Below are 57552 nucleotides of genomic sequence, written 5' to 3' on the forward strand. Positions count from 1 at the left end.
ACGTACTGCCGTGCCGAGTCGGCCATGGCTCAGCCCTTCGTCAGAATCGAGCGGGCGAAGAAGAGCAGGTTGGCCGGCTTCTCCGCGAGGCGGCGCATGCTGTGCCTTCCCGGGGGACAACCCCCGGACCCCCGGCCGAATCCGGGGTGCACGAACACGTACTGCCGTGCCGAGTCGGCCATGGCTCAGCCCTTCGTCAGAATCGAGCGGGCGAAGAAGAGCAGGTTGGCCGGCTTCTCCGCGAGGCGGCGCATGAAGTATCCGTACCAGTCGGTGCCGTACGCGGTGTAGACACGCATCCGGTGTCCCTCGGCGGCGAGCCGCAGCTGCTCGTCGCTGCGGATCCCGTACAGCATCTGGAACTCGTACTCGTCCAGCTTGCGCCCGGCCTGCCGGGCGAGCTCCTGCGCGATGGAGACGAGCCGCGGGTCGTGGGACCCGATCATCGGGTACCCGGCGCCCTCCATGAGGATGCGCATGATGCGCACGTACGCCTTGTCGATCTCCGCCTTGTCCTGGTACGCGACCTCGGCGGGCTCCTTGTAGGCGCCCTTCACGATGCGCACGCGGCTGCCGGCGGCGGCGAGCCGGCGGGCGTCGTCCTCGGTGCGGAACAGGTAGGCCTGGATGACGCAGCCGGTCTGCGGGAAGTCCCTCCGCAGTTCCTCGTGGATGGCGAACATCGAGTCGAGGGTGGTGTGGTCCTCGGCGTCGAGGGTGACCGTGGTGCCGATCTTCGCGGCGGCCTCGACGACGGGGCGGACGTTGGCGAGGGCCAGCTCGTGGCCGCCCTCCAGCGCTTGGCCGAACATCGACAGCTTCACGGACATCTCGGCCTTCGTGCCGAGGCCGAGCTTCTCGAGGCGGCCGACCAGCTCCAGGTAGGCGTCCCGCGCGGCCTGCGACTGCTCGACGGTGGTGATGTCCTCACCGACGACGTCGAGCGTGACCTCCAGGCCCTTGGCGGCGGCGTCCTCGATGATCGGCACGACCTGGTCGACCGACTCGCCGGCGATGAAGCGGTCCACGACCTGCTTCGTGCCCGGCGCCGCCGACACGAAGGCGCGCATCTTGTCGCTGCGCGACGCGGCGAGGATCAAGGGAGCCAGCACGGGGCACCTCCACGAAGCATGAGTTGAGAAACGTGCCGTACCGCCGCAAACGGGGAACAGCACGTGGAACCACCGTGAAATCTAAGGATCCCTCCGATCCTGTGCCATCGACAGCTGTCACGCATCTGTGGCCGTCACCTCAGACATCTGTATGAAGGGGCGCCCGGGATGGGCGAGAATGGCGGGGTGAAAGGCGATTACCAGGAACTGGTCGACGAGATCTCGGCCCTGCTCGGCGCCCCGGCGACCCTGGAGAACCGGGACTTCCGGCTCATCGCGTTCGGGGCGCAGGTCACCGACAGCGACACCGAGTTCGACGAGACGGCGCTCGACCCGGTGCGCACCCGCTCGATCCTGACGCGCGGCTCGACCTCGGCGGTCCGCTCCTGGTTCGAGGGCTTCGGCATCACGAGCGCCAAGGAGCCGGTCCGGATCCCGGCGACCCCTGAGGCCGGCGTCTACCGCGGCCGCATCTGTCTTCCCGTACGCCATCACGGTTTCGTCCTCGGCTACGTATGGCTGCTCGACGACGATCCGGGTCCCACGCGGGAGCAGCTCGATGCCGCGATGGAGGTGACGGGACGGATCGGCGCGCAGCTCGCCGACGAGGCGCAGGCGGGCGCGGACCTGACCCGCGAGTTCCACTCCGTGCTCACGGCGGAGCGGGGCTGGCAGCGGGACATGGCGGTGGCGGCGCTGCGCACGGCGCTCGGCAGCCGGGCGCCGGGCCTGCACGCGGTGGTCTGCGTCGCGCCGTGGCCCTCGGCGGACCCGGACGACGCCCCGTCCGTCCGCACGATCCCGGCGGCGGACGCGCTGTGCACGGTGCCGTGGGGGGTGACCGGCCAGTGCCTCGCCCTGCTGGTGCGGCTGCGTTCGCGCGAGGCCCTGGCGCCCGCGCTGACGGCGGCGGCGAAACTGCGTGGCCGTGCGGGCTCCCCGGTGGCGGCGGGCGTCGGCGCCGCGCGCGACGACCTCGCCGAACTGGCCACGGCCTGGCAGGAGGCGACGGCCGCGACCCGCGCGGCGCTGGCCGATCCGAACCTCGGCCCCGACGCGCAGTGGTCGTCGATCGGCCCGTACCGGCTGCTCACGGCGCTGCCCGCGGAGGCCGCGCACGACCCGGCGGTCGCACCGCTGCTCTCCCCCGCGCACCGCCAACTGGCGCGCACCGCCGAGATGTTCCTCGACTGCGCGGGCCAGGCGGGCCGTACGGCCGCGGCCCTCGGCATCCACCGCCAGACGCTGTACTACCGCCTGTCGCGGGTGGAGCAGCTCACCGGCCTCGACCTGGACGAGGGCGAGGACCGGCTGCTCCTGCACATGGGGCTGAAGGCATCACGCCTGTGACAGCTCGAACAGCTGCCGCAGCCCCTCGGTGAGCTGCTCGGCGGACGGTGACGTCTCCGCGTCGAAGGTGTACTGGGCGACGAGCCCGAGGAACAGCACCGACAGCAGCCCGCCGAGCGTCGCGACCTGCGGATCGTCGGCCGGCGGCTCCTCCCCCACGATCATGCCGATGAAGCCGCGCCCGGCCTCCGCCTGGGCCTGCGCCAGGTACTCCCGCAGGGCGGGCATCTTGTCGGCGATCGTCAGCAGTTCGATGCTCAGGTGCCACACGGAGTCCGGCTTGCCGAGGCTGGCGACGACGTTCTCCATCAGCGCGTGAAAGCGCTCCAGCGAGCCCGGCGCGCCCGCCAGTTCGTTCGGCTCGCCCCAGTCGAGCGACGCCCCCTCGACGAGGGCCACGTACGCCTGCGCGAGCAGCGTGTCCTTCGATCCGTAGTGGTAGCCGATGGAGGCCAGATTGGCCCCCGACTCCTTGACGATGTCGCGCGCCGTCGTGCGCACGAACCCCTTCTCCACCAGGCAGCGCTTGGCGCCTTCGAGCAGATCCTCGCGATGTCCCATGGGCCCACCCTAGCCCGCGTTCAGACGAACGTCTTATACGTGCGTCTTAAACGCTCGTACTAGACAAGCGTTTAAGACGCTCGTACAGTTCCCGGCATGACGAACCCGACGAGTACCACCCCACCCGCCGCACCCCTTGCCGGGCGCCGCGAGTGGACCGCCCTCGGCGTGCTGATGCTTCCGCTGCTCCTGGTCTCGATGGACGTCTCCGTCCTCTACTTCGCGGTCCCCGAGATCAGCGCCGACCTGGCGCCGAGCGGCACCCAGCAGCTGTGGATCTTCGACATCTACGCCTTCGTGCTCGCCGGCCTGCTGATGACGATGGGCTCGCTCGGCGACCGCATCGGGCGCCGCAAGCTGCTCCTGATCGGCGCCGCCGCCTTCGGCGGGGCCTCGCTGCTGGCCGCGTACGCGAACAGCGCGGAGACGCTCATCGCCGCCCGCGCGCTCCTCGGGGTGGGCGGAGCGACGCTCATGCCGTCGACCATGGCGCTCGTGCGCACGATGTTCACCGACGCCGGGCAGCGCGCGAAGGCGATCGGCATGTGGTCGGCGGTCATGACCGGCGGCGTCGCGCTCGGTTCGGTGATGAGCGGTGTCCTCGTCGAGTACTTCTGGTGGGGCTCGGTCTTCCTCGTCAACCTGCCCGCGATGGTGCTGCTCCTGGCCCTCGGCCCGGTCCTGCTGCCGGAGTCCAGGAACCCGGAGCCCGGCCGCTTCGACCTGCTCAGCGTGCCGCTGTCGATGGCGGCCGTGCTGCCGGTGATCTACGGCATCAAGGAGATCCCCTCCGAGGGCTGGAACGTGCGCTACGTCGTCTCGATCACGGTCGGCCTGCTGTTCGCCGCCCTCTTCGTGCACCGCCAGCGCACCACGAGGTCCCCGCTGATCTCCCCCGCCCTGTTCCGCGGCCGCGGCTTCGCCCCCGCCGTCGTCCTCAACCTCGTCTCCTCCTTCGGCATGATGGGCTCGGCGTACTTCACGACGCAGTACCTCCAGTCCGTGCTGGGCAAGAGCTCGATGGCGGCCGCGCTCTGGGCGCTGCTTCCGACGGTCCTGGTCGGTGTCGCGGCGCCCGTCGCCGCGCGGCTCGTCCAAAAGGGCGTGCACCGCGCCCATGTCGTGGCGGGCGGATTCACCGTCGCGGCCTGCGGATACGGCCTACTGGCCGTGGCGGGCACCGACTCTCTGTGGCTCGTCCTGGCCGGCGCCGGCGTCCTCGCCGCCGGAATCGTCACCGTGATGTCCCAGATGATGGACCTGGCGCTCGGCACCGTCCCGGTCGCCAACTCCGGCTCCGCCGCGTCCCTGTTGGAGACGGGGGCCGAGTTCGGCGGCGCCCTCGGCATGGCCGTCCTGGGCTCCATCGGCACGGCCGTCTACCGCCACGGCGTCCCCGCCGACGCCCCGGCGGCGGCCCACGAAACGCTGGGCGGCGCCCTCGCGGTCGCCGCGCGGCTGCCGGGCGAGGCGGGCCGCGCCCTGACCACCGCCGCGCGGGAGGCGTTCACCAACGGCATGCAGGCGGCGGCCATCGCCGGGGCGGTCCTGCTCCTGGCCGCCGCGGCCCTCTCCGCGGCGGGCCTGCGCAAGGTCGTGGTGCGCGAGCCCCAGCCGACCCACGAGGACGCCGCCCCGGCAGCGGCGCCGGACGAGACGGCGGCGGTCTGACGCGCCGGCGCCGCCGACACCTGGCCGGCTCCGCCCGCTCCGGCGGAGCCGCCCGAAAGTCAGGAAGGCCCGCGCCGGGACCGTGCCAGGATGGCCCCGTGGCTCAGAGGGCCCGGCAGTAGGTAGCGCGGAAGAAGGAGCGGGCTGTGGTGCGTGCAGCTGCAAGGCGGAGGATTGAGGCATCGCGGAGCGATGGTGATTGACGACAACGCCGCAGATGTGCGTGCCACAGCCCGCGACGCCGCGGGACCTACTGCCGGGCCCTCTCAGACATTCGATACGCCGTTCATCGGCCGGGCGGACGAACTCGCCCGGCTCACCGGCGTCCTGGAGCGGGCCGCGGCCGGCGACCCGCGCGCCGTCCTGGTGGCGGGGGACGCCGGTGTCGGCAAGACCCGGGCGCTGACGGAGGCCGCCGCGCACGCCGCCGCCACCGGCCTGACCGTCCTGACCGGGCACTGCGTGGACCTCGGGGACGTGGGCCTGCCGTACCTCCCGTTCACGGAGATCCTCGGCGCGGCAGCGGCCGACGACAGGCTCGCCCCGGCCTTCGCCGCGTACCCCGCGGTGGACCGGCTCATCGGCGGAGCCTCGGGCGCGGGCCCCGCGCCCGATCCCGGCAGCCGCCTCCAGCTCTTCGAGGGCGTGGCCGGACTCCTCGCCGACCTCGCCGACGTGACCCCGCTGCTCCTCGTCGTCGAGGACCTCCACTGGGCCGACCAGTCCTCCCGCGACCTGCTCCGCTTCCTGCTCAGCCGGGGCGTACTCCAGCGGCCCGCGCCGGGCGGCCCGCCCCGCCGCCTCGCCGTCTTCGCCTCGTACCGCGCGGACGACCTGCACCGCCGCCACCCCCTGCGCCCGCTGCTCGCCGAGCTGATCAGGCTGCCCGCCGTCGACCGCCTCGACCTGCGCCCCATGGCCGACGCCGACATGGCCCGGCTCGTACGCGCACGCCGCACGGGTCCCGTGCCCGACAGCACCGTCCGCCGCATCGTCGACCGTGCCGAGGGCAACGCCTTCTACGCCGAGGAACTGCTCGCCGCGCTGCCCGGCGACGGGGCGGCGGCCGACTCCCCCGCCGCGCCCGACGACCTGGGCGGCCTGGCCGACGTGCTGCTCATCCGGGTCGAGCAGCTCACCGAGACCGCCCAGCAGGTCCTGCGCACCGCGGCCGTCGCGGGCCGCCGGGTCGGGCACGAACTGCTGCGGTCCGCCGTGCAACTGCCGGAGGAGGAACTGGAGTCGGCGCTGCGCGAGGCCGTCGGCCGCCTGCTCCTCGTGCCGGGCGACGACGCGACGTACTCGTTCCGGCACGCCCTCACCCGCGAGGCCGTGTACGCGGATCTGCTGCCCGGCGAACGGGTCCGGCTGCACGGCCGGTTCGCCGCGCTCCTCGGGGGCGAGGGCCGTTCGCCGCAGAGCGCGGCGGAGCGCGCCCACCACTCGCGCGAGAGCCACGACCTGCCCGATGCCCTCGCGGCCTCCCTCGAAGCCGCCGACCACGCCCAGCGCGTCGGCGCGCCCGCCGAGGAGCTGCGGCACCTGGAGACCGTGCTCGAACTGCTGGCGGTGGTGGACCCGTCCGCGCACCCCGAGGCCGACGACACGGCCACCCTCACCCTGCGCGCCTCGGCCGCCGCGGCCCGCGCGGGCGACCCGCATCGCGCGGTCCAGCTCACCCGCGCCGCGCTCGCCCGGGCGGGCTCCGACGCCGACTCCGAACTCGCGGCGCGCGTGCGCTACACCCTCGCGGACAATCTGATCCGGATCGACCACATGGACGCGGCGTTCACGTACAGCAGCGAGGCGCTGGCGCTGATCCCGGCCGAGCCGCCCTCCGGCACCTGGGTGTGGGCCGCCGCGACCCATGTCCTGGCCGCGCGCTATGTGGGCCGCAACGAGGACGCCGAGCGCGTCGCCCGACAGGCGCTCGCCGTCGCCGAGCGGCTCCAACTCACCGACGCGCAGGCCGACTTGACCATCTCGCTCGTCGGCCTGGAGACGCACAACCGGCGCACGCCACAGGGCCGGGACCGGCTGGTGGCGGCCCGCGGCCTCGCCGACGCCGCCGGGAACCTCGCGGTGGAGATGCGGGCGCTCTACAACCTCGCCATCGGCTGTTACGAGTCCGGCGACCTGGACGCGTGCCTGCCCTGGCTCGCCGAGGGCCTCGCCATCGCCCGCCGCGCGGGCCTGCTCACCTCCCCGTACGCCCTGGAGCTGCGCTACCTCCAGTCCCTGCTGCTCTACACGCTGGGCCGCTGGGACGAGTGCGCGCGTGCGGCGGCCGCCGACACCGAACTCCTGCCGCCCGCAGGCGGGTTCGCGATCGCGCCCGCCCTGTACGTGGCCCTGGCCCGCGGCGAGTACGACACGGCCGTCCCGGGGGCCCGGGGGCTGCTCGACCATCACTTCGACTGGATGGCGGCGCTCGTCGCCGCGATCGTGCTGACCGACGCGGCGGCGCTGCGCGGCGACGCCGAGGGCTGTGTGCGGCAGATGCGCGCGTCGGTCGAGTCGCTGACCGACGTCTCGGGCGGCACCCGGCCCGACGCCGTCGTGCGGCTCGCCGCGCTGGCCCTGGCCGCCGTCGCGGACGCGGCGGAGGCGGCCCGGCTCTCCGGTGACACGGCGGGCGCGGACCGCTGGGCGGCGACCGCCACCGAGCTGGTGGAGCTGGCCCGGGACACGGCGGCCCACGGCGAGGACGGCACGGAGCAGGGCCCCGAGGGCCTGGCCTGGCTGGCCCGCGCCGAGGCCGAGCTGGTGCGCGCCCAGTCCGGCCCCGACGTCACGGCCTGGGAGCGGGCCGTGACGGCGTTCGGCTACGGCGAACCGTACGAACTGGCCCGTTGCCGGCGGCGGTTGGCCGAGGCGCTGCTCACCGACGACCGCCGCGAGGAGGCCGCCGAGCAGGCGTACGCGGCCCGTGAGGCGGCCGTCCGGCTCGGTGCGGAGCCGCTGCGCGAGGCCCTGGACACGCTGATCCGGCGGGGCCGCCTCTCCGACGCCCCGGCCGCCGGTGACCGGATCGCCGCGCTGACCGCCCGGGAGAGCGACGTGCTGCGGCTGCTCGGCCGGGGGCGCACCAACCGCCAGATCGGCGAGGAGCTGTTCATCAGCGGCAAGACGGCGAGCGTCCACGTCTCGAACATCCTCGCCAAGCTGGGCGCCGCGAGCCGCACCGAGGCCGTCGGCATCGCCTACCGCGAGGGCCTGATCGAACCGGAGACGAGCCCCTCCGGAAGCTGAACGCACGAGGGCCGGGCCACCCGTGGGTGACCCGGCCCTCAAGCCGTACTCGGGTAAGCCGTCAGGCCTCAGCCTCAGACGAGGTTGACGGACCGCGCCGACGTGGCGCCGATCTCGGCGGCCAGCTCGTTCAGGACGTTCTGCGGGACGGTGTCGTCCACGGTGAGGACCGCGAGGGCCTCGCCGCCGACGTCGGCGCGGGAGACCTGCATGCCGCCGATGTTGATGCCGGCCTCGCCGAGGACGCGGCCCACGGTGCCGACGACGCCGGGACGGTCCTCGTAGCGCAGGACGACCATGTGGTCGGCGAGCGCGAGGTCCACGTCGTACTCGCCGACGGCGACGATCTTCTGGAGGTGCTTCGGGCCCGCGAGCGTGCCGGAGACCGAGACCTCCTGGCCGTCGCCGAGGGTGCCGCGCACCGTGACGACGTTGCGGTGCTCGTGCGACTCGGAGGACGTCGTGAGGCGGACCTCGACGCCGCGCTCCTGCGCGAACAGCGGGGCGTTGACGTAGGAGACCGTCTCGTCGACGACGTCCTCGAACACGCCCTTGAGCGCGGAGAGTTCGAGCACCTTCACGTCGTGCTGGGTGATCTCGCCGTAGACCTCGACGTCGAGGCGGACCGCGACCTCGCCCGCGAGCGCGGTGAAGATCCGGCCGAGGCGCTCCGCGAGGGGCAGGCCCGGCTTGACGTCCTCGGCGATGACGCCGCCCTGGACGTTGACCGCGTCCGGCACGAGCTCACCGGAGAGCGCGAGGCGCACCGACTTGGCGACGGCGACACCGGCCTTCTCCTGCGCCTCGTCCGTGGAGGCGCCGAGGTGCGGGGTGCAGACGACCTGGTCGAACTGGAACAGCGGGGAGTCCGTGCAGGGCTCCTTCGCGTACACGTCGAGGCCGGCGCCGGCGACGCGGCCCTCCTTGATCGCCGAGTACAGCGCCTCCTCGTCGACGATCCCGCCGCGCGCGGCGTTGACGATGCGCACGTTCGGCTTGACCTTGTGCAGCGCCTCGTCGCCGATGAGACCGAGGGTCTCCGGCGTCTTGGGGAGGTGGACGGTGATGAAGTCGGAGACCTCGAGCAGCTCGTCGAGGGAGAGGACCTTCACGCCCATCTGCGCGGCGCGCGCGGGCTGCACGTACGGGTCGTACGCGACGACCTTCATGCCGAACGCGGACATCCGCTGCGCGACGAGCGCGCCGATGCGGCCGAGGCCGACGACGCCGAGGGTCTTCTCGGCGAGCTCGACGCCCGTGTACTTGCTGCGCTTCCACTCGCCGCCCTTGAGGGCCTGCGAGCCCTGCGGGATGTTGCGCGCGGTGGCGATGAGCAGACCGCAGGCCAGCTCGGCGGCGGTCACGATGTTGGAGGTCGGCGCGTTCACGACCATCACGCCGGCCTTGGTGGCGGCGGACACGTCGACGTTGTCGAGGCCGACGCCGGCTCGCGCGACGACCTTCAGCTTCTTCGCGGCGGCGATCGCCTCGGCGTCGACCTTGGTGGCCGAGCGGATCAGGATCGCGTCGACGTCGGCGATGGCGGGCAGCAGCGCCGCCCGGTCCGCGCCGTTGCACTGGCGGATCTCGAAGTCCGGGCCCAGGGCGTCGACCGTCGCGGGCGACAGCTCTTCGGCGATGAGTACGACGGGTTTGCCGTTGGCAGCAGTGCTCACGTGAGTCCTCACAGGTCCAGTGCGGACGGCCGTCCCGACGGCCGCAGGCGGTGGAGGGTTGCCGCGTGGAAGACGCACGACGCTGTGGGCCCAACGCGAATGTAGTCAGCAGTGTAGTGGCGCTGGAGAGGGCGTCTTGCGCCTCCCCGGAAGGATCACTCGTCCGAGGCTGGACACGGTGGACAACAGCGTGGACGAGTGATGGAGAACGGGGTCGCGGCGTGTGCCGCGACCCCGTTCCGTGGAGGCCTAGGCCTCCTCGTTCACCCAGCTCATGAGCTTGCGCAGCTCGGCGCCCGTGGTGGCGAGCAGGCTGTCCTCGTCCTGCTTCTTGTACTCGTTGTACTTCTTCAGACCGCCGTGGTACTCGTCCATCCAGTTCTTGGCGAACGTGCCGTCCTGGATCTCGGCGAGGACCTGCTTCATCTCGGCCTTGGTGGCGTCCGTGATGATCCGCGGGCCGGTGACGTAGTCGCCCCACTCGGCGGTCTCGGAGACCGACCAGCGCATCTTCTCCAGGCCGCCCTCGTACATGAGGTCCACGATGAGCTTCAGCTCGTGCAGGCACTCGAAGTACGCGATCTCCGGCTGGTAACCGGCCTCGGTCAGCGTCTCGAAGCCGGCCTTGACCAGCGCGGCGGTGCCGCCGCAGAGCACGGCCTGCTCACCGAACAGGTCGGTCTCGGTCTCCTCGGTGAAGGTCGTCTTGATGACGCCGGCGCGGGTGCCGCCGATGCCCTTCGCGTAGGAGAGGGCCAGCTCGAAGCCCTTGCCGGAGGCGTCCTGCTCGACGGCCGCGATGCACGGAACGCCGCGGCCCTCCTCGTACTGGCGGCGCACGAGGTGACCCGGGCCCTTCGGGGCGACCATGCAGACGTCGACACCCTCCGGCGGCTTGATGAAGCCGTAGCGGATGTTCAGGCCGTGACCGAAGAAGAGGGCGTCGCCGTCCTTCAGGTTCGGGGCGATGGTCTCCTCGTAGACCTGGGCCTGGATCGGGTCCGGGACCAGGATCATGATGACGTCGGCCTCGGCCGCGGCCTCGGACGGGGTGACCACGCGCAGGCCCTGCTCCTCGGCCTTGGCCTTGGACTTGGAGCCCTCGTGCAGACCGACGCGCACGTCGACACCCGAGTCGCGCAGGGAGAGCGCGTGGGCGTGGCCCTGGGAGCCGTAGCCGATCACCGCGACCTTGCGGTTCTGGATGATGGACAGGTCGGCATCGTCGTCGTAGAACAGCTCGGCCACTGGGGTTCTCCTTGGTGTGCTGGTGTTGCGTCCCACCGTACGGCGGGGTGCGGAAGAGAGGTTTCGGGGTCTCGGTATACGAGAGGGGGCGCGCGGAAGCGCTACGCGGAGCGGTCGAGCGCCCGCAGGCTCCGGTCGGTGATGGAGCGCGAGCCGCGGCCGACCGCGATGGTGCCGGACTGGACGAGCTCCTTGATGCCGAAGGGTTCCAGCATCTTGAGCATCGCCTCCAGCTTGTCGCTGGAGCCGGTGGCCTCGATGGTGACGGCCTCCGGGGAGACGTCCACGGTCTTGGCGCGGAACAGCTGGACGATCTCGACGATCTGCGAGCGCGTCTCGTTGTCGGCGCGGACCTTGGCGAGCACCAGTTCGCGGGCCACGGCCGAGTCGGGCTCGAGCTCGACGATCTTCAGGACGTTGACCAGCTTGTTGAGCTGCTTCGTGACCTGTTCGAGCGGGAGCGATTCGACATTCACGACGATGGTGATGCGCGAGATGTCGGGGTGCTCGGTGACGCCGACGGCGAGCGAGTCGATGTTGAAGCCGCGGCGCGAGAAGAGGGCGGTGATCCGGGCGAGGACACCGGGCTTGTTCTCGACGAGGACGGAGAGCGTGTGCTTGGACATGGTCTTGGTTCCTTCTCCTGCGGCTCTCAGTCGTCTTCGCTGTCGCCGAAGTCGGGGCGGACGTCCCGGGCGGCCATGATCTCGTCGTTGGAGGTGCCGGCGGCGACCATCGGCCACACCATGGCGTCCTCGTGGACGATGAAGTCGATCACGACCGGGCGGTCGTTGATCGAGTTCGCCTCCTCGATGCACTTGTCGAGGTCCTCGGGGCGCTCACAGCGGATGGCGTAGCAGCCCATGGCCTCGCTGAGCTTCACGAAGTCCGGGATGCGGGTGCCCCTGTTGGGCGGGGTCTCGCCGTCCGGGCCCGCGTGCAGCACGGTGTTCGAGTAGCGCTGGTTGTAGAACAGGGTCTGCCACTGGCGGACCATCCCGAGGGCGCCGTTGTTGATGATGGCGACCTTGATCGGGATGTTGTTCAGGGCGCAGGTGGTCAGCTCCTGATTGGTCATCTGGAAGCAGCCGTCGCCGTCGATCGCCCAGACCGTCTGGTCCGGCGCTCCCGCCTTGGCGCCCATCGCGGCGGGGACCGAGTAGCCCATGGTTCCGGCGCCGCCCGAGTTCAGCCAGGTGGCCGGCTTCTCGTACTGGATGTAGTGCGCGGCCCACATCTGGTGCTGGCCGACGCCCGCCGCGAAGATCGTGTCCGCGGGGGCGAGTTGGCCGATGCGCTCGATGACCTGCTGCGGGGAGAGCGAACCGTCCTCGGGCTGGTCGTAGCCGAGGGGGTAGGTGTCGCGCCAGCGGTTCAGGTCGTTCCACCAGGCGCTGTAGTCGCCCGTGTGGCCGTCCGAGTGCTCCTTCTGGACCGCCTGGATCAGGTCGGCGATGACCTCGCGGGCGTCGCCGACGATCGGCACGTCGGCGGCGCGGTTCTTGCCGATCTCCGCCGGGTCGATGTCGGCGTGCACGATCTTGGCGAACGGCGCGAAGCTGTCCAGGTTGCCGGTGACGCGGTCGTCGAAGCGGGCTCCGAGGGCGACGATCAGGTCGGCCTTCTGCAGCGCGGTGACGGCGGTGACCGCACCGTGCATGCCCGGCATTCCCACGTGCAGCGGGTGGCTGTCGGGGAATGCGCCGAGCGCCATCAGGGTGGTGGTGACGGGCGCTCCGGTGAGCTCGGCGAGCATCTTCAGCTCGGCGGTGGCCTGCGCCTTGAGGACGCCGCCGCCGACGTAGAGGACGGGCCGCTTCGCGTTCGTGATCAGCTTCGCGGCCTCGCGGATCTGCTTGGCGTGCGGCTTGGTCACCGGGCGGTAGCCGGGCAGGTCCTGCTGCGGCGGCCAGGTGAACGTCGTCTGCGCCTGCAGGATGTCCTTCGGGATGTCCACGAGGACGGGGCCGGGGCGGCCGGTGGCCGCGATGTGGAACGCCTGCGCGATCGCCTGCGGGATCTCCTCGGCCTTGGTGACCAGGAAGCTGTGCTTGGTGATCGGCATGGTGATGCCGACGATGTCCGCCTCCTGGAAGGCGTCCGTGCCGATGGCCTTGGAGACGACCTGGCCGGTGATCGCGACGAGCGGCACCGAGTCCATCATCGCGTCGGCGATCGGCGTCACCAGGTTCGTCGCACCCGGGCCCGAGGTCGCCATGCAGACGCCGACCTTGCCGGTGGCCTGCGCGTAACCGGTGGCCGCGTGGCCCGCACCCTGCTCGTGACGGACGAGCACGTGGCGCACCCGGCTCGAGTCCATCATCGGGTCGTACGCGGGAAGGATCGTGCCGCCGGGGATACCGAATACGGTGTCGACCCCGACCTCCTCAAGCGAGCGAATGAGGGACTTCGCACCCGTGACGTGCTCGACGGGGGCGGACTGCTGTCCTCCGGAACGGGGCCGCGGCTGCGGCTGGCTGGCCCCGGTGGCCTGCTCGGTCATCGGCATTCTCTTCTCGATGCTGAGGGTGTTTTGCGAGGGTTCTGCAGGGTCTTACGTCTTTGTCGGGCAGGTGGCGGCGGGTCTGAAGCGGCACCGGTGCAACAAAAAACCCCTCGTGCCGTGAGGCAAGCGAGGGGAGCGCGCCGGGTGCGGTCGCCGGGTTTCCGGTGTCTCTACCGGTGGTCCCAGCTTCAGCCGACGCGCTTTCCAAGTACGAGAATTCGGGTGCGCATGGCACTGACCCTCCCCCCGGCGCGTAGGGCGTGTCAAGTAGGTGGGACGGACGTCTCATTATGTGAGCGCAGCGCTGTGAAGCCCGCGAACACCGGCTCGGCGGGCCCCGCGGGGACGGGGTACTCCCCCGAGGTGAGCGCGCGGCGCAGCCGGTACTCGTCGAGCGGCCCGGAGAACGCCATGCCCTGCCCGTGCGTGCACCCCATCGAGCGCAGCGCCGCGACCTGTTCGGGCAGGTCCACGCCGTCCGCCACGGAGCCGAGGCCGAGGTCGCCCGCGATCCGCAGCAGCCCACTGGTGATCTTGTGCAGTCGGGCGGACTCGACGACGCCCTCGATCAGCGAGCGGTCCAGCTTCAGTACGTCGACGGGGAGTCGGCGCAGCGCCGTGATGGCCGCATAGCCGCTGCCGAAACCGTCCAGGGCGATCCGGACGCCGAGGCGGCGCAGCGCCGTCAGACGCCGCTCCAGCTCGTCCAGCGGGACCCTGGGGTCGCTGTCCGCCAGCTCGATCATGAGCGCGCCCGAGGGCAGCCCGTGCCGGGTCAGGAGCGCTTCTATGGAGGCGAGCGGCATGGACCGGTCGAGGAGCCTGCGGGCGCTGATCCGCACGGCGACCGGCGTCGCATGCCCGCTGTGCCCGCGCTCGGCGGCCTGCTCGACGGCCTCCTCCAGCATCCAGCGGCCGAGCTCCGCGGTGCGCTCGCTGTCGTCGGCCACCCGCAGGAACTCGGCGGGCGTGAACAGGATGCCCTGCGCGCTGCGCCATCTGGCCTGCGCGGCGACCGCCGTGATCCGGCCGTCGTCGAGCGAGACGATCGGCTGGTGGAGCAGCGCGAACTCGCCCTCGTGCAGCGCCGATCGCAGCCGCGTCGCCAGCTCCGCCTTGCGTACGACATCGGCCTGCATCTGCGGCGCGTACAGCTCGACGCGGCCCTTGCCCGCGGCCTTCGCCCGGTACATCGCCAGGTCGGCGTTGCGCAGCAGCTCGCCCGCGGTGATGTCCGGCTCGGCGAAGGCGACGCCGATGGAGGCGGCGACCCGCACCCCGTCGTGCCCCTCGATCGTGTAGGGCTGGGACAGGGTGATTCTGAGCCGGTCGGCCAGCTCGTAGATCTGCTGCTCTCTCGCGGTGTGGTCGCGCCCCCCGTCGCCGACGATGAGCGCGGCGAACTCGTCCCCGCCAAGCCGGGCCGCGGTGTCCGACGCGCGCACGGATTCGGCCAGCCTTCTCGCCGCCTGCACCAGCAGCTCGTCGCCCGCCTGGTGCCCGATCGTGTCGTTGACCTGCTTGAAGCCGTCGAGGTCGATGAAGAGCACGGCGGTGCCCAGGTCGCCGGCCCGGCGCCCGGCGAGGGCCTGTCCGACCCGCTTGGTGAACAGCGACCTGTTGGGCAGGTCGGTCAGCGGGTCGTGCTCGGCGTTGTGCTGCAACTGGGCCTGGAGGCGGACCCTTTCGGTCACGTCTCTGCTGTTGAGGATCAGGCCGCCGTGGTGGCGGTTGATCGTCGACTCCACGTTCAGCCAGGTGCCCGTGCCGGAGCGGAAGCGGCACTCGATGCGCGTAGTGGGCTCCTCGACCTGGCTCGCGGCGAGGAATCTGCGTACCTCGTGCATCACACGCCCGAGGTCCTCGGGGTGGATGATCGACGAGAGCTCGGAGCCGACGAGGTCCTCCGCGTCCCGCCCGTAGACGCCCGCGGCGGCCGGGCTGACGTATCTCAGCGTCCCGTTCGGCGCGGCGATCATGATGACGTCGCTCGAACCCTGGACCAGGGAGCGGAAGTGGTTCTCCTTCTGCGCCAGTTCCTGGGTGAGCGTGATGTTGTCGAGCAGCATGATGCCCTGGCGCATGACGAGCGCCAGGACGACCGTGCAGGCCGTGAAGAGCACGACGCGGTCCACCCGGTGCCCGTTCAGCACGTTGTAGAGAATGCCCAACGTGCAGACGGCGGCGGCCAGATACGGGGTGAGCGCGGCGAGCGAGCCGGAGATCGGCCGCGTGTAACTGACCTGGTAGCGGCCGCCGGACCCGGGCGCGTGGTCCTCCTCGCGCACCCCGCGCCGGACACCCACCCACGGCGCGTACGCCAGCAGCAGCGAGCCCGCGAACCAGCCGGCGTCGAGAATCTCGCCCGAGCGGTAACTGGCGTGCAGCAGCGGCGAGGTGAACAGCGCGTCGCACATCACGGTGAGGGCGAGCGCGCCGATCGCGGTGTTCACCGCCGTGCGGTTGCCGGGGGTGCGCCGGAAGTGCAGCGCGAGCACCATGCTGACCAGGGCGATGTCGAGCAGCGGATAGGCCAGCGAGAGCGCGGTGCGGGTGACGCTCTGGCCCTCGAACTCGGCGGTGTGCGCGAGGGCGAGGCTCCAGGAGAGGGTGATCAGGGAGCCGGCGATGAGCCAGGCGTCGAGCGCGAGGCAGATCCAGCCGGCCTTGGTAACGGGCCGCCGGGCGAGGACGAGCAGGCCGATGATCGCGGGCGGCGCGAAGCAGAGGAAGAACAGGTCGGCGAGGCTCGGCGAGGGCACCGGCTCGCGCAGGACGACCTCGTACCAGCCCCACACGCCGTTGCCGAAGCTGGCCATGAGCGAGGAGAACGCGAACAGGAGCCAGGCGGGTCGAAAGCGGCTGCGACTGCGGCGCGCGTACACGAAGTTGGACACCGCGGCGACGGCCGCCGCGAGGCTCAGGCCGAAGTCCCCCATGATCAGGGCGAGTCGGTCGGATCCCCAGCCGAGCGCGGACCCCACCGCGAAGCCGGCGCACAGCAGGGCGAGGAGCAGCTGGGCTCCCGAGGCGCCCCGCTGCGGCGCGCGGGCGGGGGCCTGGGCGCTGGAGTACATCGAGGCGCCCAGGGCTGTCGTCGGCGTGGGGGACGTACTCACCGGGCCGCCCCGGTCCGCCGGGCGGCCCCCGTGTCCGCCTTGGCCTGGCCCGGCTGCTGATGCCTTCTGCGGCCCCCGCGCGGGCCGGTCCGATGCACAGGGGTCCTGCGACAGCCCGGACTTCGGCCGCGCGTCACTGTCAGGGTCACCGCACAGGACAGCCGTCGGCGGCCCCGTCGCGTCGGATCGTTCGCCCATAGGCCGTGCATCGCCCGTCGCCCCCCTCGCAGTCCGTCACTCTTCCCCGGCGCCGTGTGCTGACACGGCGCTGCCCCAGTCGGGACGATACACCAGTCTCGTCACTCAGGGACATAGTTGCTCTACTCTCCGTGACGACCAGGCACGATGCGGGTGCGGAGTGGGCACGGGGTGCATCCGGACGGGCGCACAGCGTGCCCGACGAACGGCATGCGACCTTACGGGAGTTGCCCGAGGGGCCGGTGTGGTTCGCGAGGCCCGCGGGGTGTGCGGGGTCGCGGGTGACCGGGTGTCAGTCGCCGCTTCCGTCGATGGTGAGCACGACGTTCTCCAGCGGCTCCCCCGCCGCGAACCGCGTGAGCTGAGCGGCCAGGAGACGCTTGGCGCGCGGCAGGAAGGCGGATGTGGGGCCGCCCACGTGTGGCGAGATGAGCACCCCTGGAGCCTGCCACAACGGGTGCTCCTGGGGCAGCGGTTCGGGATCGGTGACGTCGAGGGCTGCCGTGATGCGGCCGCTCTCCAGTTCGGCGAGGAGTGCCTTGGTGTCGACGACCGGGCCGCGGCCGACGTTCACGAGCAGCGCGCCGTCCTTGAGGCGCGCGAGGAACTCGGCGTTCACGAGGCCGCGGGTGTCCTCGGTGAGCGGCGTCACCATGACGACGACGTCGGCCTCCGGCAGCAGGTCCGGCAGCTCGGTGAGCGGGCGCACGGGCCCGCGCTCCGTTGTACGGGCGGAGCGCGCGACGCGGGTCACCCGCGCGACCTCGAAGGGTGTGAGCCGGTCCTCGATGGCACCGCCGATGGCGCCGTACCCGACGATGAGGACGTGCTTGTCGGCGAGCGCGGGCCGGAATCCGCCGCGCCACTCGCCGCGGTCCTGCCCGCGGACGAAGTCGGGGATGCCGCGCAGGGAGGCGAGGATCAGGGTGAGCGCGAGCTCGGCGGTGCTGGCGTCGTGCACGCCGCGCGCATTGCACAACTGGACGCCGGGGCGCAGGTACTTCAGGCCGCCCTGTACGTGGTCGACCCCCGCGGAGAGCGTCTGCACGGCGCGCACGGACGACATCTCGGGCATCGGGCGGACGCCGACGCCCGGCGGCTTCATGTAGGGGACGACGTAGTACGCGCAGTCGGCGGGGTCCGCCGGGAAGTCGGGTTCGCCGTTCCAGAAGCGGTAGTTGAGCCCCTGCGGGAGGCCCGGGATCTCATCGGCGCGGAAGGGCAGCCACACATCACCAGTCATGGTCAGGAGGCTATGTCAGCCGGGTGAAGGTACAGAGGTTAGGTTGGGGACCTCGGCAGGAGGGGCCAGGGAGGGTCACGGGCAGGTGGAACGCAAGGCGATCGGTGCGGCGGGCCTCGACGTGGGTGCCGTCGGGATCGGGTGCATGCCGATGAGCTGGGCGTACACGTGCTCGCGGCAGCGCGGCGAGGAGTCCCTGCGCACCCTGCACACCGCCCTGGACCACGGGTGCACGCTGGTCGACACCGCGGACATGTACGGGCCCTTCACCAATGAGCTGCTGCTCGGCCGCGTGCTCAAGGAGCGGCGGGCGGACGCCTTCGTGTCGACGAAGGTGGGGCTGCTCGTCGGCGAGCAGCACATCGTTGCCAACGGCAGGCCCGGCTACGTGAAGCGGGCCTGCGACGCGTCGCTGCGGCGCCTGCAGACCGATGTCATCGACCTGTACCAGCTGCACCGCGAGGACCCCGAGGTTCCCGTCGAGGAGACGTGGGGCGCGATGGCGGAGCTGGTGAGCGCGGGCAAGGTGCGCTCGCTGGGGCTCTGCGCCGTGGGCGCGCGGGGCTCGCGGCGCGGCGGCCGGGCCGCGCGGCATGCCGGAACGATCCGCCTGCTGGAGCGCGTGCAGCAGGTGTTCCCGGTGAGCGCGGTCATGGCCGAGCTGTCGGTGTGGTCGCCGGAGGCGCTCGCGGAGCTGCTGCCGTGGTGCGCGGCGCGCGGCGTCGGGTTCCTCGGCGCGATGCCGCTGGGCAGCGGGTTCCTGACCGGCACGCTGACCACCGGCGGCGGCTTCGAGCCGGACGACCTGCGGGCCCGCCACCCCCGCTTCACCGCCGAGATGATGGCGGCGAACCAGCCGATCGTGGCGGGCCTGCGCCGCGTCGCCGCGCGGCACGGCGAGCACGTGACCCCGGCCCAGGTGGCGCTCTCCTGGGTGGCGGCGCAAGGTGAGGGCGTGGTGCCGGTGCCGGGCGCCAAGCAGGAGCGCTGGGCGCTGGAGAACGCGGCGTCCGCCGAACTGCGGCTCACGCCGGAGGACTTCACGGAGATCGCGGGGCTTCCGGCGGCGCAGGGGTCCTGGGACTGAACGGCCGGCCTCGCGGCGGCGGGCTCGGGAACCTGAGCCGCGTGTGAGGTGTTTCAACGGTAGAGCGGTGTGTGAACGACCGAGCTTCACGTCGAAGGGATCCTGATCGTGCAATCTCCAGCCGTGCGGCCCGCGTTGGCCCTCACCGCCTGTGCCGCACTCCTGCTCACGGCCGGGTGCTCCTCCGGCGGCGACTCCCCCGCGCCGAGCAAGGACTCGACGTCCGCGCCGAGTGCGAGCGGCTCGGGCGGCTCCTCGTCCCCCAAGGGGGACGTGCCCCCGGCGAAGGGCTCGGTGAGCGTCGAGCGGACCGTCGCGGACGGCCTCAAGTCGCCGTGGGGGCTCGCCGAGCTGCCCGACGGCGGCCTGCTCGTCTCGTCCCGCGACGAGGGGACGATCACCCGCGTCGACACGAAGACCGGGAAGAAGACCGTGCTCGGCGAGGTGCCCGGGGTAGCGGCCGAGGGCGAGGGCGGCCTCCTCGGCCTCGCGCTCTCCCCCTCGTACGCCTCGGACCACATGGTCTACGCGTACTTCACGACGGAGTCGGACAACCGCATCGTGCGGATGATGTACGACGAGAAGAAGCCGTCCGGCGAGCAGCTGGGCGCGCCCGACACCGTGTTCCGGGGCATCCCGAAGGGCACGAACCACAACGGCGGGCGGATCGCGTTCGGCCCGGACAAGCTGCTGTACGTGGGGACCGGCGAGACGTACGACCAGCCGCTTGCGCAGGACAAGAAGTCGACGGGCGGCAAGATCCTCCGGCTGACCGCGGAGGGCGAGCCCGCGCCGGGCAATCCCTTCGGCGACTCCCCCGTGTACTCGTACGGGCACCGCAATGTGCAGGGCCTGGCCTGGGACGCGGACAAGCGGCTGTGGGCCTCGGAGTTCGGGCAGGACACCTGGGACGAGCTGAACCACATCGTGGCGGGCGACAACTACGGCTGGCCCGACGCCGAGGGGAAGAGCGGCGACGAGAAGTACCACGACCCGGTCGCCCAGTGGCGCACCTCGGAGGCCTCCCCCAGCGGGATCGCGTACGCCAAGGGGTCGGTCTGGATGGCGGGGCTGCGCGGCGAGCGGCTGTGGCGGATCCCGCTGGACGGCGCGAAGGCGGCCCATGACCCGCAGGCGTTCCTGGAGGGGAAGTACGGGCGGCTGCGGACCGTGGTCGCGGCGGGCGGCGACAAGCTGTGGCTCGTGACGAGCGAGACGGACACGCGCGGGACGCCGGAGAAGGGGGACGACCGGATCCTGGAGCTGAAGGTCAGCTGACGGCGTCGCCCTCGGCGCGGTCCGCTGTGTCCTCAGCGCGGTCCGCTGTGCCCTCGGCGCCGTCGGCCACCTCGGCGTCCTCGGCCGGTTCCGCGGGCCGCGACGGGCGGACCACGACCTTGCCCGAGGTCAGGTCTATCGGGCCGCGGCCCGGGTCCCCGTCGTTCGTGTCGACCCGGGTCAGCTCGAGGCGCTTGCGCTCGTCGTTGGTGTGCTTGCGGCCGGGCGAGAACAGCTCCTCGAACATGTTGAACACGGCGCCTCCCAAGGGCGGGGCCCGGCCGGGCCCTCCCCCTCAGCGTACGGGAGCCCGGTCCGCCGGGAAGAGGCTCAGGCGGTGGGCCAGGGCCGCCGCCTCGCCGCGGCCCGCGACGCCCAGCTTCCCGAGGATGTTGGAGACGTGGACGCTGGCCGTCTTCGGCGAGATGAACAGCTCCTCGGCTATCTGGCGGTTGCTGCGGCCCGCCGCGACCAGGCGCAGCACGTCCCGCTCGCGGCTCGTGAGGCCGAACCCCTGCGCGGGGTCGGCCGGCGCGCTCTGGCGCGGCGCCTCGCGGGTCAGGGTCAGCCGGGCGTGCTGGGCCAGCAGGGCGACGGACTCGCTGAGCGGGCGCGCGCCCAGGTGCTCGGCGACCGCTCCGGTGAGCCGGAGGAGTTCGGTGGCGCGCTCCCGGTCCCCCTCCGCGCCGCGCGCGACCAGGGCCTCCGCGAGGCGCAGCCGGACGCGGGCCAGGTCGTGCGGCCGGTCGAGCGGCTCGAACGCGGTGACCACGGCGGACCAGTCCTCGGCGGTGTCGCGGCCCTCCGCGCGCAGCAGCTCGGCGCGCACCCACTGCTCATGGGCCCGCCAGACGGGCACCAGCGCGGCCTGGCACTTCGCGGCTTCCCGGATCCGGGCGACCGCCTCCGCGCGACCGGCGTCGGCCGCCGGCAGCCCGCGGGCGTCCGCCTCGGCCGCGGCGGCGGTGCGCAGGAGGGGCCAGGAGTAGCGGTGCATGGAGGGCGGCAGCCCCGCCGCGACCAGCCGCTCGAGCTCGGCGCGGGCGTCCAGGAGGCGGCCCTGGGCGGCGGCGAGCGCGACGGCGAGGTGGATGCGGGGCAGCGTGTACTGGGGCTGCGGGTCGTGTGCGCCGTAGTACCCGTTGGCCGCGGCGAGGTGGTCGGCCGCTTCCTGGAGGGCGCCGCGGCCGAGCGCGATCATCGCGAGGTGCGCGCACGCGGTGCCGCGCGGCTTGTCGCTGAGTCCGAAGCGCCGGCTCACCCACTCGGCCACCTCGACCGCCTCGTCCCAGCGGCCGAGGGAGACGAGGGACTCGGCGAGATTGGAACGGACCCAGCCCTTGTTGTCGTCGAGGCCGTAGCGGCGGCACAGGACGACGGCCTCTTCGCAGATGCGCGCGGATTCGGCGGAGCGCCCGACGCCCTCCAGGTGGGAGGGCAGGTTCACGTTGACGTTGATGAGGCGGGCGGTCATGCCCAGGGCCAGGGAGCGCTCCCGGACCGCGTACATCTCGGCGAAGCCCTCCTCGATGGCGCCCGCGTCGACGAGGAGTCCGCCGCGCACGAGGCGGGCGTGGAGTTCGATCTCCTCCGCGTCGTCGACCATGCGCGCGTACTCGACGGCGCGCTCGGCGGCGGCGAGGGTCTCGGCGCCGGGGCTGTGCAGCATGCCCCAGGCCGCCACGTTCGCCAGGACCTCGGCGTGCACGGCGGACGGCGGGAGGCCCCGGACGAGCTCCTGGGCCGTGGCGATCTCGTCCCATCCGTCGCCGCGGCCGATATGCGAGACGATCTTGGAGTTCTGGATGTGGAACCACGCGGCCCGAAGGGGGTCCCCCCTGCTCGAACTCTGTTGAGAGCTTGGGGGAGGATCGGCCTGCCCGGTCCCCTCGGCCTCCTCCAGGATGCGCAGCGCCCGCTTGCCGATCTTCAGCGCACGCTCCCGCTCCCCGCACAGCCGCCCCGCCACCGCGGCCTCGGACAGCAGGTCGAGGTGGTCGAGCGGGGCCTCGGCGGGATCGCAGCCGCAGGAGCTGAACGCGATGACGTAGTCGCCCATCCGCAGCGCGGCGCGGATCTCCCGCGGCGCGCCGTCCCACAGCTCCATCGCCCGCTCAAGGAGGCGCAGTTGCTCGGAGTACGCGTGCCGGCGGCGGGCCGCCACGGAGGCGTCGAGGACGGCGGGCAGGGCCTTCGCCGCGTCGTGGGCGTGGTACCAGTAGCTGGCCAGGCGGGTCACGCGCGCGTCCGCGGGCACCAGTGCCGGCTCGGCCTCCAGTGCCTCGGCGTAGCGGCGGTTGAGGCGGGAGCGCTCGCCGGGCAGCAGGTCGTCGCTGACGGCCTCGCGGACCAGGGAGTGGCGGAACCGGTAGCCGTCCCCGTCCGGCGAGGCGAGCAGGATGTTCGCGCCGACGGCCGCGCGCAGCGCCTCGATGAGCTCGTCCTCGCCGAGCCCGGCGACGGCCGCGAGCAGCGGGTACTCGACGGTGGAGCCGCCCTCCGCGCAGATCCGGGCGACGCGCTGGGCGGGCTCGGGCAGCGATTCGACGCGGACGAGGAGGACGTCGCGCAGCGAGTCGGTCAGCCCTGTGGCGCAGCCCTCGGCGGCGGACACGGCGAGTTCCTCCACGAAGAACGCGTTGCCGTCGGAGCGCCGGAAGATGTTGTCCACGTCGGCGGGCTCGGGTTCCGCGGCCATGATTCCGGCGATCTGGCGGGCGACCTCGTCGCGGCTGAGGCGGCCGAGTTCGATGCGGGTGACGGTGCGCAGCCGGTCGAGTTCGGCGAGCAGGGGGCGCAGGGGGTGGCGGCGGTGCACGTCGTCCGCGCGGTAGCTGGCGATGACGGCGAGGCGGCCGCTGCGCAGCGTACGGAACAGGTAGGTGAGCAGGTGGCGGGTGGAGGCGTCCGCCCAGTGCAGGTCTTCGAGGATGACGACGAGGGTGCGCTCGGCCGCGACGCGCTCCAGGAGCCGGGCGGTGAGTTCGAAGAGGCGGGCCGTGGCGCTCTCGTCGCCCCGCCCGTCGAGGCCGCGGCCCTCGGGGTCGCCCAATTCCGGCAGCAGGCGCGCCAGTTCGTCCTCGCGGCCCGCCACGGCCGCGTCCACCTCGGCGGGCAGGGTGCGGCGCAGTGCGCGCAGGGCGGTGGAGAACGGCGCGAACGGCAGTCCGTCGGCGCCGATCTCCACGCAGCCGCCGGTGACGACGACGGCGCCCCGCTCGCGGGCGGCCGCTCCGAACTCCTCGACGAGGCGCGTCTTGCCCACACCGGCCTCGCCGCCGAGCAGCAGCGCCTGCGGCTCGGCGGCCTCGGCCCGCTCAAGGGCCTTGCTGAGTACACCCAGTTCGTCGGCGCGACCGACGAACACCGGGCTGACGGACCTGGTCTCCACATCGCTGAGGATGGCACACGGGTCTGACAGCGGGGCCGTGATGCCGGTGCCGCCGGCCGCGGCGGGCGCGCTCATGCCGTGCGCGGGGCGCGGCGCCGGTTCGAGCGGCCGGTGCTCACCGGCCTCTCGGTGTCGTGTTCCCGTACTCGGCGCTCCGCGCGCTGGGCCCTTGCCTGCTTGCGGGCGAAGCGTGCGAGGCGGAACCGCTCGGCCTGCTCGATGAGTTCGGCGGAGCGGAGCTGGTGCAGCTCGTACTCGAACATCTCGTCTCCCTGGTGACGGTCTCCGTGGCTCTCGCGGAGCGTTTTCCGCGATGCCTCGACTCTCGTCTCCCAGGGGGGTGCGGCACATCGGGAGAGTGCCGCATGTTCGTGGGCCGCGCCTCCTTAGGCGCGGCCCACGGTGTGCCTTAGGCGGCTCGGCCGCCTTACGTCAGTGCCTCAGCCGCTGGTGCCCGGCATGCCGAGGATGAGGTCCGTGTACTTGGCGACGGCGAGCAGCAGCCCGATGACGCCGACGGCGAGACCCGCCCACGCGGTCGACTTGATCCACGGCGCCTGCGGCTTGCCGGGGGCGCCGAACGCGGGCCTGGCCAGGACGGCCGCGCCGATCACCAGGGCGACGAGCGAGAAGAGGCCGCCGACCAGGGCGGCGGAGTGCCAGGCCTCGCCGTACATCGCGGAGATCTGCTTGGCGATGCCCGCGTTCTGGGCGGTGGTGAGCTGGCCCTCGAGCTGTGCGCGAGCCGAGGCGATGGTGCCGAGCCAGCCGCCGCTGAGCCCGACGATGCCGAGGGCCACGGAGACGATCGCGCCCGCGCCCTGGCCGACGCCGGACGGCTTGTCGGCCTCGGCCTTGGCGAGGGCCGCGAGCTCGGCCTCGGCGGCGGCCTCCTCGGCCGCCTCGTCGTCCTGCACGTCCTCGGTGGCCCCGTCGGCCGCCTTGGCCGGCTCCGTCGCCTCGGCCTTCCCGGTCGCCTCGGTGGCCTTGGCGTCCTGGGCCTCCACGCCCTCCTCCTGCGTCTCGGCGTCGCGCTGCGCTTCAGTCTTCGTAGTCATGCTGCGCACCGTACGGACGAAGTCTGAGAGGTGTCTTAACGTTCCCTGTGCCCGCTCCGTGCGCTGCGCCACTCGGGGGCGAGCAGGGACCAGATCTCCCGGTCATGGCGCTTTCCACGCCAGGGGAAACTCTCCCGGAGCACTCCCTCTTTCGTGAACCCGAGGCGCCGGGCCACGTTCAGACTCGGGGTGTTGTCGGACGCGGCGATCCACTCCACCCGGTGGATCCCGCGCTCCTCGACGGCCCAGTCGATGAGGTGCCGCATCGCGCGCGTGACGAGTCCGCGCCCGGCGGCGGCGGGCTCCAGCCAGCATCCGACCTCGCAGTTTCCGTTCGCGGCGTCGAAGTTCAGCGCCAGTACGCCGCCCACGAGCGTTCCGTCCAGCCAGATGCCGTGGTACGCGCGCGTGCCCGCGGCCGTCGCCTCGGCGTGCTTCTGGAGCAGCTCCCGCGTGGAGGCGAGGTCGGTCGCCGTGGCGCCGAACGGGATGAACTGCCCGATGAACTCCCGGCCCCGGTCCAGATGGGCCAGGAACTCCTCGGCGTGCCAGGTCTCCAGTGGCCTCAGTTCGGCGCTGCCGTCATCCAGCGGGATCGCGTACATCGGTGTCCTCGGTCTCCTTCGTCAGCAGCTCGTCGAGCGCGCCGTCGGTGGCCGCGCACTGCACCGGGATCCTCGCACCCGCGGCGGCGCGGCACTCCGGGGGCTCGATGCTCAGCCGCGGCAGGCGCCGGTCGAGCCACTTGGGCAGCCACCAGTTGGCGCCGCCGAGCATGTGCATCAGGGCGGGCACGAGGAGCGTACGCAGCACGAACGCGTCGACGGCGACGGCCACGGCGAGCGCGATGCCGAACATGGCGATCACCCGGTCCCCGCTGAGCACGAACGCGAGGAACACCGAAATCATGATCACGGCGGCCGAGTTGATCACTCGGCTGGTCTCGGCGAGCCCGACCCGGACGGCCCGCCGGTTGTCGCCGGTCTCCAGCCACTCCTCGTACATCCGGCTCACGAGGAACACCTGGTAGTCCATGGAGAGCCCGAAGAGGACCGACACCATGATCACGGGCAGGAAGGGCTCGATCGGCCCGGCCGCCCCGAGCCCGAGCAGCTCGCTCCCCCAGCCCCACTGGAAGATCGCGACCACGACGCCGAAGGCCGCGGCCACGGCGGCGACGTTCATCGCGGCGGCCTTGAGCGGGATGCCGATCGACCGGAAGGCGAGCAGGAGCAGCACGCAGCCGAGGCCGACCACAACCCCGACGAACAGGGGCAGCTTGTCGACGATGACCTCCGCGAAGTCGTCGTAGCTCGCGGTGACGCCGCCGACCTGCACATCGAGGCTGCTGCCCTGCTCCGCGGCCGGTACGACGTCGGTCCGCAGCCGGTCGACCAGCTCGCTGGTTCGCTCGGACTGCGGCGACGAGCTCGGCGCGACGGTGACGTGGGCGGCGCTGTCGTCCGCGTTATACGTAACACGCGAGACGGAGGCCACCCCTTCGGTGTCCCGCAGCTCGCCCGTCAGCTCCGCGAGCGCGGCCTTGTCCTTGGCGCCGTCGACCTGGGTGACGAGGGTCAGCGGCCCGTTCACCCCGGGCCCGAAACCGTCGGCGAGGAGGTCGTACGCCTGCCGCGTGGTGCTGCTCGCCGGATTGTTGCCCTGGTCGGACGTGCCCAGGTGAAGGAAGAAGGCGGGCAGCGAGAGCACCGCGATCACGGCGATCGCGAGCGCGCCGAGCAGCTTCGGCCTGCGCTCCACGAAGGCGGCCCAGCGGGCGGCGAGCCCGGTCGGCAGCACGGGTTCGGGCCCGTGCTCGGCGAGCCTGCGCCGCTCGCGCCGCGACAGCGCCCGCATCCCGATGTACGAGAGCAGCCCCGGCAGCAGCGTCACGGACGCCGCGACGGTGAGCAGCACGGTCACGGAGGCGGCGATGGCGACACCGTTGAGGAAGCTCAGGCCCAGCATCAGCATGCCGAGCAGGGCGATGCACACGGTGGCCCCGGCGAACACCACGGCCCGCCCGGTGGTGGCGACGGCCCGCTCGGCGGCCTCGGCCACCGGCAGCCCCCGCTTCAGGCCTCTCCTGTGCCGGGTCACGATGAACAGCGCGTAGTCGATCCCGACGCCGAGCCCGACGAGCATGCCGAGCATCGGCGCGAAGTCCGCGACGGTCATGGCGTGCCCGAGCAGCACGATTCCCGCGTACGCGGTGCCGACGCTCACCAGCGCGGTGGCGATGGGCAGTGCGGCGGCCGCCAGGGACCCGAAGGCGAGGAAGAGCACGACGGCCGCGACGACGACGCCGATGATCTCGGACGTGTGGCCCGACGTGGACTCGGTGAGCGCGACGGCGCTGCCGCCGAGCTCCACCTGGAGCCCGTCGGGCCCGTCGTCCTCGGCGGCCTGCGCCGTGTCCACGAGCGCCTGCGCCTGCCCCTTGGGGATGTCGTCGGCCTGCTTCTCGAAGGTGACCGTGGCGTACGCGGTGTGCCCGTCGGCGCTGACCTGGCCGGTGCCCCCGGCCTCGTACGGCGAGCCGACGGAGACGATGCCCGGCAGGTCAGCGATCTCGCCGAGCGTGTTGCTCATCGTCTTCTCGACGTCGTCGGCGCGCACGGTCGAGCCCTCGATGTGCCAGACGACGGTGTCGCTGTCGCCGCCGAGCCCGGAGAAGTTCTCGTCGAGGAGCCGTGTGGCGTGCCCCGACTCGGTGCCGGGCGCCTCGTAGTCGTTCGAGTACGCGGAGCCCGCGACGGCCGCGGCGGCGCTCGTGCCCACAAGGGCGGTCAGCCACAGAAGTACGACCACGAGCCGGTGATTGACACACCAGCGGGCGAGTGCGGCCACGGACGTGCTCCCTGAGTCATTTCGTGGATCTTTGTCCGGGAACATCCGCTTGGCGCGTGAACCGTCCGCAAAGAACACATGAGCAATGACCAGACACTCTTACAGCCGGAAGTGATCCTTTGTCGCTTTCGTGTCCTTACTCACAAGGGGCGTCACCCACTCAAAGGAGCAGCACGGCCCACAGCGCGACCGTCGACGCCGCGAGGGTCACGGGGACGGTGAGCAGGCCGAGGCGGGTGAACTCGCCCAACTCGGGCTCGGTGCCGTGCTCGTGCACGATGCGCCGCCACAGCAGGGTCGCGAGCGAACCGACATACGTGAGGTTGGGCCCGAGGTTGACGCCGATCAGCGCGGCGAGTACCGGCCCGGGGCCCATCGGAGTGACGGCCGGGAGCAGGGCGAGGATCGCCGGCAGATTGTTGATGACGTTGGAGAGAAGCGCGGCGACCCCGGCGATGGCGAGCAGCGTGAGCAGGGACGAACCGTCCGGCAGGAAGCGGGCGATGGCGTCCCCGAGCCCGTTGTCGACCACGGCCTTGACCACGACGCCGAGCGCGAGGACGAAGAGGCAGAACGGCAGGTTGGCCGCCTTGAGCAGTTCCACCGGGGTGCTGTGGCGGCGGGCGAGGGCCCGGACGGCGAGCACGGCCGCCCCCGCGAAGGCGGCCCACAGCGGTTCGACGCCCGCGAAGGACGTGACGACGAAGCCGACGAGGGTGAGCGCGAGCACGGTCAGGGTGAACAGCGGGACACCCGGCGGCTCTTCAGGGTCCGGCTCGTGCGCGGGCGCGGCCAGGTCGTCGGCGAAGTACCGGCGGAACACCGCGTACTCGATGCCGATCGCCACCAGCCACGGGAGCGCCATGAGCCCGGCGAAGTGCATGAACGTGAGGCCGCTCGCGGCGAAGGCCAGCAGGTTCGTGAGGTTCGACACGGGGAGCAGAAGGGACGCCGAGTTGGCGAGGTGGGCGCTCGCGTAGACGTGCGGGCGCGGGCGTGCGCCGATCCGGGCGGCGGTCGCGAAGACGACCGGGGTGAGCAGGACCACGGTGGCGTCGAGACTCAGTACGGCGGTGATCCCGGCGGCCACCGCGAACACCCCGCCGAGCATCCGCTTCGGACTCCCGTGACAGGCCCGGGCGACCAGGTCGCCCGCCGCTTTGAACAGGCCCTCGTCGGCACAGAGTTGGGCGAGGAGGAGGATCCCGGCGAGGAACCCGACGACGGGCAGCAGCTCTTGGGTCTCGGCCCAGGCGTGGGCGGGCGACACCTCTCCCGTAGCCATGGCCACGCCTGCCGCGGGCACGGCGACCACGGCCTCTGGCCATTTACGGGGGCGCAGGACGGCGAAGACGAGGGTGACGGCGAGGAGGGCGAGGGAGACGAGCACTTGAGCCCCGTTCCGGGACGAGAGCCAGCAGGGTCCGGGATTTCAAGCCCCGCCTTTCGGACGAGAGCCAGCGGGGCCCGGGGCGGAGCCCCATTTCAAGCCCCGCCTTTCGGACGAGAGCCGGCGGGGTCCTGGGCAGAGCCCCGAGACGTCGGACACGGAAAGGCGGCGGCACACCGGCTGCCCGATGCCCCGCCGCCCAGAATCCGATCAGCCGTCGGAGACGCCCAGCTTCTCCAGGATCAGCTCCTTGACGCGCGCCGCGTCGGCCTGACCCCGGGTCGCCTTCATGACCGCGCCCACGAGCGCCCCCGCGGCAGCGACCTTGCCGCCGCGGATCTTGTCGGCGACCCCCGGGTTACCGGCGATGGCCTCGTCCACGGCGGTGGACAGCGCGCCCTCGTCGGAGACGACCTTCAGGCCGCGCTTCTCGACGACCTCGTCCGGCGTGCCCTCGCCCTTCAGCACACCGTCGATGACCTGGCGGGCCAGCTTGTCGTTGAGGTCACCAGAGGCGACCAGCTCGGACACGCGGGCCACCTGCTCCGGCGTGATCGGCAGCGCGGCGAGCTCGACGCCCTGGTCGTTCGCGGAGCGGGCCAGCTCGCCCATCCACCACTTGCGGGCGGACGCCGAGTCGGCGCCGGCCGCGATGGTGGCGACGATCGGGCCGATGGCACCGGCGTTGCGGATCGACTGCATGTCGTGGGCGGAGATCGCCCACTCCTCGATCAGCCGGTTGCGCTGCGCCAGCGGCATCTCCGGCAGCTCGGCGCGCAGCGCCTCGACCCACTCGCGGGACGGGGCGACGGGCACCAGGTCGGGCTCCGGGAAGTACCGGTAGTCCTCGGCGTTGTCCTTGATGCGGCCCGACGTGGTGGAGCCGTCCTCCTCGTGGAAGTGACGGGTCTCCTGCACGATCGATCCGCCGGAGGACAGCACCGCGGCGTGCCGCTGGATCTCGTAGCGCGCGGCACGCTCGACGGAACGCAGCGAGTTCACGTTCTTCGTCTCGGAGCGCGTGCCGAACTTCTCGGTGCCGTTCGGACGCAGCGACAGGTTCACGTCGCAGCGCATCTGGCCCTTGTCCATCCGGGCCTCGGACACGTCGAGCGCCTTGATGACCTCGCGCAGCTCGGCGACGTACGCCTTGGCGACCTCGGGGGCCCGCTCGCCCGCGCCCTCGATGGGCTTGGTGACGATCTCGATGAGCGGGATGCCCGCGCGGTTGTAGTCGAGCAGCGAGTGCGAGGCGCCCTGGATGCGGCCGGTGGCACCGCCGACGTGCGTCGACTTGCCGGTGTCCTCCTCCATGTGGGCGCGCTCGATCTCCACGCGGAAGACCTCGCCGTCCTCCAGCTGTACGTCGAGGTAGCCGTCGAAGGCGATCGGCTCGTCGTACTGGGAGGTCTGGAAGTTCTTCGGCATGTCCGGATAGAAGTAGTTCTTCCGGGCGAAGCGGCACCACTCGGCGATCGAGCAGTTCAGCGCCAGGCCGATCTTGATGGCCGACTCGACGCCGATCTCGTTCACGACCGGCAGCGCGCCGGGCAGGCCGAGACAGGTCGGGCAGGTCTGGCTGTTGGCGTCCTGCTTGAGCTCGGTGGAGCAGCCGCAGAACATCTTCGTCTTCGTGCCGAGCTCGACGTGGACCTCAAGGCCCATGACCGGGTCGTACGACGCGAGCGCGTCCTCGTACCCCATCAGCTCGGACGTGGTCGTGGCAGTCACGATTGTTGAAACTTCCCTCTCAGCCCAGCAGGACGTCGTCGTCGCCCAGGCGCTTGAGCTCCCGGTAGAGGATCGCCATACCGGTGACGATGGCGGCGGCGGACACGGCGGCGTCGATCAGCCGCAGGGTGTCGGCGTCGTTGCGGGCCATCTTCGCCTGCTTCGCGACGCTGATCGCGCCGAAGGCGGTACTGGCCAGCGAGACGTAGACGCCGGTCTTGGACTTCTTGAAGTTCTTGGCCTTCTTTGCCATGGCACTCACAGCGACGGAGCCTCCTCAAGCAGCGGGTGCCCCCACTTTTCCACGAAAGCGGCCTCGACGGCGGACCCCACCTTGTACAGGCGGTCGTCCTTCATCGCGGGGGCGATGATCTGCAGACCGACCGGCAGCCCGTCCTCGGGGGCCAGGCCGCAGGGCAGCGACATCGCCGAGTTCCCCGCGAGGTTGGTCGGAATCGTGCAGAGGTCCGCGAGATACATCGCCATCGGGTCGTCGGCGCGCTCGCCGATCGGGAAGGCGGTGGTGGGCGTGGTCGGCGACACGATGACGTCGACCTGCTCGAACGCGGCCTCGAACTCCTGGGTGATCAGCGTGCGCACCTTCTGGGCGCTGCCGTAGTACGCGTCGTAGTAGCCGGAGCTCAGCGCGTACGTGCCCAGGATGATGCGGCGCTTGACCTCGTCGCCGAAGCCGGCCTCGCGGGTCAGCGCGGTGACGTCCTCGGCGGAGTGCGAGCCGTCGTCGCCGACGCGCAGGCCGTAGCGCATGGCGTCGAACCGGGCGAGGTTCGAGGAGCACTCGGACGGCGCGATCAGGTAGTACGCCGAAAGGGCCAGGTCGAACGACGGGCAGTCCAGCTCGACGACCTCGGCGCCCAGCGACTTCAGCAGCTCGACGGACTCGTCGAAGCGCTGCACGACGCCGGCCTGGTAGCCCTCGCCGCGGAACTGCTTGACGACGCCGACGCGCATGCCCTGCACGCTGCCGTTCCTCGCGGCCTCGACGACGGCCGGGACCGGGGCGTCGATGGACGTGGAGTCGAGCGGGTCGTGCCCGGCGATGGCCTCGTGGAGGAGGGCCGCGTCGAGGACCGTACGGGCGCAGGGACCGCCCTGGTCGAGGCTGGAGCTGAACGCCACCATGCCGTAGCGGGAGACGCCGCCGTAGGTCGGCTTGACGCCGACGGTGCCGGTGACGGCGGCGGGCTGGCGGATCGAGCCGCCGGTGTCCGTGCCGATGGCGAGCGGGGCCTCGTACGCGGCGAGGGAGGCGGAGGAGCCGCCGCCGGAGCCGCCGGGGATGCGGGTGAGGTCCCAGGGGTTGCCGGTCGGGCCGTACGCGCTGTTCTCCGTCGACGACCCCATGGCGAACTCGTCCATGTTGGTCTTGCCGAGGATGACGACGTCGGCGGCCTTCAGGTTCTTGACCAGCGTCGCGTCGTACGGCGGGATCCAGCCCTCGAGGATCTTGGAGCCGACCGTGGTCGGGATGCCCTCGGTGGTGAAGATGTCCTTCAGCGCGAGCGGCACGCCGGCCAGCGGGCCGAGCTTCTCGCCCGCGGCGCGCTTGGCGTCGACGGCGGCGGCCTGCTTCAGGGCGCCCTCGCGGTCGACGTGCAGGAACGCGTTCACCTTCTCGTCGACGGCCTCGATGCGGGCCAGGTGGGCCTCGGTGACCTCGACGGCGGTGAGCTCACCGGACGCGATCCTCGCGGCGATCTCGGCGGCGGTGAGCTTGATGATGTTGACGTTGTTGTCCGTCATGACTGTTTAGTCCTCCCCCAGGATCTGCGGCACCTTGAAACGCTGCTGCTCCTGGGCCGGGGCGCCGGAGAGCGCCTGCTCGGGGGTGAGCGACGGACGGACCTCGTCCTGGCGCATGACGTTCGTCAGCGGCAGCGGGTGCGAAGTCGGCGGTACGTCTTGGTCGGCGACCTCACTGACGCGGGCGACCGCGCCGATGATGTCGTCGAGCTGGCCTGCGAAGTGGTCGAGCTCTTCGGGCTTCAGCTCCAGACGCGCCAGCCGGGCGAGGTGGGCGACCTCCTCGCGCGTGATGCCAGGCATGCGGATCCTCACGGGGTGCGTGTTCTCGGTTTGGGCCCAATCCTATGGGGCGCGGCACCGTGGTCGGTAAACGGTTTACGGGGGCGGGGTGGGGCCGCACCCCGGGCGCATGTTGTACGGGGCTGGGCGCGCAGTTCCCCGCGCCCCCAAGATGCCCACCCGTGGCCGAGCGAGCCCGCGGATCCCGGGGGCGCAGCCGTCAGCCCAGTTGGCCGTGGTCGTCGACAGGGGCTGCCGGGAGGGCGGCCGGGTGCCAGCCCCGGTCGCCGCGGGCCCGCAGCCACGCCGTCGTCTCGTCGGGCGGCATCGCCGCGGCGACCAGCCAGCCCTGCACCGCGTCGCAGCCGAGGTCCCGCAGCCGCTCCCACGTCTCGTCGTCCTCGACGCCCTCGGCGACGACCAGCAGGCCGAGCGAGTGCGCCAGGTCGACGGTGCAGCGGACGATCTCCGCGTCCTCGGTGTCCACGGCGAGCCTGGCCACGAAGGACCGGTCGATCTTCAGCTCGCTGACCGGGAGCCGCCGCAGGTGCACGAGGGACGAGTACCCGGTGCCGAAGTCGTCGAGCGACATCTTCACGCCGTGCCCGGTGAGCCCCGCCAGGGTGTCGGCGGCCCGCTGCGGGTCCTCCAGGAGTACGTGTTCCGTTATCTCCAGTTGCAGGGACCCGGCCGGGACGCCGTGCCGGGCGAGCCGCGCGGCGACCGCTCCCGCGAAGCCGGGCGTGTGCACATCACGCGGCGACACGTTCACCGCGACCGGAACGTGCAGCCCCTTCGCACGCCAGCGCGCGACCTGCGCGAGGGCGGTCTCCAGGACGTACTCGGTCAGATGCGGCATGAGCCCGGACGACTCGGCGATGGCGATGAACTCGTCCGGCGGCACCTTCCCGCGCTCCGGGTGCACCCACCGTACGAGCGCCTCCAGGCCCGCGACGTGCCCGTCGAACCGGACCTTCGGCTGGTAGTGCAGCTCCACCTCGCCCGCGTCGAGCGCGCGCCGCAGGTCGCCCAGCAGGCCGAGCCGGTCGGGCGTGTTGGAGTCCCGCTTCGACTCGTAGACCTCGACGCCCGTGCGGTCCCGCTTCGCCTGGTACATCGCGACGTCGGCCCGGCGCAGCAGGCCCTCCGCGTCCAGCGCGTGGTCGGGGAAGACGGCGAGTCCCGCGCTCGCCTCCAGTACGAGGGTCAGTCCGTCCAGGTCGAGGGGGGAGCCGAGGGTGGCCACGAGGTTGCGGGCCACCCGCGTCGCGGACGTCGTGGAGTCGGCGACGGGCAGCAGCACGGCGAACTCGTCGCCGCCGAGCCGGGCGACCTCCGCGCCGCGCGGCAGCGCCGCTCTCAGCCGATCCGCGATCTGCAACAGGAGCCGGTCACCGGCGAGATGCCCGAGCGTGTCGTTCACCGAACGGAACCGGTCGAGGTCGATCAGCAGCAGCGCGCTGCGCACCCCGATCCGCTCGGCGTCGTCGAGCGCGCGCCAGGTGCGCTCGAGCAGCCACTGCCGGTTCGGCAGTCCGGTGAGCGGGTCGCGCAGTTGTTCCTCGGCGCGGGCCCGCGCGATCCACAGCGTGGAGTCGAGCGCGATCAGCGGGATCGCGAACAGCGGAAGCAGCACCGGCAGCGCGATGGCGACGACGCAGATCAGCGGCGCGATCCCGAGCAGCGCGACGGCGACCAGGCCCTGCCGTACGAGCGAGGTGCGGGCGACGGTCGGCAGACCCGAGTTCGGTGGCGCATGCACGTACCAGAGCAGGGTGCGGGTGACCAGCAGATACGCGAGCGCCGCGAGGGCCACCTCGGCCACCGTCGACAGGCCCCAGCCCTCCGGCTTCCACGGCGTCTCGACGGAGGGCACGCGGCCGAACGCGGCGAGGACGAGGGCGCCCGCGCCGATGCCGAGGATGTCGATCGCACCGTGCAGCAGGCCCTGTCGCCAGCAGTGCCTGCGGGCGATGCCGACGAGGACGACGACGGTGAGGCTGACCATGCCCGCGGGCACCCAGCCGTACAGGAACAGCACCGCGAGGGTGAGGGCCGCGCCGGAACCGGTGCCGCCCCACCAGCGGTCGCGGCCGAGCGCGACGAGGTGGCCGACGATGATCCCGGTCAGGATCGCGAGGCACCAGCCGACCGTGCCGGACGGGAAGAGCGCGTGCCCCTGGTCGAGCGACCAGTAGAACCCGCCGCCGAGGACCACGGCGGCGAGCGCCACCACGACGCCGGGCAGCAGCGGCACGAGCGCGGCCCGCGAGGTCTCCCCCTGGGCCGCGAGCTGATTGCGCGCGGGTGTCGCCATGCCGACGCTGCCGCCCGCGGGGACGGTCCCTGGGAGCGGTCCCGCTCCCCTGCCGGGCGCGGCACCGCCGTGGATCCCGGCGGGCCGGGTGCCGCCGCCGGCGAGCTCCGGCCGGCCGTCCGCGATGCGGCCGTGCACGACCGGGCCCGCGGTGGTCACTCGGGGGTGGGAGGCATGCGCGTGGGCGGCCTCGTCGCCTGCGTCCCGGTCACCGGACGGACGGGCGCCGGACATACGTGAGTTGGCCGCGCCGAAGTCCTGTGGGCGCGCGCCGGGCCCCCGGTCGTCGGCTATGTGCCCGCCGGGCGCGCCCTCGGCCTTCGACGGCCGGGCCGGCAGTGCGCGCGGGCGCTGCTCGGCGGTGTCCCGGGGCCGCGCCGGGGCGGGATCCTCGGGGCCTGGCGCGGTGCGGGCGTGGGCCGAACTGCCGCTGTCCGCAGGGTGGTCCTTCGCTCCGCGCCTCAGCGGCCCTTCGTGGCCCGCCACTTCGGGCCCGGACGCTTCCGGGCGCGGCAAGCCGCTCGTCCGGTCGGCGCCGAATCCGGCCCCGCGCCACCATTTGCGCCAGTTCACCACACCACCGCGCTCGTTCTCCCCGTGACCGCTTTCGCTGCCGTCGACTCCGTCGCCGCGGTCGGCGCGCGGTGCCGTGTCGCGCCGCGCACGTCGACGTGGGCGCAGGCGTGAGTCCGGGGCGGCGCTCTCGGTCGGTTCCATTCCCGTCCCTCTCACTGCCGGCGGTGCCTGCGTCCGCTGCCCGCTCTCCTCGTACCCAGCGGGCGAGGATTCGCCCCATCCGCAGCAGGACTCGGCAGGCGCACATCTCAACAGTAGGCCGCAGAAGGCTTCCACGGGCACCAGACGGACGCGCCCGGGCACGGTTGCCCGAATGACCCCGGCGTTCCGTCTGCGTCTGATATGCGCCGATCGAGTGACCCGGGGCCGCTACTCGGCGGTCTCCTGCTCGGCGGGAAGCGCCACCTCGACGGCCGCCTCAGGCCCCTGTTCCAGCAGGACGGCGAACCCGTCCTCGTCCAGAACCGGAACCTTGACCTGCATGGCCTTGTCGTACTTGGAGCCGGGGTTGTCCCCCACGACCACGAAGGACGTCTTCTTCGAAACGGAACCCGTGACCTTGGCGCCTCTGGTCTGCAGGGCCTCTTTTGCGCCATCCCGCGTGAAGTTCTGCAGCGTTCCGGTGACCACGACCGTGAGTCCTTGGAGGGGCCGCGGACCCTCGTCCTCCCCCGCTCCTTCCTCTTCCATCCTCACACCGGCCGCACGCCACTTCCGCAGAATCTCCCGATGCCAGTCCTCGGCGAACCACTGCTTCACGGAGGCGGCGATGATCCCGCCCACCCCGTCCGTGGCGGCGAGCTCCTCCTCGGTGGCCTGGTCGATGCGGTCGATGGAGCGGAACTCGCGGGCGAGCGCCTCGGCGGCGACCGGGCCGACGTGACGGATCGACAGGCCGTTGATGACCCGGGCCAGCGGGCGGCTCTTGGCGGCCTCGATGTGCTCCAGCATCGAGACGGCGTTCTTGCGCGGCTCCCCCGCCTTGGTGGCGAAGATGTCCGCGATCTTCTCCTCGCCCGTCTTCGGGTCGCGCTTGGGCAGCCCGCTGTCCTGGTCGAGGACGTACGCCTTGATGGGCAGGAGCTGGTCCATCGTGAGGTCGAACAGGTCGCCCTCGTCCGTGAGCGGCGGCTGCGCGGGCTCGAGCGGGCCGGTGAGCGCGGCGGCCGCGACGTATCCGAAGTTCTCGATGTCCAGGCTCTGGCGGCCGCCCAGGTAGAAGAGGCGCTCGCGCAACTGGGCGGGGCACGTGCGGGCGTTGGGGCAGCGGAGGTCGATGTCGCCCTCCTTCATGGCCCGCAGCGGGGTGCCGCACTCGGGGCAGTCGGCGGGCATCACGAACTCGTACTCGCTGCCGTCCCGCAGGTCGGCGACCGGGCCGAGGATCTCGGGGATGACGTCACCGGCCTTGCGGATGACGACCGTGTCCCCGATGAAGACGCCCTTCTTCTTGACGATCTCCTGGTTGTGCAGCGTCGCGAACTCGACCTCGGAGCCCGCGACGGTGACCGGCTCCACCTGCGCGTACGGCGTCACGCGGCCCGTGCGGCCCACGCCCACGCGGATGTTGATCAGCTTGGTGTTGACCTCTTCGGGCGGGAACTTCCAGGCGATGGCCCAGCGCGGGGCGCGCGCCGTGGAGCCGAGGCGGCCCTGGAGCGGGATCTCGTCGAGCTTGATGACGGCGCCGTCGATCTCGTGGTCCACGGAGTGGCGGTTCTCTCCGTAGTACGCGATGAACTTCCGGACGCCTTCGAGGTCGTCGACCACCTTGCTGTACTTCGTGGTGGGCAGGCCCCACTCGCGCAGCAGGGCGTACGCCTCGGAGAGACGGTCGATGTCGAAGCCCTCGCGGGCGCCGATGCCGTGCACCACCATGTGCAGCGGGCGCGTCGCGGTGACGCGCGGGTCCTTCTGGCGCAGCGAACCCGCCGCCGCGTTGCGGGGGTTGGCGAAGGGCTTGTCGCCGGCCTCGACGAGCCGGGCGTTCAGCTCCTCGAACTTGTCCATGGGGAAGAAGACCTCGCCGCGGATCTCGACGAGCGGCGGGATGTTCTCGCCCTTGAGGCGGTTCGGGATCTCCGTGATCGTGCGGACGTTGGACGTGATGTCCTCGCCGACGCGGCCGTCTCCGCGCGTGGCCGCGCGCGTGAGCCGGCCGTCCTCGTACGTCAGGTTGACCGCGAGGCCGTCGATCTTCAGCTCGCACAGGAAGTGATAGCCCGGCGCGCCCACGTCCTTGGCTACGCGGTCGGCCCAGGCCGCCAACTCCTCGTCGTCGAAGGCGTTGTCGAGCGACAGCATGCGCTCGCGGTGCTCGACGGACGTGAACACCGTCTCGTACTGGCCCGCGACCTTCTGGGTCGGCGAGTCCGGGGTGCGCAGCTCGGGGTGCTCCTCCTCCAGCGCCTCGAGGGAGCGCAGGAGCTTGTCGAACTCGGCGTCGGAAACGACCGGAGCGTCGTTCACGTAGTACCGGAAGCGGTGCTCCTCGATCTGCTCGGCCAGCCGGGCATGCTCGTCCCGCGCCTCGGCGGGCACCGTGCCCTCGCTCTGCAGTGCGTCAGCCACCGTCTCGTCCTCCCGTTCGCCTTCGTCCACGGTCACTCAGGGTTGTCCGCGAGTGATCTCGCCGCCCGGACGCAGTGGGCGAGCGCCGCGCGGGCGTACGCAGGCGACGCACCCGCGAGTCCGCACGACGGCGTGAGCACCACCGACTCCGCGAGGGAACCCGGATTCAGCCCCAGCCTGCGCCACAGCGTCCTGACACCCATGACGCTACCGGCAGGGTCTGACAATGGGCCGTCCACGCCCGGCACGACACCGGCGACGAGTCGCAGACCGGCCTCGACGGACTCCCCGATCACCTCGTCGTCACGCTCGGTGAGCAGCGAGAAGTCGAAGGAGACCGCGTCGGCCCCGGCCCGGCGCAGGAGGGCGAACGGCACGTCGGGGGCGCACGAGTGGACGAGCCGCGGCCCGTCGTCGAGCACGCCCATGACGTCGCGCAGCGCGCCCTCGACGATCTGGCGGTCGACGGCGCGGTGCGTGCGGTACTCGCTGGCGGTCTTGATCTGTCCGCGCAGCACGGCGATGAGCGAGGGCTCGTCGAGCTGGAGCACCAGTTGGGCGCCGGGCACCCGGCGGCGTACGTCGGCGAGATGCTCCCGCAACCCCTCGGCGAGGGACGCTGCGAGGTCGCGGCACGCTCCGAGGTCGGAGAGCGCGGCCTCCCCGTTCCTCAGCTCCAGTGCGGCGGCGAGCGTCCACGGCCCGACGGCCTGGATCTTGAGCGGGCCCTCGTACCCCTGCGTGAACTCCTCGAGCGCGTCGAGGTCCTCGCCGAGCCAGGACCGGGCCCGCTTGGTGTCCCGGCCGGGCCGGTCGCCGATCCGCCAGCCGCTGGGCTCCACGCGCGCGTAGAGGTCGACCAGCATCCCCGCGGTGCGGCCGATCATGTCGGCGCCGGGGCCGCGCGCGGGCAGCTCGGCGAGGTACGGCATCCCCTGCTCGGGCCCCTCGAAGCTGCCGGTCACGGTCTTGGCGGCCTCACGGGCATCACCACCGGGCATCGAACCGACACCCGTGGCCGGCCCCCACCTGAAGTCGCTCTTTTCATCCACCCAGGAAGGGTACGCAACGCCTCCGGCCGGGCGCGTCACACGGCGTGGACGCCGATCCGTCCCAGGAACCGGCGCAGGCCGTCCGGGTCCGCCAGGTCCAGGTTGTTGCGGAACCGGGCGCGCTCCCAGGCGACCGTGTCCGGTCCGTGCAGGCTGCCGCGTGCGATGAACTCGCCGTCCACGTCGAGCAGTACGAGGGTCGCGCCGCCGAGGCAGCGGCAGATGTCACCGTCGAACACGCCCTCGGTGGTGAGCCGCCGCAGTTCGGCGAGCGCGGCCGGGCCATAGACCTCGGCCGGCACCTCGCGTCGCGTCAGCGGCCCGGTCGTACCGTCAGGTCGTTGACCTCCGCGTCGCGCGGGAGGTCGAGGGCCATGAGGATCGTCGTGGCGACGGACTCGGGGTCGATCCAGCGCGAGGGGTCGTACTCCTTGCCCTCCTGCTGGTGAACCTTGGCCTGCATGGCGCTCGCGGTGCGGCCCGGGTAGACGGAGGTGACGCGCACGCCGTTGTCGTGCTCCTCCTTGCGCAGCGAGTCCGCGAGGGCCCGCAGGCCGTGCTTGGAGGCCGCGTACGCGGACCAGGCGGGGCCCGCGTGGATCCCGGAGCCGGAGTTCACGAAGAGCACGTGGCCCTGGGCGACGCGGAGTTGGGGCAGGAAGTGGCGGGTCAGCTCGGCCGGGGCGATGAGGTTCACGTTGAGCTGGTTGCGCCAGGACTTCGGGGTGAGCTCGTCGACCTTGCCGAGGTCGACGACGCCGGCGATGTGCAGCAGCGAGTCGATCCGGTCGGGCAGCGTCTGGTGCGAGAAGGCCCAGGACAGCTTGTCCGGGTCGGAGAGGTCTCCGACGAGCGTCTTGGCGCCGGGGTACTCGGCGGCGAGTTCCTTGGCGCGGCCCGCGTCGCGCGCGTGGAGGTAGATTTCGTCGCCGCGCTCGTGCAGGCGGCGGGCGACTGCGGCGCCGATTCCGGAACCGGCGCCGGTGATCACATGTGTAGCCATGACCGCCATGCTCGCACTACTCGACGCCGCGCGACTCCTCGAGGTAAGCCAGCGCGCCGACCGGCTCCTCGGCGAAGAAGACGAGGTCAGTGAGGGGGATCGGGAGAAAGCCCTCGTCCTCCATGCGCCGGAACTGTTCCTTCAGGCCGTCGTAGAAGCCCGCGGAGTTGAGCAGCACGATCGGCTTGTCGGTCTTGCCGTGCTTCTTCAGCTCCAGGATCTCGGTGGCCTCGTCGAGCGTGCCGGTGCCGCCCACCATGACCACGATCGCGTCGGACTTCTCCAGGAGCAGCGCCTTGCGCTCCGCGAGGTCCTTGGCGATCACCATCTGGTCGGGCTCGGCGACGACGCGCGCCTTGGCCGCGAGGAAGTCCACGGACACCCCGACGAGCCCGCCGCCGGCCTGCGCCACGCCGTCGGCGACGACCTTCATGAGGCCGCTCTCCGAACCGCCCCACACGAGCGTGTGCCCGCCCTTGCCGAGCAGTTCGGCGAACTCGCGGGCAGGCCGGGTGTAGCGCTCGTCGAGGTCGGCGGCGGAGAGGAAGACACAGATGTTCATGCCACCTACCGTACGGTCCGCCGCGGACGGGAAGAACTCGCCCGCTGTGAGCGCTGACACACCTATGACTCAAGGACACACGATCACCGTCGAGCAGGGCTCGCAGCGCGTGCGGGTCGTCCATGAAGAGCAGGTGCTCGCGGAGAGCTCGCGCCCGCTGGTGCTGAAGGAGACCGGCTGTCCGGTGCGGTACTACCTGCCTCCGGAGGACGTACGGACCGAGCTGCTGACTCCCTCGAACACGACTACGCACTGCCCCTTCAAGGGCGACGCCTCCTACTGGTCGCTGCCCGACGCGCGGGACCTGGTGTGGGCGTACCCGGAACCGAAGGCCGAGGTGGCCGCCATCAAGGACCACCTGTGCTTCTACGAGACGCAGGTCGTCGCCGCGTAACCACGCGCGCGTGGTCGAATGAGGAGGTACACGGCGCACGGCGGAGGGTGAGGCGACATGACTCACGGAGACGGACAGCAGAACGTTCCGACGGGAGGGTTCGGCGGCCCCCCGCCGCCGTTCGCTCCGGCTCCGCCGCCACACCCTCCGGCGGCCCCGCCGCCGCCCTCGTACGCACCCGCGCCGCCCCCGGCGGGGCCCGCCGGACCGGAGTTCGTGGCCGCCGACCAGCACAACGGCATGGTCGTGGACGCGGACGGGCTGCACTTCGAGCAGGGCCCGCACGCCATCGACCTGCCCTGGTCGCACGTCCGCACGGCCAATTTCCAGCCGCTGCCGTCCGGGGTGTTCGTCACGGCGGCGATGTCGGACGGCGCCGTCTACACCTGCCAGGTACTGGCCCGGAAGAAGGCGCAGGCCGCCGAGTGGTGCGGCCAGCTGGGCGCCGTACTGCAGTACTACTTGCAGGGCCGCTAGGGCTCCTGTTCCAACCTGTCTCAGGCCGCCGCGGTCGCCCGCTCCGTCGTGGCGATCGTCGCCGAGCCCACCACGCGCGTGCCGTCGTACAGCACGATCGCCTGGCCGGGGGCGACGCCGCGGACGGCGTCCGTGAAGCGGACCCGCAGCTCGTCGTCCACCAGCTCGGCCGACACCTCGGTCTCGCCGCCGTGCGCGCGCAGTTGGGCCGTGTACGTGCCGGGGCCGGTCGGCGCCGCGCCGCACCAGCGGGGCTTGATCGCCGTGAGGGCCGTGACGTCGAGGGCGGCGGCCGGGCCGACCGTCACCGTGTTGTCCACCGGGGAGATGTCCAGGACGTAGCGCGGCTTGCCGTCGGCGGCCGGCCTGCCGATGCGCAGGCCCTTGCGCTGGCCGATCGTGTAGCCGAAGGCGCCTTCGTGGGTGCCGAGCTTGGCGCCCGACTCGTCGACGATGTCGCCCTCGGTCTTGCCGAGGCGGTCCGCGAGGAAGCCCTGGGTGTCGCCGTCGGCGATGAAGCAGATGTCGTGGGAGTCGGGCTTCTTGGCGACCGCCAGGTCGCGGCGCTCCGCCTCGGCGCGGATCTCTTCCTTGGTCGTCTCCGTGTCGCCCAGCGGGAACATCGCGTGGGCGAGCTGCCGGTCGTCCAGGACGCCGAGGACGTAGCTCTGGTCCTTGGCCATGTCGGCGGCGCGGTGCAGCTCGCGGTCGCCCTTCTCGTTGACGATCACCTGCGCGTAGTGGCCCGTGCAGACCGCGTCGAAGCCGAGAGCAAGGGCCTTGTCGAGGAGCGCGGCGAACTTGATCTTCTCGTTGCAGCGCAGGCACGGGTTCGGCGTGCGGCCCGCCTCGTACTCCGCGATGAAGTCCTCGACGACGTCCTCGCGGAAGCGCTCGGCGAGGTCCCAGACGTAGAACGGGATGCCGATGACGTCGGCCGCGCGGCGGGCGTCGCGGGAGTCCTCGATGGTGCAGCAGCCGCGGGCGCCGGTGCGGAACGATTGCGGGTTCGCCGAGAGCGCGAGATGCACGCCCGTCACATCGTGGCCCGCTTCGGCGGCGCGGGCCGCGGCGACGGCGGAGTCCACGCCGCCGGACATGGCGGCGAGGACGCGGAGGGGGCGGTCGGCGGGAAGCATCGAGGTCTGCGAAGTCATAGCTCTAACAGGGTACGGGCCCGCGGGAACCGAATCGTTCGGATATCCGTTGTGGATCTCGTACGGGACGGACGGGGGCGTCATATGGGCAAGCAGGGGACGGGGTCCGGGAAGGGCCGCGGCGGGGACGGCGACCGCGGGATCAGCCGCCGGACGCTGATCATCGGCGGAGCCGCGTCGGCCGTGGGCGTCGGGCTGCTCGCGCGCGGCGATCTCGCCCGCATGTGGTGGCAGGTGCCGGGGGTCGACAAGCCGCGCGAGGCCGGCGCGGTGGACTTCAAGGGCGCGGAGTGGGTGGCCGCGGCGGCGGCGAACTGGCGGCGGGCGGACCGCCCCGCCGACTACACCGTCGACCGCGTGATCATTCACGTCACCCAGGGCAGCTACCAGAGCGCGCTGAGAGTCTTCAAGGACCCGTGGCACGGGGCGGCCGCGCACTACGTGGTCCGGCAGGACGGGCACATCGCGCAGATGATCCGAGAGCTGGACGTCGCGTTCCACGCCGGGAACCGGGACTACAACGAGCGCAGTGTCGGCATCGAGCACGAGGGCTTCGTGGACCGGCCCGAGGACTTCACGGCCGCGATGTACGAGGCGTCGGCGCGGCTCACCGCCCGGATCTGTCGGCGCTACGACATGCCGGTCGACCGGAAGCACATCATCGGGCACGTCGAGGTGCCGGGCACCGACCACACCGACCCGGGTCCGCACTGGGACTGGGACCGGTACATACGCCTGGTGAAGGCGGCGTACGAGCGGGACGGCGCGGCGAAGGCCTGAGAACGGCGGCCTACGTCAGGCCGGCCGACCGCGCACGCTCCACGACGGGTCCGATCGCCGTCGCCACCGCTTCCACATCGGCCTTCGTGGTGGTGTGGCCGAGGGAGAAGCGGAGCGTGCCGCGCGCCAGGTCCGGGTCGGTGCCGGTGGCGAGCAGCACGTGACTCGGCTGGGCGACGCCCGCGGTGCAGGCCGAGCCGGTGGAGCACTCGATGCCCTGGGCGTCCAGGAGCAGGAGGAGCGAGTCGCCCTCGCAGCCGGGGAACGTGAAGTGGGCGTTGGCGGGCAGCCGGCCGCCGGGCGCCGGGTCGCCGCCGAGGATCGCCTCGGGGACGGCGGTGCGCACGGCGGTGACGAGGGCGTCCCGGAGCGCGCCGATCTCGCGGGCGAACCACTCGCGCTGCTCGGCCGCGATCCGGCCGGCCGTGGCGAAGGCCGCGATCGCGGGGACGTCGAGCGTGCCGGAGCGGACGTGCCGCTCCTGCCCGCCGCCGTGCAGTACGGGGACGGGGGTGTACTCGCGGCCGAGCAGGAGGGCGCCGATGCCGTAGGGGCCGCCGACCTTGTGGCCCGACACGGTCATGGCGGCGAGCCCGGAGGCGGCGAAGTCGACCGGGATCTGGCCGTAGGCCTGCACCGCGTCGGCGTGCAGCGGGATGTCGAACCCGCCTGCCACATCGGCGAGTTCGCGCACCGGCTGGATCGTGCCGATCTCGTTGTTGGCCCACATGACCGTGGCCAGCGCGACGTCGTCGGGGTTCCGCTCGATCGCCTCGCGCAGCGCTTCGGCATGCACGCGCCCGTACGCGTCGACGGGCAGGTACTCCACCGTCGCGCCCTCGTGCTCGGCGAGCCAGTGCACGGCGTCGAGCACGGCGTGGTGCTCGACGGGGCTGGAGAGGACCCGGGTGCGCGCCGGGTCGGCGGCGCGGCGTGCCCAGTACAGGCCCTTGACGGCGAGGTTGTCGGCCTCGGTGCCGCCCGAGGTGAACACGACCTCGCTGGGCCGGGCACCGAGCGACTCGGCGAGGGTCTCGCGGGACTCCTCGACGGTGCGCCGGGCGCGGCGCCCCGCGGCATGCAGGGACGAGGCGTTGCCGGTGACGGCGAGCTGGGCGGTCATCACCTCGACGGCCTCCGGGAGCATCGGAGTGGTCGCGGCGTGGTCGAGGTAAGCCATGGTGGGCTCGATTCTACGAGCCCACGTGTGCGCGTTTGACGGTCAGCCCGTGATGCTCCAGGACATCGTGCCGTCGGCGGCGATCAGGGCGCCGAGCACGACGAGGTCGGCGAGGCCGAGACCGAGCCCGAGAAGGGCGCGGCCGCGCCGCTCGGTGCCGCGCCACAGGGCGACGGACGCGAGGACGATCGAGACGGGGCCGAGGAAGACGTTCATGACGAGCAGCCCGACCAGGCCGAGGACGAACGAGGCGACGGCCATGCCGTCGGCGTCCCGCCGACCGGTGGGACGGGCCTGGGGCCAGGACGTCGTCTGCGGTTCTGCGGTGAGTTGCACGGTGATACCCCCTGAATGCGTGAACTGCTGAACGTGAACTGCCGAACGTGAACTGCGGACCGGTTCAGTGCTGGTGCCGGCGGCGCTCGCGGACGGCGAAGACGGCCAGCCAGACGCCGATGACGGCGGCCGCGACAAGCGTGACGGGAAGCGGGGCGTGGGCCACGGTGCCGAGCGCGAAGCCCAGCAGCAGGAGGGCCGCTACGAGGAACAGCATGGAAGCCTCTCGAAAAGTTGGGTTACAACTGTTCACTGACTATCGAGTCTAGCTCGCGCCACGACTTCCCCGTTACAGAGAACAGTTGTTAACTGGATGACATGAGTCACACCCTCGGCGCCCGCCAGGCGCAGAAGCAGAAGACCCGACAGGCGCTCCTGGACGCGGCATTGGGACTGTTGGAGGACCAGAGCCTCAGCAGCCTCGGCCTGCGCGAGGTGACGCGCGCCGTGGGGGTGACACCGACCGCGTTCTACCGGCACTTCGACAGCACGGCCGACCTCGGAGTGGCCCTGGTCGAGGAGGCGCTCGGCAGCCTGCACGCGGTGATCCGCGACGCGCTGACCGCGACCTGGGACAGCGACGAGCGCATCACACGCACCGTCGAGCTGATCGTCCGCCATGTGCACGCGCACCCCGCACACGTCCGCTTCATCGCGCGCGAGCGGCACGGCGGCGTCCAGCGGGTACGGGAGGCGATCGGCGAGCAGCTCGGGCAGTTCGCCGACGAGGTGCGGGAGGCGCTCCGACACGACCCGGGCGCGACGGGCTGGAGCGAGGAGGATCTGAGAATGCTGGCGAACCTGTACGTCGATCACATGCTGGTGACGGCATCGCTGCTGCTCACGACGCCCACCGAGGAGTTCGGACAGGTGGCGGACCAGGCCGAGCGGCAGCTGCGGCTCGTCAGCATCGGCCGAAAGCACTGGCTCGATGTGTCATGAGCAACTAGCGTTACGGTCATGACAGCAGCCGACTGGAACCTCGACCGAAGCTTCTCCGGCTCGTCCGGCGAGATCCGCTGGACGGCACTCGGGCCGGCCGACGCGCCGCCCGTCGTCCTCGTCCACGGCACGCCGTTCTCCTCGTACGTGTGGCGGCAGCCGGCCCGCGCGCTCGCGCGTCAACACCGGGTCCACGTATGGGACCTGCCGGGCTACGGCGTCTCCGAGACGCGCCCCGGCCAGGACCTCTCGCTCGACACCCAGGCCCGCGCCCTGACCGAACTCCTCGACCACTGGGGCCTGACCGGCGAGGGAAACGCACCCGCCGTCGTGGGCCACGACTTCGGCGGCTGCATCGCGCTGCGCGCGCATCTGGTGCACGGCGCCGCGTACACGCGCCTCGCCCTGGTCAACCCGGTGGCGATCCGGCCGTGGGGCTCCCCCACGTACCGACTGCTCGGCGAACACGCCGACGTGTTCCGGCAGTTGCCGCCCGATCTGCACGAGGCGCTCGTGCACCGCTACGTCGCCTCCGGCAGCCACCGCGGGCTGCATCCCGAGACGCACGCGCGCGTGGTCGCGCCCTGGCTGACCGAGGCCGGGAAGGACTCCTTCTACCGGCAGATCGAGCAGAACCCCCTGTGGGCCGCCACCGATGACATCCAGGGCCGCTACGGGGAGCTGGACCTGCCCGCCCTGGTCGCCTGGGGCGCCGAGGACACCTGGATCCCGGTCGAGCGGGCGCACGAGCTGGCCAAGCTGATCCCCGGCGCCGAACTGCGGATCATCGAGGGCGCCGGGCACCTCGTCCAGGAGGACGCGCCCGCGGAACTCGCCGCCGTACTGGGCGAGTTCCTCGGTTCGTAGAACGTCAGCCGAGCCGTACGCGCGCGAGCTGGCGCGACTGGGCCACCAGGCGGTCCTTCGCGTCCCAGACCTCGGCGTCCTCCTCCAGGAAGCCGCCGGCCAGGTTCCGCGTCGTGATCGACACGCGGACGGGTCCTGGGGCCGGGCGGCAGCGCACGTGGACGGTCAGCTCGACCGTCGGCACCCAGCCCTTGAGGCCCATCTCGAAGGCGGTCGGCGGCAGCGCGTCCACCGCGAGCAGCAGCGACAGCGGGTCCATGTCGCGACCGTCGGCGAGGCCGAACCAGGCCCGCATCTCGCCCTTCCCGGACGGCGCGCCGAGCGCCCAGCCGAGCGTGGCGGGGTCGAGCTTCAGGTGCAGCCGGTCGGAAATCGCGGAGCTGCCGGGCACGGGCGGCGCGCCCTCGGGGGCGTCGCCCGCGCCGAAGCACTGGTCGATGGCGGGCAGCACGGGCGGCTCGGCGCTCGTGCGCACGTCGTCGGGGAGCGTGTCCAGGTCGCCGTACGACGCGATGACCCGGATCCGCTCGACCTCGCTGCCGTCCTCCGCGTACTGGAAGAGGGAGGCCTGGCCGGTGGAGAGGGTGCGGCCGGAGCGGGCCACGTCGGTCCTGATCACGGCGGGGCCCGGCGTGGACGCGGTCAGGTAGTGCGCCGAGACGGTGAACGGGTCGTCGTGCGGCAGGGCGTCCGCGAGGGCGCGGCCGAGCACGGCGAGGAGGTAGCCGCCATTGAGGGCGTTGATGATCGTCCAGCCCGCGGAGAGGTCGATGTCGTAGACACCGGGCTCGCCCGCGCGCCGGGTGACGGCGGTGTCGCGGTCGAACTCGCTGTCGCCGATGATCGCCGGGCGACTCTGCGTGGATACTGCGTCTGCCATACCCGGAAACGTACAACAGGAAATTACTAAGCGGTAGCTTTCACCGGTGGCCAGTCCCTGGCTACGGTGTCTCCTCCGTCACTTCCACCCCGGCCGACCTGCGGTTCCACGCGCGCGGCGCCCGCCAGTGGAAGCGCATCGCGAGCAGTCGCAGGACGAACGCGGTGAGGACCGCGAGGGCGCTGGTGAAGCCGTCCAGGGCGTCGAGGTGGATGCACAGGACGACGATCCCGGCGCCGACCATGGCGGGCACCGCGTAGAGATCGCGGTCCCAGCGCACCAGGGACGGCACCTCGTTGGCGATGATGTCGCGCAGCACACCGCCGCCGACCGCGGTGGCGAGGCCGAGCGCGGCGGACGCGGTGAGCCCGAGCCCGTAGTCGTACGCCTTCGTCGTGCCCGTGACGCAGAACAGGCCGAGGCCCGCCGCGTCGAAGACGTTCACCGCCGTCTGGGTGCGCTCGACCTCCGGGTGCAGGAAGAAGACGAGCGCGGCGGCGATCAGCGGCGTGACGAAATAGCCGAGGTCGATGAACGCCGCCGGGGGCACGGCGCCGATGACCAGGTCGCGGAACACCCCTCCGCCCAGCGCGGTGACCTCCGCGAGCGCGGCGATCCCGAAGACGTCCCAGTTCTTGCGGACCGCCATCAGGGCGCCGGAGATCGCGAAGACGAAGATCCCGATGAGGTCGAGCCAATGCTGGACGGAGGGACTGAACAGTTCCTGAAGCACGCGACATTCTTACCTGCCGCGTCCGCGGGCCCCCTACAGGCTGGGCTTGCCCGTCGTGAAGAGCCAGGTGTCGAAGAGGTCGTCGAGCTGCCGGCCCGAGACCCGTTCGGCGAGGGCGATGAAGTCCGACGTCTGGGCGTTGCCGTACCGGTTCGCCTGCGTCCACTGCGGCAGCAGCTTGAAGAACGCCTTGTCGCCGATGCGCTCGCGCAGCATCTGGAGCGTCATCGCGCCGCGCTGGTAGACGGCCGAGGCGAACATCGTGTCGCGCTGCGGGTCACCGATCTTGACCTGCCAGAACGTGGAGTTCGCCGGGCGGGAGTTATAGCCGGCCAGGAAGGAGTCGTGCGCGGAGGCGCCGCCCTTGTGCTCGGTCCACAGCCACTGGGCGTAGGTGGCGAAGCCCTCGTTGAGCCAGATGTCGTCCCACTGCTTCGGCGAGACGGAGTCGCCGAACCACTGGTGGGCCAGCTCGTGCACGATCGTCGACTCGGAGCGGACGGCCGAGTAGATCGGCTTGGTCTGCGTCTCCAGGGAGAAGCCCGCCTGCGGCATGTCGTCGACGATCGCGCCCGTCTCCTCGAAGGGGTACGGGCCGAAGACCTCGGACCAGTAGTCGGTGGCCTCGGCGGTGACCCCGTACACGTCGACGTTGTTGCTGTTCGCGAGGACCGGGTCGATGGCTACGTAGATGGGCGTACCGGCGGGCGTCCTGCCCGCCCGCACGTCGAACTTGCCGATGGTGGCGGTCGCGAGATACGTCGCCATGGGCTTGGTCTCGCGCCAGTGGTGGACGGTCCGCTTGCCCTTGTCGGTGTCGTACGTGTCGACGAGCCGGCCGTTCGATACGCCGGTCAGCCCCTTCGGAGCCTTGATCCTGATGTCGTACGTGGCCTTGTCGGAGGGGTGGTCGCTGGACGGGAACCAGGTGGAGGCGGCGTTCGGCTCGCACGCGACGAAGACGCCGTCCGCCGTCTTCATCCAGCCGTAGTCCGAGCCGAAGACGATGGGGCCGCTGAGGGGTTCGGGCACACCGCCGTACGTGACGATCGTGGTGAAGGTGTTGCCCTTGCGGATCGAGGCGCGCGGCGTGATGCGCAGTTCGTCGCCGCTGCGCGTGAACTCGGCGTGTCTGCCGTTCACTTCGACCTTGGTGACGGTCAGCTTCTGCAGGTCGAGGTCGAAGGCGGAGAGGTTCTGGGTGGCGCGCGCGGTGAGGGTCGCGCGGCCGTCGAGGCGGTCGGTGTCGGGGTTGTAGTCGACGTCGAGGGCGTAGTGCCGGGCGTCGAAGCCGCCGTTGCCGAGCTGCGGGAAGTACGGGTCGCCGACGCCGTCGGAGCCGGGGGTGGGGGCGGGTGCGGCGGCGATCAGGCAGAAGGAGGCCGCGGCGACGGTGAGCGCGGCGAGGCGTGCCGAACGGGAGAGTGCCATGGGGCGTCCCTTCGAGCGGGTTCCGGTGTAACGGACAGCGGAACTCTGCCGTGAGGGGGTGTGCGTGTACATGACCTTTTTGGGCCATGTGTGGGTGGAACGGGGGCGGTGCCGCGGGGGCGGGCGGACGGGGGCGGGTCCGCTCGCGCGGGGCGGGTGGTCGCGGGTCCGCCTGCGCGGGGCGGGTGGTCGCGGGTCCGCCTGCGCGGGGCGGGTGGGCGCGGTGCGGTGCGGTCGCCGCGGGGCGGGTGGGTTCCGGGCGCAGCCCCGGGTAACGGGTGGGCCCTGTGCGGGCTCACGAAACGGGTGGCCTGTGCGCGGCCTCCCGCGGAACGGGTGGGCTCTGCTCTGTGCGGCATTACGGTGCTCCCGCCGCCCATCTCCCACCCACCCGCCCCCTCCGGGGGCTCCGGTCGTCCGGGGCCCGGCCGCTTCGGCGGGGTCGGGGCCCGTCGTCATGGGTGCGCGGCACCGGGGGCCGCCTTGCCCACCCTGCCTTCCCCAAGCTCTCCGACAAGCTCCGAGCAGGGGAGACCCCATTAGGCGGCAGATTGCCCAAGGCGGTTGCGGTCGACCGCAACGGGTGGGGAGGCGCCCCTGCGGCAGACTGCCCAAGTCGGTGGCGGCCGTCCGCCACGGGTGGGGAGTCGCTCCGGCGGCTGCTCACCGGAGGCGGGGCGGGGGCGACCGTAATGGGTGGGGAGCCGTACTCGCGGCCACTTGCCGGAGGCAGGGGCGGAGGCGACCGGGACGGGTGGTGGGGAGCCGTACCCGCGGCCGCCTACCGGAGGCAGAGCAGAGGCGACCGCAACGGTTGGGAAACCGTGCCCACGGCCGCTTACCGAACGCGCCCGTCATGCGTGGGAGCCGTATCCGCGGCAGATCGCCGCGAGGCGCGGTGCGGGACCCCGTGGGGCCGACGCCCCTGGAGGGGGCGGGGGGTGGGAAATTGGGCGGGGGAACGGGCCAAGGCAGTGGGGGCCTGGTGGGGCGGTTCGGGCAGGTGATTCAAGCCCCTGCGGCGATTGAGCAGCGGGGGCCGGGGCGGAGCCCCGAGACGTCAACCACGCGAGGCCTGAGGCTGCGGAGAAGCCGGGGCAAATCAAGCCCCTGCGGCGATTGAGCAGCGGGGACCGGGGCGGAGCCCCGAGACGTCAACCACGGGGGGCGCCTCGTGCTCCGCGGCGCGACTCCGGTTCAGCCGGTCGAGCCCCGTCGGCGCCTAGGGCGCGGAACCCCGCACCCCCAACACCGGTACAGCAACAACATCAGCCCCGCCGGCGATTGAGGCGCGGGGCCCGGGGCGGAGCCCCGTGACCGCAACCCCGGCGCAGCGAACCGCGCCCCCGGACCCCCACCCCTAAGACGACTCCCGGCCCTCCGGCGGAGCCACCGTTTTCGGGACCGTGATCACGTCGATCGCCTCCTTCGCCACCTGGAGGAGCTTCGTGTCCTGCGGCGCCTGGTCCGCCGCGTTCTCCGGGTGGTGGCACGCCACCTGGTGGCCCGTGCCGAGCTGGAGCAGCGGAGGCTCCTTCGTCGTGCAGATCTCCGTCGCCTTCCAGCACCGCGTGTGGAACCGGCACCCCGTGGGCGGATCGATCGGCGACGGCACATCGCCGCGCAGCAGGATCCGCTCGCTCTTCGCGCCGCGGCGCTTGGGGTCCGGCACCGGCACCGCCGACAGCAGCGCCTTCGTGTACGGGTGCATCGGCGTCGAGTACAGGTCGTCGCGGTCGGCCAACTCGACGATCTTGCCGAGGTACATGACCGCGATCCGGTCGGAGACGTGCCGGATGACCGAGAGGTCGTGCGCGATGATCACGTACGTGAGGCCGAGCTCGTCCTGGAGGTCGTCCAGGAGGTTGACCACCTGGGCCTGGATCGAGACGTCGAGCGCCGACACCGGTTCGTCCGCGACGACGAGTTTCGGGCGCAGCGCCAACGCCCGTGCGATGCCGATGCGTTGACGCTGACCGCCGGAGAACTCGTGCGGATAGCGGTTGTAGTGCTCGGGGTTGAGGCCGACCTTCTCCAGGAGCTCCTGGACCGCCTTGCGCACGCCTCCCTCCGGCTTGACGCCCTGGAGGCGGAAGGGCGTGCCGACGATCGTGCCGATGTTGTGGCGCGGGTTCAGCGAGGAGTACGGGTCCTGGAAGATCATCTGCACGTCGCGGCGCAGCGGCCGCATGCCACCGGTGCTCAGGTGGGTGATGTCCTGGCCCTCGAACTCGACGCGCCCGCCCGTGGGTTCGAGCAGCCGTGTGATCAGCCGGCCCATGGTCGACTTGCCGCAGCCGGACTCGCCGACGACGCCGAGGGTCTCCCCCGCGCGGACGTCGAAGGAGAGCCCGTCGACCGCCTGCACGGCGGCGACCTGCCGCTTGAGCAGGCCCTTGCGGATCGGGAAGTGCTTGACCAGGCCGTCGACCTTGAGCAGCGGCTCCCCGGCCGCCGGGTCCGGAGAGGTCGTCACCTGCTGGGGGATCGTAGGGGGCGTCATCTCGGTGTCAGGTCCTTTGCCGTCCGTTCCTTTGGCATCCGTCACAGCTTCGGCGCAATCTCTTCGGTCCAGATCCGCTCGCGTTCCTCGCCCGACATGTGGCAGGCGGAGAAGTGTCCGGAGCCGACCTCCCGCAGTTCGGGGCGCTCGGTGCGGGTGACGTTGTCCTTGGGCACGTCCGCGTACGGGCAGCGCGGGTTGAAGGCGCAGCCGCTCGGCAGGTTGATGAGGCTGGGCGGGGAGCCCTTGACCGGGGTGAGCCGCTCGGTCTGGTCCCGGTCGATGCGCGGCATCGAGCCCAGCAGGCCCCAGGTGTACGGGTGTTGGGGCGTGCTGAAGACCTGATCCGCCGTGCCCCGCTCGACGCAGCGGCCGCCGTACATGACCAGCAGCTCGTCGGCCATCTCCGCGACGACACCGAGGTCGTGCGTGATCATGATGACGGCCGAGCCGAACTCCTTCTGCAGATCGCGGATCAGGTCCAGGATCTGCGCCTGCACCGTCACGTCGAGCGCGGTGGTCGGCTCGTCGGCGATGAGGAGTTCGGGGTTGTTGACGAGGGCCATCGCGATCATCGCGCGCTGGCGCATGCCGCCGGAGAACTCGTGCGGGTAGGAGTCGACCCGCTTGTCGGGCTGCGGGATGCCGACGCGGTCGAGCATCTCGACGGCCCGCTTGCGCGCGACCTTCTTGTCCACGTCGTGGTGGACCCGGTAGGCCTCCACGATCTGCTTGCCGATCGTGTAGTACGGGTGCAGGGCCGACAGCGGATCCTGGAAGATCATCGCCATCTCGCGGCCGCGCAGCCTGCGCACCTTGTCCCGCGGGGAGGACAGCAGCTCCTCCCCGTCCAGCCAGATCTCGCCGGAGACCTGCGCCCGGCGCTTGGAGTACTGGCCGACGGTGTGCAGGCCCATGATGCCCAGCGAGGTCACGGACTTGCCGGAGCCGGACTCGCCCACGATGCCGAGGGTCCGGCCCTTCTCCAGCGAGAAGTTCAGGCCGTCGACGGACTTCACCAGGCCGTCGTCGGTGGGGAAGTGCACCTTGAGGTCACGGACCTCCAGGAAGGCGGTCGGCGGCGGGGAGCCGGCCGCGAAGGGCTCGCCCACGACGGTCCCGGTGTTGCTCTGCTCGCTCATCCCAGCCTCACTCGGGGGTCGATCACGGCGTACATCATGTCGACGACGAGGTTCGCGATGGCGATGGCCAGCGACATGACCAGGGTGACCCCGAGGATCACCGGGAGGTCCTTCGCCTCGACGGCGTTGACGGCTTCGAACCCGACGCCCTTCAGCCCGAAGGTGGACTCCGTCAGGATGGCGCCGCCCATCAGCACGCCCAGGTCGAGGCCGAAGACGGTGAGGATCGGCGTCATCGTGGAGCGCAGCGCGTGCCGGGTGATGACGGACCGTTCACCGAGGCCCTTGGAGCGGGCGGTGCGGATGTAGTCCTCGCCCATGACCTCGAGCATGGTGGCCCGGGTGAGGCGGGCGTACATCGCCGCCTGCAGGAAGGCCAGGGCGATCCAGGGCAGGATCAGCGTCTCGATCCAGGTCCCGATGGACTGGTCGCTCGTCAGGCTGTCGCTGATCGTGACGAGCCCCAGGCTGTGGACGAAGATGCCCATCATCACCATGCCGGTGAAGAAGATCGGCATGGAGACGCCGGAGAGCGCGGCGATCATCGCGCTGCGGTCCCAGATCGTGCCCCGCTTCAGCGCGGAGACGACACCCACGGCCACGCCGCCGACCAGCCACAGGACGCAGGCGCCCGCGGCGAGCGCGACGGTCACCGGCAGAGCGTCGGTGATGGTGTTCCAGACCGGCTCCTCCGTACGGAAGGAGTAGCCGAGGCACGGCGCGGGACAGTGGGTCACACTGCCGCCGGAGACGTAGTCCCGGCCCATCGGGATCGCCCTGACGAAGTCCCAGAACTGCACGAGCAGCGGGTCGTTGAGACCCAGCTTGACGCGGATGCCCGCAAGCTGCTCCGGCGATGTGGCCTTGCCCGCGAAGAGTGTGGCGACGTCCTGCCCGGACCACTTCGGCAACAGGAAGAAGATGGCGAACGTCGTCAGCAGGACGATCAGCACCATCACAATGACGGCGCTCAGGCGCCGGATGAGGTAAGCAAGCACTGTGCGCGGCCCCTGGGGGCGGCCGGACCTCGGGTTACGGGGTCCGGCCGCCTGCCGGGACCATCACCTGCCCTTCGGACTGGTGGGTGTCGGCTGGGATGTCAGCGGGTCGGTCGCTGCTACTTCGTCACGCCGAGCTTGGCGTAGTCGTAGCGGCCGCTCCAGGCGGGAGCCGAGTAGGCGTTCGTCAGACGCGGCCCGCGCCAGGTGATGTTGGCCTCGTAGATGAACGGCATCCAGTAGGCCTCGTCGAGGATCCGGTGACCCATGTCGGTGTAGATCTTCTTCGCCTCGGCCTTGTCGGTCGTCTTCAGCGCGTCGTCGAACATCTTGTCGATCTTCGGGTCGTCGATCTGCGACTCGTTGTAGTTGCCGGTCTTCTGGATGAAGCGGCTGTCCCACAGCGGCTGGCCGAAGCCCTGGCCGGTGTTGAAGTCCGGGCCCCAACCGCTCATCGTCATGCCGTAGCCGCGCTCCTTGACCTTCTTCAGGTCGCCGGAGATGGAGGAGGCGTCGGCACCGGAGAAGGTGTCGATGGTCAGCTTGATGCCGACCTTGCCCAGCTGCTCCTGCAGCGCCTCGGCGGCGTCCTCCTCACCGGGCTGGTCGCTGCGCGCGGTCAGCACGGTCGAGAAGCCGTTCGGCTTGCCGCACTTCTTCAGCTCTTCCTTGGCCTTGGCCACGTCCGGCTTGCCCTTGCGCGCCACCACGCCGTACGGGTCGTAGCTGTCGTCGTGGCCCGGAACCGCCTTCGGGAAGGGGTTGTTGGCGATCTTGCCGGCCGCGACCTCGCCGCCGCGGGTCTGCTGCAGGCTCTTGAAGTCGGTGGCGTAGAAGACGGCCTTGCGGCAGGCGACGTTGTCCATCGGCTTGGTCGTGGTGACCAGGGCGACGTAACGGACGAACGGCGTCTGCATGTTGTCGACGTCGCCCTTGCGGTCCGTCACCGCGGTGGTCCGGCCGGACTGGGTCATGCCGGTGCCGTTGAGGTCGACGTCGTACTGGCCGGCCATCAGGTTCTTGTCGTTCTCTTCAAGGTTCTTGTTGATCGCGACGGTGATCTTGTCCGGCAGGGCGGGGTTGTGCGGGTCCGAGGACTTCTTCCACGCCGTGTTGCGGACCAGCACGATCGACTTGTTCGCCTTGTGCGACTGGATCTTGTACGGGCCGTTGGACAGCGGCTTGGTCGTGTACTTCTCCCGGGTGTCCGCCGAGGCCTTCACGGCGGAGCCGGACGGCATGGCGAGCATCTGCTCGAAGTCGCTGTTGGGCTGCGGCAGCCGGAAGACGATCGTGTTGTCGTCGGGCGTCTCGATCGCCTTGAGGCCGAGCTTGTCCTTGGACTTGTCCTTGTACGGGCCCTTGTACTCGCCCTTCGGGTCGAGCGCCTGCTTCAGGTACACCGGGCCGCCGGTGATGACGTCGTCCGCCCAGATGCGCTCGATGCCGTACTTGATGTCCTTGGAAGTCAGCTTCGAGCCGTCCTCCCAAGTGAGGCCGTCACGCAGCTTGTACGTGTAGGTCTTGCCGTCGTCGCTGACCTCGGCCATGCCCTTCGCCATGTCGGGGACCAGCGCGTTGCCCGCGGCGCCCGGCTTGGTGTCGTACGTCACCAGGGTGCGGTTGTAGAAGCGCATGAAGTCCCACGCCATGCCGAAGTAGGCGCGCTGCGGGTCGAAGCTGTCCAGGTCCTGCTTGGCGACCATGCGGAGCGTGCCGCCCTTTTTGGCCGACTTGTTGGCGATCTTGCCGATGGCGGCGTTGTAGCCGGCGCCCTTCGACTCGTTGTCGCTGTCGTCGCCACCACCGCCACAGGCGGTGAGCGTGAGCGCCGACGCCGCCACGAGGGCCGCGCCCGCCATCATCCGTCGACTCTGGAAACCTTTGGGCATTCTTCTCGCATCCTCCGGGATTCGCGGTCCTCGGCCTTGCGGCCGCGTGACCATGAGGGACCTACAGGGAGTGCTCCTGACGGGACGGCAGGGGCGGTGAACGGGGTCTATCGGGTGCCCTTGGGGTCGAGCGCGTCGCGCAGGCCGTCCCCGAAGAGGTTGAAGGCCAGCACGGTGATGAAGATCGCCACGCCAGGGAAGACCATGAACATCGGGTCGTGCTCGTACGTGCTGAGCGCGTCCCGCAGCATGCCGCCCCACGAGGCGGTCGGCGGCCGGACACCGGCGCCGAGGAAGCTGAGCGCCGCCTCCGTGAGGATGTTGGTGGGGATCATCAGCGTGGTGTACACGGTGATGGGCGCCACCAGGTTCGGCAGCAGTTCGCGGAAGAGGATGTGCCGGGGTCCGCCGCCGAGGCTGCGGGCCGCCTCCACGTACTCCCGCTCGCGCAGCGAGAGCGTCTGACCGCGCACGATCCGGCCGATGTACGGCCAGCCGAAGAAGCCGATCACCATGATCAGGATCATGATGCGCACGCCGCTGCCGGTCAGGCCGAGCAGGTCGTTGGGGAGGACGGAGACCAGGGAGATGATGAAGAGGAGCTGCGGGAAGGAGAGCAGCACGTCCATCACGCGGCTGATCACCGCGTCCGCCCAGCCGCCGAAGTAGCCGGCGATGATGCCGAAGAAGGTGCCGAGCACGACGGCGACGACCGCGGCGAGGACGGCGACCAGCATCGAGACGCGGGTGCCGTAGACGATGCGGCTGAAGATGTCGCGGCCCTTGTTGGGCTCGACGCCGAAGAGGTGCTCGGCGCTGACGCCGCCCAGCGCGCCCTTGGGCAGGTTCGTCAGCTCGTCCAGCTTGTCCTGGTGGAACTCGTTCGGCGGGTGGCCGAGCAGGCTGACGATGAGCGGAGCGAAGACCGCGACCAGGACGAGGAGCACGACAACGATGCCACCGCCGAGGGCGACCTTGTCGCGCCTGAGCCG

The 57552-nt window shown here is 71.5% G+C and carries 48 protein-coding genes (1 of these 48 running past the window's edge); 10 read left to right on the top strand and 38 right to left on the bottom strand.

Features of this window, described 5'->3' with window-relative positions:
• Positions 1-29 precede the first annotated feature (29 nt).
• A complete protein-coding gene (locus ACFV9W_RS30220; protein ID WP_385767086.1) occupies positions 30-182 on the bottom strand; it encodes a hypothetical protein in 153 nt (50 codons plus the stop codon).
• A gap of 3 nt (positions 183-185) precedes the next feature.
• A complete protein-coding gene (locus ACFV9W_RS30225; protein WP_385767088.1) occupies positions 186-1112 on the bottom strand; it encodes a proline dehydrogenase family protein in 927 nt (308 codons plus the stop codon).
• 168 nt (positions 1113-1280) lie between these two features.
• On the opposite strand from ACFV9W_RS30225, the gene ACFV9W_RS30230 reads away from it, so the two are divergent.
• Positions 1281-2462, top strand: coding sequence for a PucR family transcriptional regulator (locus ACFV9W_RS30230; RefSeq protein WP_385767091.1), 1182 nt, complete (start codon positions 1281-1283; stop codon positions 2460-2462).
• Here ACFV9W_RS30230 and ACFV9W_RS30235 read toward each other — a convergent pair.
• Positions 2451-3023, bottom strand: a complete 573-nt coding sequence (locus tag ACFV9W_RS30235; protein WP_385767093.1) for a TetR/AcrR family transcriptional regulator — start codon at positions 3021-3023, stop codon at positions 2451-2453. The genes ACFV9W_RS30230 and ACFV9W_RS30235 overlap by 12 nt on opposite strands.
• 96 nt (positions 3024-3119) lie before the next feature.
• On the opposite strand from ACFV9W_RS30235, the gene ACFV9W_RS30240 reads away from it, so the two are divergent.
• Positions 3120-4694 (top strand): MFS transporter, encoded by a 1575-nt coding sequence (locus ACFV9W_RS30240; RefSeq protein WP_385767096.1) that lies wholly within the window; start codon positions 3120-3122, stop codon positions 4692-4694.
• Between the two features lie 192 nt (positions 4695-4886).
• Positions 4887-7946: an AAA family ATPase gene (locus ACFV9W_RS30245; RefSeq protein ID WP_385767099.1), complete on the top strand. Its 3060-nt coding sequence runs from the start codon at positions 4887-4889 to the stop codon at positions 7944-7946.
• A gap of 74 nt (positions 7947-8020) precedes the next feature.
• Here ACFV9W_RS30245 and serA read toward each other — a convergent pair whose 3' ends face one another.
• The 6 genes from serA to ACFV9W_RS30275 all read right to left on the bottom strand — a co-directional run bounded on the left by serA (position 8021) and on the right by ACFV9W_RS30275 (position 17936).
• Entirely contained in the window at positions 8021-9622 is a 1602-nt protein-coding gene (serA, locus tag ACFV9W_RS30250) for a phosphoglycerate dehydrogenase (RefSeq protein ID WP_385767102.1), read from the bottom strand.
• 249 nt (positions 9623-9871) lie between these two features.
• The gene (gene ilvC / locus ACFV9W_RS30255) at positions 9872-10870 is read right to left on the bottom strand and encodes a ketol-acid reductoisomerase (protein ID WP_385767104.1); all 999 of its coding nucleotides are present in this window, start codon (positions 10868-10870) and stop codon (positions 9872-9874) included.
• A gap of 101 nt (positions 10871-10971) precedes the next feature.
• Complete coding sequence (ilvN, locus tag ACFV9W_RS30260) at positions 10972-11496, bottom strand: acetolactate synthase small subunit (RefSeq protein ID WP_385767107.1); 525 nt, start codon at positions 11494-11496, stop codon at positions 10972-10974.
• A 26-nt stretch (positions 11497-11522) separates the two neighbouring features.
• Positions 11523-13373, bottom strand: a complete 1851-nt coding sequence (locus ACFV9W_RS30265; RefSeq protein WP_385767110.1) for an acetolactate synthase large subunit — start codon at positions 13371-13373, stop codon at positions 11523-11525.
• A gap of 266 nt (positions 13374-13639) precedes the next feature.
• Positions 13640-16453, bottom strand: a complete 2814-nt coding sequence (locus tag ACFV9W_RS30270) for a putative bifunctional diguanylate cyclase/phosphodiesterase (RefSeq protein ID WP_385767209.1) — start codon at positions 16451-16453, stop codon at positions 13640-13642.
• 532 nt (positions 16454-16985) lie between these two features.
• Complete coding sequence (locus ACFV9W_RS30275; protein WP_385767113.1) at positions 16986-17936, bottom strand: 2-hydroxyacid dehydrogenase; 951 nt, start codon at positions 17934-17936, stop codon at positions 16986-16988.
• 85 nt (positions 17937-18021) lie between these two features.
• Between ACFV9W_RS30275 and ACFV9W_RS30280 the strand changes: the two genes are divergently transcribed.
• Together ACFV9W_RS30280 and ACFV9W_RS30285 are read left to right on the top strand one after the other, a co-directional pair.
• Positions 18022-19023 carry an aldo/keto reductase gene (locus tag ACFV9W_RS30280; RefSeq protein ID WP_385767116.1) on the top strand — a complete coding sequence of 334 codons (1002 nt, stop codon included), beginning with the start codon at positions 18022-18024 and terminating at the stop codon, positions 19021-19023.
• Positions 19024-19125: 102 nt separating this feature from the next.
• A complete protein-coding gene (locus ACFV9W_RS30285) occupies positions 19126-20301 on the top strand; it encodes a PQQ-dependent sugar dehydrogenase (protein ID WP_385767211.1) in 1176 nt (391 codons plus the stop codon).
• Here the strand turns inward: ACFV9W_RS30285 and ACFV9W_RS30290 are convergent.
• The 17 genes from ACFV9W_RS30290 to ACFV9W_RS30370 all read right to left on the bottom strand — a co-directional run bounded on the left by ACFV9W_RS30290 (position 20294) and on the right by ACFV9W_RS30370 (position 40848).
• The gene (locus tag ACFV9W_RS30290; protein ID WP_385767214.1) at positions 20294-20548 is read right to left on the bottom strand and encodes a DUF6191 domain-containing protein; all 255 of its coding nucleotides are present in this window, start codon (positions 20546-20548) and stop codon (positions 20294-20296) included. The two genes, ACFV9W_RS30285 and ACFV9W_RS30290, sit on opposite strands and share 8 nt — an antisense overlap.
• Before the next feature lie 48 nt (positions 20549-20596).
• Positions 20597-23767, bottom strand: a complete 3171-nt coding sequence (locus tag ACFV9W_RS30295) for an AAA family ATPase (protein WP_385767118.1) — start codon at positions 23765-23767, stop codon at positions 20597-20599.
• A complete protein-coding gene (locus ACFV9W_RS30300; protein WP_385767122.1) occupies positions 23764-23955 on the bottom strand; it encodes a hypothetical protein in 192 nt (63 codons plus the stop codon). The genes ACFV9W_RS30295 and ACFV9W_RS30300 overlap by 4 nt, the downstream gene beginning before the upstream one ends.
• A 177-nt stretch (positions 23956-24132) precedes the next feature.
• Entirely contained in the window at positions 24133-24750 is a 618-nt protein-coding gene (locus tag ACFV9W_RS30305; protein ID WP_385767125.1) for a hypothetical protein, read from the bottom strand.
• A 35-nt stretch (positions 24751-24785) separates the two neighbouring features.
• The gene (locus tag ACFV9W_RS30310) at positions 24786-25355 is read right to left on the bottom strand and encodes a GNAT family N-acetyltransferase (protein WP_385767128.1); all 570 of its coding nucleotides are present in this window, start codon (positions 25353-25355) and stop codon (positions 24786-24788) included.
• Entirely contained in the window at positions 25333-27600 is a 2268-nt protein-coding gene (locus ACFV9W_RS30315; RefSeq protein WP_385767131.1) for an MMPL family transporter, read from the bottom strand. The genes ACFV9W_RS30310 and ACFV9W_RS30315 overlap by 23 nt, the downstream gene beginning before the upstream one ends.
• A gap of 160 nt (positions 27601-27760) precedes the next feature.
• A complete protein-coding gene (locus ACFV9W_RS30320) occupies positions 27761-28990 on the bottom strand; it encodes an SLC13 family permease (protein ID WP_385767133.1) in 1230 nt (409 codons plus the stop codon).
• Between the two features lie 210 nt (positions 28991-29200).
• Positions 29201-30721 (bottom strand): Asp-tRNA(Asn)/Glu-tRNA(Gln) amidotransferase subunit GatB, encoded by a 1521-nt coding sequence (gene gatB / locus ACFV9W_RS30325; protein WP_385767136.1) that lies wholly within the window; start codon positions 30719-30721, stop codon positions 29201-29203.
• Between the two features lie 19 nt (positions 30722-30740).
• On the bottom strand, positions 30741-30974 hold the full coding sequence (locus ACFV9W_RS30330) for a hypothetical protein (protein WP_326017347.1): 234 nt from the start codon (positions 30972-30974) through the stop codon (positions 30741-30743).
• A 5-nt stretch (positions 30975-30979) separates the two neighbouring features.
• A complete protein-coding gene (gene gatA / locus ACFV9W_RS30335) occupies positions 30980-32485 on the bottom strand; it encodes an Asp-tRNA(Asn)/Glu-tRNA(Gln) amidotransferase subunit GatA (RefSeq protein WP_385767139.1) in 1506 nt (501 codons plus the stop codon).
• 6 nt (positions 32486-32491) lie between these two features.
• Entirely contained in the window at positions 32492-32788 is a 297-nt protein-coding gene (gene gatC / locus ACFV9W_RS30340) for an Asp-tRNA(Asn)/Glu-tRNA(Gln) amidotransferase subunit GatC (RefSeq protein WP_351335407.1), read from the bottom strand.
• A 199-nt stretch (positions 32789-32987) separates the two neighbouring features.
• Positions 32988-35801, bottom strand: coding sequence for an EAL domain-containing protein (locus tag ACFV9W_RS30345; RefSeq protein ID WP_385767142.1), 2814 nt, complete (start codon positions 35799-35801; stop codon positions 32988-32990).
• A gap of 228 nt (positions 35802-36029) precedes the next feature.
• Positions 36030-38231, bottom strand: coding sequence for an NAD-dependent DNA ligase LigA (ligA, locus tag ACFV9W_RS30350; RefSeq protein WP_385767145.1), 2202 nt, complete (start codon positions 38229-38231; stop codon positions 36030-36032).
• Positions 38232-38263: 32 nt separating this feature from the next.
• Entirely contained in the window at positions 38264-39283 is a 1020-nt protein-coding gene (locus ACFV9W_RS30355; RefSeq protein WP_385767147.1) for a methionine synthase, read from the bottom strand.
• A gap of 35 nt (positions 39284-39318) precedes the next feature.
• Positions 39319-39585: a hypothetical protein gene (locus ACFV9W_RS30360; protein ID WP_385767150.1), complete on the bottom strand. Its 267-nt coding sequence runs from the start codon at positions 39583-39585 to the stop codon at positions 39319-39321.
• Between the two features lie 11 nt (positions 39586-39596).
• Entirely contained in the window at positions 39597-40286 is a 690-nt protein-coding gene (locus tag ACFV9W_RS30365) for an SDR family oxidoreductase (protein ID WP_385767153.1), read from the bottom strand.
• A gap of 16 nt (positions 40287-40302) precedes the next feature.
• Entirely contained in the window at positions 40303-40848 is a 546-nt protein-coding gene (locus ACFV9W_RS30370; RefSeq protein ID WP_385767156.1) for a TIGR00730 family Rossman fold protein, read from the bottom strand.
• Positions 40849-40912: 64 nt separating this feature from the next.
• Here ACFV9W_RS30370 and ACFV9W_RS30375 point away from each other — a divergent pair, with 64 nt between their 5' ends.
• Together ACFV9W_RS30375 and ACFV9W_RS30380 are read left to right on the top strand one after the other, a co-directional pair.
• Positions 40913-41242, top strand: a complete 330-nt coding sequence (locus tag ACFV9W_RS30375) for a DUF427 domain-containing protein (protein ID WP_385767159.1) — start codon at positions 40913-40915, stop codon at positions 41240-41242.
• Between the two features lie 57 nt (positions 41243-41299).
• A complete protein-coding gene (locus tag ACFV9W_RS30380) occupies positions 41300-41719 on the top strand; it encodes a hypothetical protein (RefSeq protein WP_385767161.1) in 420 nt (139 codons plus the stop codon).
• A 20-nt stretch (positions 41720-41739) separates the two neighbouring features.
• Here ACFV9W_RS30380 and mnmA read toward each other — a convergent pair whose 3' ends face one another.
• On the bottom strand, positions 41740-42876 hold the full coding sequence (gene mnmA / locus ACFV9W_RS30385; RefSeq protein ID WP_385767163.1) for a tRNA 2-thiouridine(34) synthase MnmA: 1137 nt from the start codon (positions 42874-42876) through the stop codon (positions 41740-41742).
• A gap of 84 nt (positions 42877-42960) precedes the next feature.
• Between mnmA and ACFV9W_RS30390 the strand changes: the two genes are divergently transcribed.
• A complete protein-coding gene (locus ACFV9W_RS30390; protein ID WP_385767166.1) occupies positions 42961-43656 on the top strand; it encodes an N-acetylmuramoyl-L-alanine amidase in 696 nt (231 codons plus the stop codon).
• A 10-nt stretch (positions 43657-43666) separates the two neighbouring features.
• Here ACFV9W_RS30390 and ACFV9W_RS30395 read toward each other — a convergent pair whose 3' ends face one another.
• The 3 genes from ACFV9W_RS30395 to ACFV9W_RS30405 form a co-directional block, all read right to left on the bottom strand.
• Positions 43667-44836 (bottom strand): cysteine desulfurase family protein, encoded by a 1170-nt coding sequence (locus tag ACFV9W_RS30395; protein WP_385767169.1) that lies wholly within the window; start codon positions 44834-44836, stop codon positions 43667-43669.
• Positions 44837-44878: 42 nt separating this feature from the next.
• The gene (locus ACFV9W_RS30400; RefSeq protein ID WP_385767171.1) at positions 44879-45172 is read right to left on the bottom strand and encodes a hypothetical protein; all 294 of its coding nucleotides are present in this window, start codon (positions 45170-45172) and stop codon (positions 44879-44881) included.
• Positions 45173-45236: 64 nt separating this feature from the next.
• A complete protein-coding gene (locus ACFV9W_RS30405; protein WP_385767174.1) occupies positions 45237-45389 on the bottom strand; it encodes a hypothetical protein in 153 nt (50 codons plus the stop codon).
• A 101-nt stretch (positions 45390-45490) separates the two neighbouring features.
• On the opposite strand from ACFV9W_RS30405, the gene ACFV9W_RS30410 reads away from it, so the two are divergent.
• Together ACFV9W_RS30410 and ACFV9W_RS30415 are read left to right on the top strand one after the other, a co-directional pair.
• Positions 45491-46114, top strand: a complete 624-nt coding sequence (locus ACFV9W_RS30410; RefSeq protein ID WP_385767177.1) for a TetR family transcriptional regulator — start codon at positions 45491-45493, stop codon at positions 46112-46114.
• A gap of 18 nt (positions 46115-46132) precedes the next feature.
• Positions 46133-46981: an alpha/beta fold hydrolase gene (locus ACFV9W_RS30415; RefSeq protein ID WP_385767179.1), complete on the top strand. Its 849-nt coding sequence runs from the start codon at positions 46133-46135 to the stop codon at positions 46979-46981.
• Positions 46982-46985: 4 nt separating this feature from the next.
• On the opposite strand, the gene ACFV9W_RS30420 is transcribed toward ACFV9W_RS30415, so the two are convergent.
• The 8 genes from ACFV9W_RS30420 to ACFV9W_RS30455 form a co-directional block, all read right to left on the bottom strand.
• Positions 46986-47861, bottom strand: coding sequence for a thioesterase family protein (locus tag ACFV9W_RS30420; RefSeq protein WP_385767182.1), 876 nt, complete (start codon positions 47859-47861; stop codon positions 46986-46988).
• A gap of 61 nt (positions 47862-47922) precedes the next feature.
• Positions 47923-48594: a trimeric intracellular cation channel family protein gene (locus ACFV9W_RS30425; RefSeq protein WP_385767185.1), complete on the bottom strand. Its 672-nt coding sequence runs from the start codon at positions 48592-48594 to the stop codon at positions 47923-47925.
• A gap of 33 nt (positions 48595-48627) precedes the next feature.
• Entirely contained in the window at positions 48628-50025 is a 1398-nt protein-coding gene (locus ACFV9W_RS30430; protein ID WP_385767188.1) for a M1 family metallopeptidase, read from the bottom strand.
• A 1360-nt stretch (positions 50026-51385) separates the two neighbouring features.
• A complete protein-coding gene (locus ACFV9W_RS30435) occupies positions 51386-52528 on the bottom strand; it encodes an ABC transporter ATP-binding protein (protein ID WP_385767191.1) in 1143 nt (380 codons plus the stop codon).
• Positions 52529-52569: 41 nt separating this feature from the next.
• Positions 52570-53670 carry an ABC transporter ATP-binding protein gene (locus ACFV9W_RS30440; RefSeq protein WP_385767194.1) on the bottom strand — a complete coding sequence of 367 codons (1101 nt, stop codon included), beginning with the start codon at positions 53668-53670 and terminating at the stop codon, positions 52570-52572.
• Positions 53667-54668, bottom strand: a complete 1002-nt coding sequence (locus tag ACFV9W_RS30445; protein WP_385767196.1) for an ABC transporter permease — start codon at positions 54666-54668, stop codon at positions 53667-53669. The genes ACFV9W_RS30440 and ACFV9W_RS30445 overlap by 4 nt, the downstream gene beginning before the upstream one ends.
• Before the next feature lie 119 nt (positions 54669-54787).
• Positions 54788-56560, bottom strand: a complete 1773-nt coding sequence (locus tag ACFV9W_RS30450; protein ID WP_385767199.1) for an ABC transporter substrate-binding protein — start codon at positions 56558-56560, stop codon at positions 54788-54790.
• 107 nt (positions 56561-56667) lie between these two features.
• On the bottom strand, positions 56668-57552 hold the 3' portion of the coding sequence (locus ACFV9W_RS30455) for an ABC transporter permease (RefSeq protein WP_385767203.1). Its footprint extends 120 nt past the window's final position; 885 of the gene's 1005 nt are visible here — the last part of the coding sequence; its start codon lies off the right edge, out of view — the gene reads right to left on this strand; the stop codon is at positions 56668-56670.

Origin of the sequence: Streptomyces sp. NPDC059897 (assembly GCF_042730865.1) — a bacterium.
GTDB lineage: Bacteria > Actinomycetota > Actinomycetes > Streptomycetales > Streptomycetaceae > Streptomyces.

What these genes read in the sequence shown, in the direction of transcription:
- ACFV9W_RS30220 (WP_385767086.1), bottom strand. Translation starts at nt 182, where the DNA reads ATGGCCGACTCGGCACGGCAGTACGTGTTCGTGCACCCCGGATTCGGC.
- ACFV9W_RS30230 (WP_385767091.1), top strand. Translation starts at nt 1,281, where the DNA reads ATGGGCGAGAATGGCGGGGTGAAAGGCGATTACCAGGAACTGGTCGAC.
- ACFV9W_RS30235 (WP_385767093.1), bottom strand. Translation starts at nt 3,023, where the DNA reads ATGGGACATCGCGAGGATCTGCTCGAAGGCGCCAAGCGCTGCCTGGTG.
- ACFV9W_RS30240 (WP_385767096.1), top strand. Translation starts at nt 3,120, where the DNA reads ATGACGAACCCGACGAGTACCACCCCACCCGCCGCACCCCTTGCCGGG.
- ACFV9W_RS30245 (WP_385767099.1), top strand. Translation starts at nt 4,887, where the DNA reads ATGGTGATTGACGACAACGCCGCAGATGTGCGTGCCACAGCCCGCGAC.
- ilvN (WP_385767107.1), bottom strand. Translation starts at nt 11,496, where the DNA reads ATGTCCAAGCACACGCTCTCCGTCCTCGTCGAGAACAAGCCCGGTGTC.
- ACFV9W_RS30265 (WP_385767110.1), bottom strand. Translation starts at nt 13,373, where the DNA reads ATGACCGAGCAGGCCACCGGGGCCAGCCAGCCGCAGCCGCGGCCCCGT.
- ACFV9W_RS30270 (WP_385767209.1), bottom strand. Translation starts at nt 16,453, where the DNA reads ATGTACTCCAGCGCCCAGGCCCCCGCCCGCGCGCCGCAGCGGGGCGCC.
- ACFV9W_RS30275 (WP_385767113.1), bottom strand. Translation starts at nt 17,936, where the DNA reads ATGACTGGTGATGTGTGGCTGCCCTTCCGCGCCGATGAGATCCCGGGC.
- ACFV9W_RS30290 (WP_385767214.1), bottom strand. Translation starts at nt 20,548, where the DNA reads ATGTTCGAGGAGCTGTTCTCGCCCGGCCGCAAGCACACCAACGACGAG.
- ACFV9W_RS30295 (WP_385767118.1), bottom strand. Translation starts at nt 23,767, where the DNA reads ATGAGCGCGCCCGCCGCGGCCGGCGGCACCGGCATCACGGCCCCGCTG.
- ACFV9W_RS30300 (WP_385767122.1), bottom strand. Translation starts at nt 23,955, where the DNA reads ATGTTCGAGTACGAGCTGCACCAGCTCCGCTCCGCCGAACTCATCGAG.
- ACFV9W_RS30305 (WP_385767125.1), bottom strand. Translation starts at nt 24,750, where the DNA reads ATGACTACGAAGACTGAAGCGCAGCGCGACGCCGAGACGCAGGAGGAG.
- ACFV9W_RS30310 (WP_385767128.1), bottom strand. Translation starts at nt 25,355, where the DNA reads ATGTACGCGATCCCGCTGGATGACGGCAGCGCCGAACTGAGGCCACTG.
- ACFV9W_RS30330 (WP_326017347.1), bottom strand. Translation starts at nt 30,974, where the DNA reads ATGGCAAAGAAGGCCAAGAACTTCAAGAAGTCCAAGACCGGCGTCTAC.
- gatA (WP_385767139.1), bottom strand. Translation starts at nt 32,485, where the DNA reads ATGACGGACAACAACGTCAACATCATCAAGCTCACCGCCGCCGAGATC.
- gatC (WP_351335407.1), bottom strand. Translation starts at nt 32,788, where the DNA reads ATGCCTGGCATCACGCGCGAGGAGGTCGCCCACCTCGCCCGGCTGGCG.
- ACFV9W_RS30345 (WP_385767142.1), bottom strand. Translation starts at nt 35,801, where the DNA reads ATGGAACCGACCGAGAGCGCCGCCCCGGACTCACGCCTGCGCCCACGT.
- ACFV9W_RS30365 (WP_385767153.1), bottom strand. Translation starts at nt 40,286, where the DNA reads ATGGCTACACATGTGATCACCGGCGCCGGTTCCGGAATCGGCGCCGCA.
- ACFV9W_RS30370 (WP_385767156.1), bottom strand. Translation starts at nt 40,848, where the DNA reads ATGAACATCTGTGTCTTCCTCTCCGCCGCCGACCTCGACGAGCGCTAC.
- ACFV9W_RS30375 (WP_385767159.1), top strand. Translation starts at nt 40,913, where the DNA reads ATGACTCAAGGACACACGATCACCGTCGAGCAGGGCTCGCAGCGCGTG.
- ACFV9W_RS30380 (WP_385767161.1), top strand. Translation starts at nt 41,300, where the DNA reads ATGACTCACGGAGACGGACAGCAGAACGTTCCGACGGGAGGGTTCGGC.
- mnmA (WP_385767163.1), bottom strand. Translation starts at nt 42,876, where the DNA reads ATGACTTCGCAGACCTCGATGCTTCCCGCCGACCGCCCCCTCCGCGTC.
- ACFV9W_RS30390 (WP_385767166.1), top strand. Translation starts at nt 42,961, where the DNA reads ATGGGCAAGCAGGGGACGGGGTCCGGGAAGGGCCGCGGCGGGGACGGC.
- ACFV9W_RS30395 (WP_385767169.1), bottom strand. Translation starts at nt 44,836, where the DNA reads ATGGCTTACCTCGACCACGCCGCGACCACTCCGATGCTCCCGGAGGCC.
- ACFV9W_RS30405 (WP_385767174.1), bottom strand. Translation starts at nt 45,389, where the DNA reads ATGCTGTTCCTCGTAGCGGCCCTCCTGCTGCTGGGCTTCGCGCTCGGC.
- ACFV9W_RS30410 (WP_385767177.1), top strand. Translation starts at nt 45,491, where the DNA reads ATGAGTCACACCCTCGGCGCCCGCCAGGCGCAGAAGCAGAAGACCCGA.
- ACFV9W_RS30415 (WP_385767179.1), top strand. Translation starts at nt 46,133, where the DNA reads ATGACAGCAGCCGACTGGAACCTCGACCGAAGCTTCTCCGGCTCGTCC.
- ACFV9W_RS30420 (WP_385767182.1), bottom strand. Translation starts at nt 47,861, where the DNA reads ATGGCAGACGCAGTATCCACGCAGAGTCGCCCGGCGATCATCGGCGAC.
- ACFV9W_RS30430 (WP_385767188.1), bottom strand. Translation starts at nt 50,025, where the DNA reads ATGGCACTCTCCCGTTCGGCACGCCTCGCCGCGCTCACCGTCGCCGCG.
- ACFV9W_RS30435 (WP_385767191.1), bottom strand. Translation starts at nt 52,528, where the DNA reads ATGACGCCCCCTACGATCCCCCAGCAGGTGACGACCTCTCCGGACCCG.
- ACFV9W_RS30440 (WP_385767194.1), bottom strand. Translation starts at nt 53,670, where the DNA reads ATGAGCGAGCAGAGCAACACCGGGACCGTCGTGGGCGAGCCCTTCGCG.
- ACFV9W_RS30450 (WP_385767199.1), bottom strand. Translation starts at nt 56,560, where the DNA reads ATGCCCAAAGGTTTCCAGAGTCGACGGATGATGGCGGGCGCGGCCCTC.